The 55,353-nt window shown below is 69.2% G+C and carries 55 protein-coding genes (1 of these 55 only partly in view); 28 read left to right on the top strand and 27 right to left on the bottom strand.

Annotated features, from left to right (window positions below):
• Positions 1-458 precede the first annotated feature (458 nt).
• From ACFQ7F_RS21005 to ACFQ7F_RS21015, 3 genes are all read right to left on the bottom strand, one after another.
• A complete protein-coding gene (locus ACFQ7F_RS21005; protein WP_383272507.1) occupies positions 459-1,916 on the bottom strand; it encodes a catalase in 1,458 nt (485 codons plus the stop codon).
• 242 nt (positions 1,917-2,158) lie between these two features.
• Entirely contained in the window at positions 2,159-3,049 is an 891-nt protein-coding gene (locus tag ACFQ7F_RS21010) for a 2-hydroxy-3-oxopropionate reductase (protein ID WP_383272509.1), read from the bottom strand.
• Positions 3,050-3,157: 108 nt separating this feature from the next.
• Positions 3,158-3,985, bottom strand: a complete 828-nt coding sequence (locus ACFQ7F_RS21015) for a TIM barrel protein (RefSeq protein ID WP_383272511.1) — start codon at positions 3,983-3,985, stop codon at positions 3,158-3,160.
• 125 nt (positions 3,986-4,110) lie between these two features.
• Between ACFQ7F_RS21015 and ACFQ7F_RS21020 the strand changes: the two genes are divergently transcribed.
• The 11 genes from ACFQ7F_RS21020 (at position 4,111) to ACFQ7F_RS21070 (ending at position 15,579) form a co-directional block, all read left to right on the top strand.
• Positions 4,111-4,371: a thiamine-binding protein gene (locus ACFQ7F_RS21020; protein ID WP_383272513.1), complete on the top strand. Its 261-nt coding sequence runs from the start codon at positions 4,111-4,113 to the stop codon at positions 4,369-4,371.
• Positions 4,368-4,760 carry a helix-turn-helix domain-containing protein gene (locus ACFQ7F_RS21025; RefSeq protein WP_383272515.1) on the top strand — a complete coding sequence of 131 codons (393 nt, stop codon included), beginning with the start codon at positions 4,368-4,370 and terminating at the stop codon, positions 4,758-4,760. Before ACFQ7F_RS21020 ends, ACFQ7F_RS21025 begins: the two co-directional genes overlap by 4 nt.
• Positions 4,761-4,928: 168 nt before the next feature.
• Complete coding sequence (gene uraD, locus ACFQ7F_RS21030) at positions 4,929-5,447, top strand: 2-oxo-4-hydroxy-4-carboxy-5-ureidoimidazoline decarboxylase (RefSeq protein WP_383272517.1); 519 nt, start codon at positions 4,929-4,931, stop codon at positions 5,445-5,447.
• A complete protein-coding gene (uraH, locus tag ACFQ7F_RS21035; RefSeq protein WP_383272519.1) occupies positions 5,447-5,857 on the top strand; it encodes a hydroxyisourate hydrolase in 411 nt (136 codons plus the stop codon). The genes uraD and uraH overlap by 1 nt, the downstream gene beginning before the upstream one ends.
• Positions 5,858-5,862: 5 nt before the next feature.
• Entirely contained in the window at positions 5,863-6,786 is a 924-nt protein-coding gene (gene pucL / locus ACFQ7F_RS21040) for a factor-independent urate hydroxylase (RefSeq protein WP_383272521.1), read from the top strand.
• Positions 6,787-6,853: 67 nt separating this feature from the next.
• Positions 6,854-8,281, top strand: a complete 1,428-nt coding sequence (locus ACFQ7F_RS21045; protein ID WP_383272523.1) for a nucleobase:cation symporter-2 family protein — start codon at positions 6,854-6,856, stop codon at positions 8,279-8,281.
• Between the two features lie 48 nt (positions 8,282-8,329).
• Entirely contained in the window at positions 8,330-9,718 is a 1,389-nt protein-coding gene (locus tag ACFQ7F_RS21050) for an 8-oxoguanine deaminase (RefSeq protein ID WP_383272524.1), read from the top strand.
• Positions 9,719-10,086: 368 nt separating this feature from the next.
• A complete protein-coding gene (locus tag ACFQ7F_RS21055; protein ID WP_383272605.1) occupies positions 10,087-11,445 on the top strand; it encodes a nucleobase:cation symporter-2 family protein in 1,359 nt (452 codons plus the stop codon).
• Between the two features lie 137 nt (positions 11,446-11,582).
• Complete coding sequence (locus ACFQ7F_RS21060) at positions 11,583-12,980, top strand: nucleobase:cation symporter-2 family protein (RefSeq protein WP_383272526.1); 1,398 nt, start codon at positions 11,583-11,585, stop codon at positions 12,978-12,980.
• A gap of 113 nt (positions 12,981-13,093) precedes the next feature.
• Complete coding sequence (locus ACFQ7F_RS21065) at positions 13,094-14,299, top strand: MFS transporter (RefSeq protein ID WP_383272528.1); 1,206 nt, start codon at positions 13,094-13,096, stop codon at positions 14,297-14,299.
• Between the two features lie 38 nt (positions 14,300-14,337).
• Positions 14,338-15,579 (top strand): serine hydrolase domain-containing protein, encoded by a 1,242-nt coding sequence (locus ACFQ7F_RS21070; protein WP_383272530.1) that lies wholly within the window; start codon positions 14,338-14,340, stop codon positions 15,577-15,579.
• A 43-nt stretch (positions 15,580-15,622) separates the two neighbouring features.
• Here ACFQ7F_RS21070 and ACFQ7F_RS21075 read toward each other — a convergent pair whose 3' ends face one another.
• From ACFQ7F_RS21075 to ACFQ7F_RS21085, 3 genes are all read right to left on the bottom strand, one after another.
• On the bottom strand, positions 15,623-16,267 hold the full coding sequence (locus ACFQ7F_RS21075) for a LysE family translocator (RefSeq protein ID WP_383272532.1): 645 nt from the start codon (positions 16,265-16,267) through the stop codon (positions 15,623-15,625).
• Positions 16,268-16,387: 120 nt separating this feature from the next.
• Positions 16,388-17,233 carry a chitosanase gene (locus ACFQ7F_RS21080; RefSeq protein ID WP_383272534.1) on the bottom strand — a complete coding sequence of 282 codons (846 nt, stop codon included), beginning with the start codon at positions 17,231-17,233 and terminating at the stop codon, positions 16,388-16,390.
• Between the two features lie 149 nt (positions 17,234-17,382).
• On the bottom strand, positions 17,383-19,587 hold the full coding sequence (locus tag ACFQ7F_RS21085) for an alpha-N-acetylglucosaminidase (RefSeq protein ID WP_383272536.1): 2,205 nt from the start codon (positions 19,585-19,587) through the stop codon (positions 17,383-17,385).
• 182 nt (positions 19,588-19,769) lie between these two features.
• Here ACFQ7F_RS21085 and ACFQ7F_RS21090 point away from each other — a divergent pair, with 182 nt between their 5' ends.
• Positions 19,770-20,135, top strand: a complete 366-nt coding sequence (locus ACFQ7F_RS21090; RefSeq protein WP_383272538.1) for a winged helix-turn-helix transcriptional regulator — start codon at positions 19,770-19,772, stop codon at positions 20,133-20,135.
• Here the strand turns inward: ACFQ7F_RS21090 and ACFQ7F_RS21095 are convergent.
• Positions 20,104-20,514 carry a hypothetical protein gene (locus tag ACFQ7F_RS21095; RefSeq protein ID WP_383272540.1) on the bottom strand — a complete coding sequence of 137 codons (411 nt, stop codon included), beginning with the start codon at positions 20,512-20,514 and terminating at the stop codon, positions 20,104-20,106. The genes ACFQ7F_RS21090 and ACFQ7F_RS21095 overlap by 32 nt on opposite strands.
• A gap of 270 nt (positions 20,515-20,784) precedes the next feature.
• On the opposite strand from ACFQ7F_RS21095, the gene ACFQ7F_RS21100 reads away from it, so the two are divergent.
• The 9 genes from ACFQ7F_RS21100 (at position 20,785) to ACFQ7F_RS21140 (ending at position 27,891) form a co-directional block, all read left to right on the top strand.
• Positions 20,785-21,237, top strand: a complete 453-nt coding sequence (locus tag ACFQ7F_RS21100; RefSeq protein WP_383272542.1) for a cupin domain-containing protein — start codon at positions 20,785-20,787, stop codon at positions 21,235-21,237.
• The gene (locus ACFQ7F_RS21105; RefSeq protein WP_383272544.1) at positions 21,234-22,298 is read left to right on the top strand and encodes a methyltransferase domain-containing protein; all 1,065 of its coding nucleotides are present in this window, start codon (positions 21,234-21,236) and stop codon (positions 22,296-22,298) included. Before ACFQ7F_RS21100 ends, ACFQ7F_RS21105 begins: the two co-directional genes overlap by 4 nt.
• A gap of 29 nt (positions 22,299-22,327) precedes the next feature.
• Positions 22,328-23,602, top strand: coding sequence for a beta-ketoacyl-[acyl-carrier-protein] synthase family protein (locus ACFQ7F_RS21110; RefSeq protein WP_383272607.1), 1,275 nt, complete (start codon positions 22,328-22,330; stop codon positions 23,600-23,602).
• The gene (locus ACFQ7F_RS21115; RefSeq protein WP_383272546.1) at positions 23,599-24,840 is read left to right on the top strand and encodes a beta-ketoacyl-[acyl-carrier-protein] synthase family protein; all 1,242 of its coding nucleotides are present in this window, start codon (positions 23,599-23,601) and stop codon (positions 24,838-24,840) included. The genes ACFQ7F_RS21110 and ACFQ7F_RS21115 overlap by 4 nt, the downstream gene beginning before the upstream one ends.
• Positions 24,819-25,247, top strand: a complete 429-nt coding sequence (gene acpS, locus ACFQ7F_RS21120; RefSeq protein WP_383272548.1) for a holo-ACP synthase — start codon at positions 24,819-24,821, stop codon at positions 25,245-25,247. Before ACFQ7F_RS21115 ends, acpS begins: the two co-directional genes overlap by 22 nt.
• A 60-nt stretch (positions 25,248-25,307) precedes the next feature.
• Positions 25,308-25,562: an acyl carrier protein gene (locus ACFQ7F_RS21125; RefSeq protein WP_383272609.1), complete on the top strand. Its 255-nt coding sequence runs from the start codon at positions 25,308-25,310 to the stop codon at positions 25,560-25,562.
• Between the two features lie 4 nt (positions 25,563-25,566).
• On the top strand, positions 25,567-26,010 hold the full coding sequence (locus ACFQ7F_RS21130; RefSeq protein WP_383272550.1) for an SRPBCC family protein: 444 nt from the start codon (positions 25,567-25,569) through the stop codon (positions 26,008-26,010).
• Positions 26,011-26,017: 7 nt separating this feature from the next.
• The gene (locus tag ACFQ7F_RS21135) at positions 26,018-27,010 is read left to right on the top strand and encodes a carbohydrate kinase family protein (RefSeq protein WP_383272552.1); all 993 of its coding nucleotides are present in this window, start codon (positions 26,018-26,020) and stop codon (positions 27,008-27,010) included.
• A gap of 62 nt (positions 27,011-27,072) precedes the next feature.
• Positions 27,073-27,891 (top strand): cyclase family protein, encoded by an 819-nt coding sequence (locus ACFQ7F_RS21140; protein ID WP_383272554.1) that lies wholly within the window; start codon positions 27,073-27,075, stop codon positions 27,889-27,891.
• A 68-nt stretch (positions 27,892-27,959) separates the two neighbouring features.
• Here the strand turns inward: ACFQ7F_RS21140 and ACFQ7F_RS21145 are convergent, their stop codons facing one another.
• Positions 27,960-28,625, bottom strand: coding sequence for a response regulator (locus ACFQ7F_RS21145; protein WP_383272556.1), 666 nt, complete (start codon positions 28,623-28,625; stop codon positions 27,960-27,962).
• A 413-nt stretch (positions 28,626-29,038) separates the two neighbouring features.
• Between ACFQ7F_RS21145 and ACFQ7F_RS21150 the strand changes: the two genes are divergently transcribed.
• Entirely contained in the window at positions 29,039-30,907 is a 1,869-nt protein-coding gene (locus ACFQ7F_RS21150) for an alpha-L-fucosidase (RefSeq protein ID WP_383272558.1), read from the top strand.
• A gap of 229 nt (positions 30,908-31,136) precedes the next feature.
• Positions 31,137-32,609 (top strand): glycine betaine/L-proline transporter ProP, encoded by a 1,473-nt coding sequence (gene proP / locus ACFQ7F_RS21155; RefSeq protein ID WP_383272560.1) that lies wholly within the window; start codon positions 31,137-31,139, stop codon positions 32,607-32,609.
• Between the two features lies 1 nt (position 32,610).
• On the opposite strand, the gene ACFQ7F_RS21160 is transcribed toward proP, so the two are convergent.
• On the bottom strand, positions 32,611-33,345 hold the full coding sequence (locus ACFQ7F_RS21160; RefSeq protein ID WP_383272562.1) for a MerR family transcriptional regulator: 735 nt from the start codon (positions 33,343-33,345) through the stop codon (positions 32,611-32,613).
• Positions 33,346-33,557: 212 nt separating this feature from the next.
• Between ACFQ7F_RS21160 and ACFQ7F_RS21165 the strand changes: the two genes are divergently transcribed.
• Positions 33,558-34,208 (top strand): hypothetical protein, encoded by a 651-nt coding sequence (locus ACFQ7F_RS21165; RefSeq protein ID WP_383272564.1) that lies wholly within the window; start codon positions 33,558-33,560, stop codon positions 34,206-34,208.
• A 52-nt stretch (positions 34,209-34,260) separates the two neighbouring features.
• Here the strand turns inward: ACFQ7F_RS21165 and ACFQ7F_RS21170 are convergent, their stop codons facing one another.
• From ACFQ7F_RS21170 to ACFQ7F_RS21180, 3 genes are all read right to left on the bottom strand, one after another.
• Entirely contained in the window at positions 34,261-34,998 is a 738-nt protein-coding gene (locus ACFQ7F_RS21170) for a dienelactone hydrolase family protein (RefSeq protein ID WP_383272566.1), read from the bottom strand.
• Positions 34,999-35,186: 188 nt separating this feature from the next.
• Positions 35,187-35,444, bottom strand: coding sequence for a DUF397 domain-containing protein (locus tag ACFQ7F_RS21175; RefSeq protein WP_383272568.1), 258 nt, complete (start codon positions 35,442-35,444; stop codon positions 35,187-35,189).
• Positions 35,441-36,265 carry a helix-turn-helix domain-containing protein gene (locus ACFQ7F_RS21180; RefSeq protein ID WP_383272570.1) on the bottom strand — a complete coding sequence of 275 codons (825 nt, stop codon included), beginning with the start codon at positions 36,263-36,265 and terminating at the stop codon, positions 35,441-35,443. Before ACFQ7F_RS21180 ends, ACFQ7F_RS21175 begins: the two co-directional genes overlap by 4 nt.
• Before the next feature lie 156 nt (positions 36,266-36,421).
• On the opposite strand from ACFQ7F_RS21180, the gene ACFQ7F_RS21185 reads away from it, so the two are divergent.
• A complete protein-coding gene (locus ACFQ7F_RS21185; RefSeq protein ID WP_383272572.1) occupies positions 36,422-36,856 on the top strand; it encodes an ATP-binding protein in 435 nt (144 codons plus the stop codon).
• A gap of 12 nt (positions 36,857-36,868) precedes the next feature.
• Here the strand turns inward: ACFQ7F_RS21185 and ACFQ7F_RS21190 are convergent, their stop codons facing one another.
• The gene (locus ACFQ7F_RS21190) at positions 36,869-37,801 is read right to left on the bottom strand and encodes a hypothetical protein (protein ID WP_383272574.1); all 933 of its coding nucleotides are present in this window, start codon (positions 37,799-37,801) and stop codon (positions 36,869-36,871) included.
• Positions 37,802-37,917: 116 nt separating this feature from the next.
• The gene (locus ACFQ7F_RS21195; RefSeq protein ID WP_383272576.1) at positions 37,918-39,396 is read right to left on the bottom strand and encodes an MFS transporter; all 1,479 of its coding nucleotides are present in this window, start codon (positions 39,394-39,396) and stop codon (positions 37,918-37,920) included.
• 100 nt (positions 39,397-39,496) lie between these two features.
• Between ACFQ7F_RS21195 and ACFQ7F_RS21200 the strand changes: the two genes are divergently transcribed.
• Positions 39,497-39,886, top strand: a complete 390-nt coding sequence (locus tag ACFQ7F_RS21200) for a winged helix-turn-helix transcriptional regulator (protein ID WP_383272578.1) — start codon at positions 39,497-39,499, stop codon at positions 39,884-39,886.
• A gap of 62 nt (positions 39,887-39,948) precedes the next feature.
• Here ACFQ7F_RS21200 and ACFQ7F_RS21205 read toward each other — a convergent pair whose 3' ends face one another.
• The 11 genes from ACFQ7F_RS21205 to ACFQ7F_RS21255 form a co-directional block, all read right to left on the bottom strand.
• Positions 39,949-40,761 (bottom strand): SAM-dependent methyltransferase, encoded by an 813-nt coding sequence (locus tag ACFQ7F_RS21205; protein ID WP_383272580.1) that lies wholly within the window; start codon positions 40,759-40,761, stop codon positions 39,949-39,951.
• A gap of 123 nt (positions 40,762-40,884) precedes the next feature.
• Complete coding sequence (locus tag ACFQ7F_RS21210) at positions 40,885-41,307, bottom strand: acyl-CoA thioesterase (RefSeq protein WP_383272582.1); 423 nt, start codon at positions 41,305-41,307, stop codon at positions 40,885-40,887.
• Positions 41,308-41,360: 53 nt separating this feature from the next.
• Entirely contained in the window at positions 41,361-42,005 is a 645-nt protein-coding gene (locus tag ACFQ7F_RS21215) for a hypothetical protein (protein ID WP_383272584.1), read from the bottom strand.
• 75 nt (positions 42,006-42,080) lie between these two features.
• Positions 42,081-42,986 (bottom strand): TIGR03619 family F420-dependent LLM class oxidoreductase, encoded by a 906-nt coding sequence (locus ACFQ7F_RS21220; RefSeq protein WP_383272586.1) that lies wholly within the window; start codon positions 42,984-42,986, stop codon positions 42,081-42,083.
• 175 nt (positions 42,987-43,161) lie between these two features.
• Positions 43,162-43,746 (bottom strand): TerD family protein, encoded by a 585-nt coding sequence (locus ACFQ7F_RS21225; RefSeq protein WP_363209647.1) that lies wholly within the window; start codon positions 43,744-43,746, stop codon positions 43,162-43,164.
• A gap of 53 nt (positions 43,747-43,799) precedes the next feature.
• On the bottom strand, positions 43,800-44,393 hold the full coding sequence (locus ACFQ7F_RS21230) for a histidine phosphatase family protein (protein ID WP_383272589.1): 594 nt from the start codon (positions 44,391-44,393) through the stop codon (positions 43,800-43,802).
• Between the two features lie 65 nt (positions 44,394-44,458).
• Positions 44,459-45,244, bottom strand: coding sequence for a hypothetical protein (locus ACFQ7F_RS21235; RefSeq protein WP_383272591.1), 786 nt, complete (start codon positions 45,242-45,244; stop codon positions 44,459-44,461).
• Positions 45,244-46,542 carry a VWA domain-containing protein gene (locus ACFQ7F_RS21240; protein ID WP_383272593.1) on the bottom strand — a complete coding sequence of 433 codons (1,299 nt, stop codon included), beginning with the start codon at positions 46,540-46,542 and terminating at the stop codon, positions 45,244-45,246. The genes ACFQ7F_RS21235 and ACFQ7F_RS21240 overlap by 1 nt, the downstream gene beginning before the upstream one ends.
• 104 nt (positions 46,543-46,646) lie before the next feature.
• Positions 46,647-47,873, bottom strand: a complete 1,227-nt coding sequence (locus ACFQ7F_RS21245) for an FAD-dependent monooxygenase (RefSeq protein ID WP_383272611.1) — start codon at positions 47,871-47,873, stop codon at positions 46,647-46,649.
• Complete coding sequence (locus ACFQ7F_RS21250) at positions 47,873-48,517, bottom strand: C39 family peptidase (RefSeq protein ID WP_383272595.1); 645 nt, start codon at positions 48,515-48,517, stop codon at positions 47,873-47,875. The genes ACFQ7F_RS21245 and ACFQ7F_RS21250 overlap by 1 nt, the downstream gene beginning before the upstream one ends.
• A gap of 23 nt (positions 48,518-48,540) precedes the next feature.
• Positions 48,541-49,752: a pyridoxal phosphate-dependent aminotransferase gene (locus ACFQ7F_RS21255; RefSeq protein ID WP_383272597.1), complete on the bottom strand. Its 1,212-nt coding sequence runs from the start codon at positions 49,750-49,752 to the stop codon at positions 48,541-48,543.
• Between the two features lie 84 nt (positions 49,753-49,836).
• On the opposite strand from ACFQ7F_RS21255, the gene ACFQ7F_RS21260 reads away from it, so the two are divergent.
• On the top strand, positions 49,837-50,481 hold the full coding sequence (locus ACFQ7F_RS21260) for a winged helix-turn-helix transcriptional regulator (protein ID WP_383272599.1): 645 nt from the start codon (positions 49,837-49,839) through the stop codon (positions 50,479-50,481).
• Positions 50,482-50,653: 172 nt separating this feature from the next.
• Here ACFQ7F_RS21260 and ACFQ7F_RS21265 read toward each other — a convergent pair whose 3' ends face one another.
• Both ACFQ7F_RS21265 and ACFQ7F_RS21270 read right to left on the bottom strand, forming a co-directional pair.
• Complete coding sequence (locus ACFQ7F_RS21265; RefSeq protein WP_383272601.1) at positions 50,654-52,168, bottom strand: sensor histidine kinase; 1,515 nt, start codon at positions 52,166-52,168, stop codon at positions 50,654-50,656.
• The gene (locus ACFQ7F_RS21270) at positions 52,155-52,835 is read right to left on the bottom strand and encodes a response regulator transcription factor (RefSeq protein WP_383272603.1); all 681 of its coding nucleotides are present in this window, start codon (positions 52,833-52,835) and stop codon (positions 52,155-52,157) included. Before ACFQ7F_RS21270 ends, ACFQ7F_RS21265 begins: the two co-directional genes overlap by 14 nt.
• A 232-nt stretch (positions 52,836-53,067) precedes the next feature.
• On the opposite strand from ACFQ7F_RS21270, the gene ACFQ7F_RS21275 reads away from it, so the two are divergent.
• Positions 53,068-55,353, top strand: partial view of a S8 family serine peptidase gene (locus tag ACFQ7F_RS21275; protein WP_383272613.1) — the 5' portion only. Its footprint extends 1,044 nt past the window's final position; 2,286 of the gene's 3,330 nt are visible here — the first part of the coding sequence; the start codon lies at positions 53,068-53,070; its stop codon lies beyond the right edge, outside the window.

Genomic DNA, 55,353 nt, shown 5'->3' on the forward strand with positions numbered 1-55,353 from the left:
GGTGCCAACGGGGGCGCCGGGCTTGTTGTTGCTTTGGCCCCCGTTGGGGGGGGGGGGATTTGCGCGACCAGCCACGAGGCTGTCGCAGAAAATGAAGAGGGGCGAGTACGGGACGGTCCGTACTCGCCGCTCTGGCCGAGGAGTTGTAGCCGCCCGACCGCGCGCGACTGGCGGAACATGCATACGCGCTACCGGGCGGAGTCTGTGGGGGCCCAGGGGCCCAGGGGCCCGGATTCTCGGCTGGGACCGCGGCGGCTGCGAATGACTCCGGGGTGCCTCTTCTCTCAGGTCGAGAAGAGGGCCACAGGGCCTTAACCACCGCACTGGCTCGCAGAGCCGCCGCGGTCCTCATCCGGCCCGTACACCACGGGACCACCCCTCATCCGGGTTCCGTGATGGTGCGGGCGCAGCGCCGGAGAGCTGACCTCCCGTCAATTCTCCGGCGCAGCTGGGAAGTTCTAGTCCTCGCGCAGGGCGCGGACAGCCTCCTCCACGCGCTTGCCGTACTCGGCGTCGGCGGCGTGGAAGTGGGCCAGGTTCTTCTCGATGACGTCGTCACGGGTGACCTGCGAGAGGCCGCCCGCGATGTTCGCCACCAGACGGGCCTGCTCATCGGCCGACATCAGGCGGTAGAGCTCACCCGCCTGGAAGAAGTGGTCGTCCTTGGTGTGGAGCGGTGCCTCGTGCGTGCCCGTGTGGCCATTGACGGCCAGCGGCGCGGAGAGCGGCTGACCGGTCTCGGCCGGGCCGTCGTACGAGTTGGGCTCGTAGTTCTTGCGGTCGCGGCCGTACGCGTTGGACGCCATCAGGCCGTCACGGCCGTAGTTGTCCGCGACAGTCGCCTTCGGCGCGTTCACCGCGAGCAGGGTGTGGTTGACGCCGAGGCGGTAGCGGTGCGCGTCCGCGTAGGCGAACAGGCGGCCCTGCAGCATCTTGTCGGGCGACGGGCCGATGCCCGGAACGAAGTTGTTCGGGGAGAAGGCGGCCTGCTCGACCTCGGCGAAGACGTTGTCGGGGTTGCGGTCCAGGACCAGGCGGCCCACGCGCTGCAGCGGGTAGTCGCTGTGCGGCCACACCTTCGTCAGGTCGAAGGGGTTGAAGCGGTAGTCGGCCGCGTCCGCTGTCGGCATGATCTGCACGTGCAGCGTCCAGGACGGGTTCACGCCGCGCTCGATGGCCTGCAGAAGGTCCGTCTGGTGCGAGTTCGCGTCCTTGCCGGCCAGTTCGGCGCCCTGCTCCGCCGACAGGCTGCGTACGCCCTGGTTCGTCTTGAAGTGGTACTTCACGAAGAAGGCCTCGCCCGCCTCGTTCGTCCACTGGTAGGTGTGCGAGCCGTAGCCGTTCATGTGGCGGTACGACGCGGGGATGCCGCGGTCACCCATCAGCCACGTCACCTGGTGCGTCGCCTCGGGGGCGTGCGCCCAGAAGTCCCAGACGTTGTCCGGCTCCTGCTTGCCCGTGAAGGGGTCGCGCTTCTGGGAGTGGATGAAGTCGGGGAACTTGATCGGGTCCTTGATGAAGAAGACCGGGGTGTTGTTGCCGACGAGGTCGTAGTTCCCCTCCTCGGTGTAGAACTTCAGCGCGAAGCCGCGCGGGTCACGGACCGCGTCCGCGCCGCCGAGGCTGTCGGCCACCGTGGAGAAGCGCAGGAACGTCTCGGTGCGCTTGCCGACGGTGTTCAGGAAGTCGGCCGAGGTGTACGCGGTGACGTCGTCGGTCACCTCGAAGTAGCCGTAGGCACCGGAACCACGGGCGTGCACGACACGCTCCGGGATGCGCTCGCGGTTGAAGCGCGCGAGCTTCTCGAGGAGGTGCTGGTCCTGGAGGAGAAGCGGGCCACCGACGCCGGCGGTGGCGGAGTTCTGATTGTCGGCGACGGGGGCGCCGGACTCGGTCGTGAGCACACGCTTCGACATGGTGGCGGGGTTGACCTTCCGTACGGACTACTGAAACTGCTGAGGTGACGCGAGCGTAAGTACGCCTGAACAGCTACGTCAACAGTTTGTTGAAGTTTTGGGTGGGGCTTGTTCGGTTGTTCTTCGCTTGCTCGGGACGAGGCTTGAGTTCCGGACCGCGGCGACGCCTGGGCGCGACAGGACAGGTGTCAGCGCCGCCGCGGCCCGGAAGTTGGAGGAGCTCTTGGAGCCTGAAGGGCTTCCTAGAGCTCGGCGCCCGAGAGGCGCTCGACGCCGCGAAGGAGCGCGGAGTGGTCGAGGCCGCCGTCACCCTGCGTGCGCAGCGAGGCGACGAGCTGGGCGACCACGGCGCCGACCGGGAGCGAGGCACCGACATTGCGGGCGGCGTCGGTGACGATGCCCATGTCCTTGTGGTGCAGGTCGATCCGGAAGCCGGGCTTGAAGTCGCGCTTGAGGAAGTTGTCCTTCTTGCGGGTCAGGACGGTCGAGCCCGCAAGCCCCCCGTTCAGGACGTCCAGGGCGGCGGTCAGGTCCACCCCGGACTTCTCCAGGAAGACGACTGCCTCGGCGCACGCCTGGATGTTCACGGCGACGATGAGCTGGTTGGCGGCCTTCACGGTCTGCCCCGAGCCGTGCGGACCGCACAGCACGATGGTCTTGCCGAGGGCGTCCAGGAGCGGCTTGGCCTCGTCGAAGTCGGCCTTCTCGCCGCCGACCATGATGGAGAGGACGGCCTCGATGGCACCGGCCTCGCCACCCGAGACGGGGGCGTCGAGGACGCGGATGCCCTTGTCCTTGGCGGCCTTGGCCAGGTCGACGGAGGTCTGCGGGGTGATCGACGACATGTCGACGATCAGTGCGCCGGACCTCGCGTTCTCCAGGATGCCGTTCTCGCCGTACGCGATGGCCTCGACCTGCGGAGAGGCGGGCACCATCGTGACGATGACGTCGGCGTCCTTGACGGCCTCGGCGATCGACTTCGCGACGGAGCCGCCGGCGGCGGCGAGGCGGTCCAGCTTGTCCTGCTCAAGGGTGAAGCCGGTGACGGAGTAACCAGCCTTGATCAGGTTCTCGGACATGGGGGACCCCATGATGCCGAGTCCGATCCACGCGATCTTGGGAAGGTTGCTCATGGGGGAGCCTTTCTAGCTACGGGGTGATGCGGGGCAATCGGGAGGGGGGTCCCCCCTGCTCCTTAAGAGCTTGGGGGCGGGCGGGAAAATCCGCCGCGAAGCGGCGGCCTAGTCCGCAGCCGGCAACCAGCCGAAGGCATCGGCGCTAGGCCGGTCACCGGCCTTGTACTCCAGCCCGACGTACCCCTCGTATCCGGCCTTACGGAGCTGATCAAGCAGCTCCTCCAGCGGAAGCGACCCCGTGCCCGGGGCCCCACGGCCAGGATTGTCGGCGATCTGCACGTGCGCGGTCTGGGCCACGTACCGATCGATGACGGCCGGCAGGTCCTCACCGTTCATGGACAGGTGGTACAGGTCCATGAGGAACTTCGCGTTACCGAGCCCGGTGGCGGAGTTCACCTTGTCCACCACGGCGATCGCCGCATCCGCACTGACGATCGGGCAGCGTGGCGACTCGGGCTTGTTCAGGGCCTCGACAAGGAGCACCGCACCCACACGGTCGGCCTCGCGGGCCGCCAACACCAGGTTCTCCAGGGCGAGTTCGTCCTGGACGGCGGGGGCGACCCCCTCCACCCGGTTGCCGTACAGCGCGTTGAGCGCCTTGCAGCCGAGGGACTTCGCGAAGTCCGCCGCCACCGGGAGGTTCGCGCGGAACTTCTCGCTCTCCTCGCCCGGGATCGACAGGGCGCCGCGGTCCGGGCCCGGCAGCTGCCCGGCATAGAAGTTCAGGCCCACCAGCTCTACGCCGGCGTCCGTGATCGCGGCCCGGAGGGCATCGAGCTCGGACTGCTCGGGGGTGGGGGCGTCGACCCAGGGCCACCACAGCTCGACCGCCGTGAAGCCCGCCGCGGCGGCAGCCGCGGGGCGCTCCAGGAGCGGGAGTTCCGTGAAGAGGATCGACAGGTTCACATTGAAGCGCTGGTCGGAGTATCCCATGGGGCTTCCGCGCTCCTTCCGTATTGCGGAAGTTAATTTCTGTCTGATGGAAGATTGCCGTCGAGGATCCGTGCTTGTCAAGAGGGGGCTGCCGGAAAATCGCCGCGCGGCAGTAGGTTGTGCGCGTGCGATTGAGAGTGGAGTTCACGACCGAACCCTTCGACCTGGACGAGGCGCCCGCCCATGCGGTGGTGGCCCGCGACGTCATCCAGGGGGCCGGCCTCGACGCCGTGGACGTCGGCCCCTTCGGCAATACCGCGGAGGGCGGCGCCGACGAGGTCCTGACCGCCGTCGACGCGCTGCTGCGCCAGGCCCTGGAGGCGGGCGCGACCCGCGTCTCGCTCCAGGTGAACGTGCTCGGAGAGTCGGGGGAGGCCATCGAATGACCGGACCCGGACCCGGACCCGGACCTGGACCCGGTGACGGCCACGACCCCTTCGTGGCCGCCGTCAAGCCGCTCGTGGACGCCATGGGCGGCGAAATGGTGCCCCCCGACCAGGCGGGCACCGACGACGTCGTCCTCGCCTGGGAGGGCCAGGACGTGATCGCCGTACGCCTGCCGCAGCTCGCGGACTCCCTCGACCACATCCTGCTCGCCCTGGAGCGCAAGCGCGGGATGCCGCTGTCGGAGCTCGACCGCAAGGCCAAGCAGGAAGTCGTACGGATACTCGAGGCGCGAGGCGCCTTCGCCGTGCGGCACGGAGTGGAGACGGTCGCCGGCGCGCTCGGCGTCTCACGCTTCACTGTGTACAACTACCTCAACCGCTCCACCTGACCTGCCGGATACCTCGCAGGTCAGAGAGCTGCTGAAGGCCACCGTCCGTTAACCGGACGGTGGCCTTTGTTACTCGAAGTTTTCAACAAAGTGTTGACGTGGTGTTTCGGCTGGCGTTAGCTATCCGCAGCCCGTCCAGCACAAGGCCGTATGGCCACGGAGGCACCCGTGACTTCGAGCTCGACGCCGGGCCCAGCCCGGTTCAACGCCTTGACGGAGAGCGCGGCCACCGCCGCCCTCCACGAGGCCTGCGCCTCATCGGCCTGGGGAAGCAAACTGCTCTCCCAGCGCCCTTTCCCCACCGTCGAAGCCCTCTTCGCCGCCAGTGACGCCGCCATGGCCGAGCTGACCGCCGAGGATCTGGCCGAGGCGATGGCCGGGCACCCGCCGATCGGCCGCCCGAAGCCCGGGGACCCCACGTCGTCCCGCGAACAGCGCGGCATGGCGGGGGCCTCCGAGGAGCTCAAGGCCGAGATGCTCGAACTGAACCTGGCCTACCAGGACCGGTTCGGACATGTCTTTCTGATCTGCGCCACCGGGGCCACCGGTGAGCAGATGCGCGACGCGATGAAGGCACGGATCGGCAACACGGCCGAGGCGGAGCGCGAAATCGTGCGCACCGAACTCGGGAAGATCAACCGCATCCGGCTGACCCGTCTCGTAGAAGTAGAAGAGGACAACGACTGATGAGCACTGACACCACCGCCTCGGTGTCCACGCACATCCTGGACACCAGCGTCGGACGCCCCGCCGAGGGCGTCTCCATCTCGCTCACCGCCCGCAGCGGCCGTGACGCCGAGTGGGTGGCGCTCGGTGGCTCCGCGACCGACGCGGACGGGCGCTGCAAGGACCTCCCGGCACTGCCGGAGGGCACGACCCACGTACGACTCGACTTCGAGGTCGAGGAGTACTTCTCCACCAACCAGCGCAGTGACACGAAGAAGCAAGCCGAGGCGCAGCAGGACGCCCCCCGCGTAAGGGACAGCGGTGCGTTTTTCCCGGAGGTGGCGATCACATTCGCCGTCAACCCGGGCGAGCACTATCACGTACCGCTGCTGCTCAACCCGTTCGGCTACTCCGTTTACCGAGGGAGCTAGCAGACATGCCCACGATTCTCGGCCAGAACCAGTACGGCAAAGCAGAGAACCGCGTCGTCAAGATCACGCGGGACGGCGACACCCACCACATCAAGGACCTGAACGTCTCGGTCGCGCTCTCCGGCGACATGGAGGACGTCCACTACTCCGGCTCGAACGCCAACGTCCTGCCGACGGACACCACCAAGAACACGGTGTACGCGTTCGCCAAGGAGTACGGCATCGAGTCCGCCGAGCAGTTCGGCATCCACCTGGCCCGGCACTTCGTGACGTCCCAGGAGCCGATCAAGGTCGCGCGGATCCGCATCCAGGAGTACACCTGGGAGCGCATCGCGACCTCGGACAACAACTCCAGGTTCATCGGCTCGGACGAGGTCAACCACTCCTTCGCCCGCAAGGGCCAGGAGCTGCGCACCACGCAGATCACCTTCGACGGTGAGAACTGGGAGATCATCTCCGGGCTCAAGGACCTCACGGTCATGAACTCCACCAACTCGGAGTTCTGGGGCTACGTCAAGGACAAGTACACGACGCTGAAGGAGGCGTACGACCGCATCCTGTGCACCGACGTCTCCGCCGCCTGGCGTTACAACTGGACCAGCGACGCGGACCGGATGCCCAACTGGGAGAAGTCGTACGACCAGGCCAAGAAGCACATCCTGCAGGCCTTCGCCGAGACGTACTCCCTCTCGCTGCAGCAGACCCTCTACCAAATGGGTTCGCGCGTCATCAACAGCCGGAGCGAGATCGACGAGATCCGCTTCTCGCTGCCGAACAACCACCACTTCCTGGTGGACCTCGAGCCCTTCGGGCTGAAGAACGACAACGAGGTCTACTTCGCGGCGGACCGCCCCTACGGCCTCATCGAGGCCACGGTTCTCAGGGACGGGGTCCAGCCGAAGATCCCGGTCGACATGACCAACCTCTGATACGGGACGCGCGCCCCCGCCCGTCCGCAGCGGACGGGGGCGCGCCACACCGGAGGGAACAGCAGCAATGGCACAGCCTGCAAAAGGGTCGGAGAAAGGCCCGTGTTCCACCCCATCGGACATGGCCGACGGCGACTCAACCACCGGTGAGTCAACTCCCGCCTGTCACCCGGTGGACGAGAAGCTCCACCCCTCGCGGCTCGTCCCTGCCGCACTCCAGCACATCGCCGCCATGTACGCGGGCGTCGTCACTCCGCCGCTGATCATCGGCCAGGCCTGTGGTCTGGACACGGTCGCGCAGACGCGCCTCATCGCCGCGAGCCTGCTGATCGCCGGACTCGCCACGATCCTGCAGACGCTCGGCGTCAAGGGCTTCGTCGGCAACCGGCTCCCCTTCGTGAACGCCGCGTCGTCCGCGGGCATCGCACCCATCCTCGCCATCGCCGAGAACAGCGCCAAAGGCCATCAACTCCCGGCCATCTACGGCGCGGTGATGGTCGCGGGCATCTTCTGCCTCGCGGTCGGCCCGTTCTTCGGGCGCCTCCTGCGCTTCTTCCCGCCGCTCGTCACCGGCGTCGTCATCACCCTCATCGGCGTGACGCTGATGCCCGTGCCCGTCACCTGGGCACAGGGCGGCGACAAGACCGCCGCCGACTTCGGCGCCATGAAGTACCTCGCGCTCGCCGCCTTCACGCTCGCCGTGATCCTTGTCTTCCAGCGGTTCGGACGCGGCTTCCTCAAGCAAGTCGCCCTGCTTCTGGGCCTGTTCATCGGAACGCTCGCCGCGATCCCGTTCGGGATGGCCGACTTCAGTGCCATCAAGTCCGCTCCGGTGGCGGCGCTCCCGACGCCCTTCGCCTTCGGGGCCCCGGAGTTCCAGCCCGCCGCGATCCTCTCGCTCTGCATCGTGATGCTGGTCCTGATGACCGAGTCGTCGGCCGGCATGCTGGCCCTCGGCGAGATCTGCGACCGCAAGAGCGACGGCAGGACCATCACCCGCGGCCTGCGCACGGACGGCATCGCGACGCTCATCGGACCCGTCTTCGGTGGCTTCCCCACTTCCGCCTTCGCGCAGAACGTCGGCGTAGTCTCCCTGACACGTGTGCGCAGCCGCTATGTCGTGGCCGTCGCGGGCGGCGCCCTCATCGTGCTCGGCGCCTTCCCGATGCTCGGCGCGGTCGTCAGCCTCGTACCGATGCCGGTTCTCGGCGGCGCGGGCATCGTCCTCTTCGGCTCCATCGCGGTCAGCGGCATCCGTACGCTCTCCGAGGCGGGCCTCGACGACAGCTCCAACATCATCCTGGTGGCCGTCGCGCTCGGAGCGGGCATCATCCCGCTCGCCGCGCCCACCTTCTACGCACAATTCCCGGCCTGGGCACAGACCGTCCTCGGCTCCGGAATCAGTGCGGGAGCGCTGACCGCGGTCCTGCTCAACCTGTTCTTCAACCATCTCGGCACCCGCAGCCCCGCGGCCGCGGCACTCAAATCTTCCTAGGGTCATGCCGTGCCCACATCGCCACAATCAAGAGAAGGAAGAAGCACCATGGCAGCACCGGCAGACCTGCAGCGCATCGTCATCGAGAACTGTGCCATCGCGACCGTCGACGCCGACGACACCGAGTACGCATCGGGACACGTCGTCGTCGCGGGCAACAAGATCGAGTCCATCGGCGCGGGAAAGGCCCCCGAAGGCCTTCAGAACGTCGTACGCCGCGTGGACGGGACCGGTCACCTCGTGACCCCCGGCCTGGTCAACACGCACCACCACTTCTACCAGTGGATCACCCGTGGTCTTGCCACCGACCACAACCTCTTCAACTGGCTCGTCGCGCTGTACCCGACGTGGGCGCGCATCGACGAGCAGATGGTGACGGCGGCGGCCCAGGGTTCGCTCGGCATGATGGCCCGCGGCGGCGTCACCACCGCGATGGACCACCACTACGTCTTCCCGAAGAACTCGGGTGACCTCTCCGGCGCCATCATCGGCGCCGCGAGCGACATGGGTGTCCGCTTCACCCTCGCCCGCGGCTCCATGGACCGCAGCGTCAAGGACGGCGGCCTGCCGCCGGACTTCGCCGTCGAGACCCTGGAGGGCGCGCTCGCCGCGACCGCCGCCACGGTCGACAAGCACCACGACGCCTCCTTCGACGCGATGACCCAGATCGCCGTCGCCCCCTGCTCGCCGTTCTCGGTCTCGACCGAACTCATGAAGCAGGGCGCCGAGTTGGCGCGCGCCAAGGGTGTACGTCTGCACACCCACGGCAGCGAGACCGTAGAGGAGGAGCAGTTCTGCAAGGAACTGTTCGGCATGGGCCCCACCGACTACTTCGAGTCGACGGGCTGGCTCGGTGACGACGTGTGGATGGCGCACTGCGTCCACATGAACGACTCCGACATCGCCGCATTCGCCCGTACCGGCACGGGAGTCGCGCACTGCCCGTCCTCCAACGCACGTCTGGCCGCAGGCATCGCCCGCGTCCCCGACATGCTCAAGGCGGGCGTCCCCGTCGGCCTCGGTGTCGACGGCACCGCGTCCAACGAGTCCGGCGAACTGCACACCGAGCTGCGCAACGCACTCCTCATCAACCGCCTCGGCGCACACCGCGAGGCCGCCCTGAACGCCCGTCAGGCCCTGCGCCTCGGAACGTTCGGCGGCGCCCAAGTCCTGGGCCGCTCCACGCAGATCGGGTCGCTCGAGCCGGGCAAGCTCGCCGACCTGGTCCTCTGGAAGATCGACGGCATCGGACACTCCTCGATCGCCGACCCGGTGACCGCCATCATCTTCGGCGCGGCGGCCCCGGTCACGCTCTCCCTCGTCAACGGCCGCCCGATCGTCGAGGACGGCCGCCTGCTGCACGTCGACGAGGACGCCATCGCCCGCTCCGCGCGGGACGAGGCGCAGCGCCTCGCGCGGATCTCCGCCGAGGCCTGACCCCAAGAACTCCGGTCAGGGGGGACGGCCCTTGACCGGACTTGAGCAGCCGAGCGGGTTGCTCAAGTGCCGCCCCGGAACGTGGCCCAAAGCTTCACGTTCCCGGGGCGGTCAGCACTACCTGGGCGCACACCCACAACTTCATACCGAGCAAGTCCTTGCACCACGCACCACCTCCCAGAAGCGAAAAGTGCCGGCAATGCGGCCCGTACTGGAAAACAACCGGAGGAGCCACAGTGGCCACTCAGCCCAGGTTCACCAAGCAAGGCACCACCCCAGGAACCACCTCAGGAACCACCCCAGACCCATCCGAAGTCGACGGCGAGAGCGCCATACATCCCGTCGACCAGAAACTCCCGCCCCTCAAGATGGCGACGACAGGCCTCCAGCACGTGGCGGCCATGTACGCGGGCGTCGTCGCCCCTCCGCTCATCGTGGGCGCGGCGATCGGCCTCTCGCCGAAGGAACTCACCTTCCTGACCGGCGCCTGTCTGTTCACCGCGGGCCTGGCCACCTTCCTCCAGACGCTCGGCATCTGGAAGATCGGCGCCCGGCTGCCCTTCGTCAACGGCGTCACCTTCGCGGGCGTCGCCCCGATGCTCGCGGTCGTCGATTCGACCGACAACAAGGACGACGCGCTACCGATCATCTTCGGCGCGGTCATCGTCGCGGGAGTCCTCGGCTTCATCGCGGCGCCGTTCTTCTCGAAGCTGGTCCGCTTCTTCCCGCCGGTGGTGACCGGCACGGTCATCACACTCATCGGCATCTCGCTCATGCCGGTGGCCTTCGGCTGGGCACAGGGGCCGGTACCGGGCGCCGACGACTACGGCTCGATGAAGAACCTGGGCCTCGCGGGCCTCACGCTCGTGATCGTTCTGCTCCTTCGCCGCTTCACCACCGGCTTCGTCAAGCAGATCGCCGTACTCCTGGGCCTGGTCGTCGGCACGCTCATCGCGATCCCGTTCGGCGTGACGGACTTCAGCCCGGTCGGCGACGCGGACGTCATCGGCTTCCCGACGCCGTTCCACTTCGGCGCCCCGCAGTTCGCGGCGGCGGCGATCGTCTCCCTCTGTGTCGTCATGGTGGTCTCGATGACCGAGTCCACCGCCGACATGCTGGCGCTCGGCGAGATCGTGGACCGTCCCGCCGACGAGAAGACCATCGCGGCCGGTCTGCGCGCCGACACTCTCGGCTCGGCGCTCAGCCCGCTCTTCAACGGCTTCATGTGCAGCGCGTTCGCGCAGAACATCGGCCTGGTCGCGATGACGAAGATCCGCAGCCGGTACGTCGTCGCCGTGGGCGGCGGTTTCCTGGTCCTGATGGGCCTGTGCCCGATGGCCGCCTCGCTCATCGCCGTCGTACCGCGTCCGGTGCTCGGCGGCGCGGGTGTCGTCCTCTTCGGCTCGGTCGCGGCGAGCGGTATCCAGACGCTGGTCAAGGCGAACCTGGAGCGCGACAACAACGTCCTGATCGTGGCCGTCTCCCTGGCCGTGGGCCTCATCCCGATCGCGGCGCCGGAGTTCTACCACGCGTTCCCGGAGACCGCGAAGATCATCCTCGACTCGGGCATCTCCACGGGCTGTGTCGCGGCCGTGCTTCTCAACCTCGTCTTCAACCACATCGGCAAACGAGGTGAGGACGACGACGTGACCAACCCGATGGAGCCCGGGGGAGAAATCGCTGAACAGAGGGTGCACGAAGGGTCTTCCCCGGCGGGGGCCCATTGACGTAACGTGCGTGACGCCGCCCGCATCGCGGAAGTTACTTTCCAGTCGGATTGATGGTCGGTCCCGCCGAACGCCTCGTGAACTCCCGCGCGGCGGGCCCGACTTCCGGCGTCACGCACACGGAAGAAGCGCCACCCATGAGTTCTCAGCACCGCCCCGCCGAGAAGACCGCACCGGCTTCTGAGGTTTCCCCGGAAGTCCATCCGGTCGACGAGATCCTGCCGCCGGGCCGGATGCTCGTCGCAAGCCTCCAGCACGTCGCCTCCATGTACGCGGGCGCCGTCTCGGTCCCCCTGGTCGTGGCCGTCGCCGCCAAGATGTCGCCGGGGGACACGGCCGTACTCATGGGCGGCAGCCTCCTGATGGCAGGCATCGCGACCCTGCTCCAGACGCTCGGCATCGGCAACTTCATCGGCTCCCGACTGCCGTTCGTCAACGGCGTCTCGTTCGCGGGCGTCGGCGTGATGCTGACGATCATCACGACACAGGGTGGCGTCGAGGCGGGGATGCCCGTCGTCTTCGGGGCGATCATCGTCTCAAGCGTCTTCGGCTTCCTGGTCAGTTCATACTTTTCACGCCTGGTCCGCTTCTTCCCGCCGGTGGTGACGGGCTCGGTCATCACCCTGATCGGCGTCTCGCTCATCCCGGTCGCGTACGACTGGATAGTGGACGACTCGTCGACGGGCACCCCGCAACCGGCCAGCATCGGCCTGGCAGGCGCGACCGTCCTGGTCATGCTCCTGCTCCAGCGCTTCACGCGCGGCTTCCTCAAGCAGATCAGCATGCTCTTCGCCATGATCTTCGGAACGCTGCTCGCGATCCCGATGGGCCTCGCCGACTTCTCCAAACTGGACGACGCCGCCCTGGTGGGCATCCCCTCGCCCCTCCACTTCGGCGCACCGGAGTTCAACATCCCGGCCATCATCTCGATGTGCGTCGTGATGCTGGTGATCCTCACCGAGTCCACCGCCGACATGATCGCCCTGGGCAAGATCGTCGACAAGGAGGTCGACGAGAAGACCATCGCCCGAGGCCTGCGCGCCGACGCGCTCGGATCCGCCCTGAGCCCCCTGTTCAATGCCTTCCACGCCAGCGCGTTCGCGCAGAACATCGGCCTGGTCGTCATCTCCAAGGTGCGCAGCCGCTTCGTGGTGGCGCTCAGCGGCGCCATCCTCGTCCTGATCGGCCTCAGCCCCGCAGCGGCGGCACTGATCTCGGTCGTCCCCATGCCGGTCCTGGCCGCCGTCAGCCTCTTCCTCTTCGGCTCCATCGCGGTCAGCGGCATCCAGACGCTGCTCCAGGCGGACCTGCACAGGGGCGACAACGCCCTGATCGTCGTGGTCACCCTCGGCGCAGGCCTGGCCCCCGCGCTCTCGGACGGCTTCTACGACGCGTTCCCGGCGTGGGCGCAGATCGTCCTCGGCTCCGGCATCTCGACGGGCTGTCTGCTCGCAGTCGCCCTGAACCTGGTCTTCAACCACCTTGGTAACAAGGAGAGTTCGGCGGCCGACCCGGAGCCCGCAATCACGCACTGATCAGAGTGGTAAGTATGGGCGCCACGCGGGAATCCGACATCACCCTCACCCCAGCACATTGATGTCGCAGACGTGCCAGACCGGTGCCGGGTGGCGCTGCTGGACTCGGGGGCATGCCCGCACCCACCAAGCCACCCCCACCCACCGGCGCCACCTCTCTTTCCACCCGCTCACCGCTGGGCGGCTGGTCCGCCGTCATCGCCGTGACGATGGGGATCTTCTCCATCGTCACCACCGAGATCCTGCCGATCGGCCTGCTGACCCCCATCGGCAACAGCTTCGGCATCTCGGACGGCACGGCAGGGCTGATGATGACCCTGCCCGGCATCCTCGCCGCCGTCGCCGCCCCCACCGTGACGGTCACGACCGCCCGCGCGGACCGACGCCACATGCTCTGCGCCCTGATCCTGCTGCTCGCCGTCGCGAACTTCCTCGCCGCGCTCGCGCCCGGCTACTGGCTGATGATGCTCTCCCGGGTCCTGGTGGGACTCGTCATCGGCGCCTTCTGGTCCATCGGCGCGGGCCTCGCCTCCCGGCTCGTCCCCGCGGAACAGGCCGGGCGGGCGACCGCCGTCATCTTCTCCGCCGTCCCGCTCGGCTCCGTCCTCGGCGTGCCCGCGGGCACCCTGCTCGGTGAACTCGCGGGCTGGCGCACGGTGTTCGTGGTGATGGGCGTCCTGACCCTCGCCGTTCTCGCCGCACTCGCGCTGTCGCTGTCGTCCCTGCCGCCGGAGCACGTCACCCGGCTCACCGTGCTGCGTGACCTGCTCGGGACCCCCGGCATCCGGGTCAGCGTCGCCGTGACCTTCCTCGTGGTGGCGGCCCACTTCGGCACCTACACCTACGTCACCCCGTTCCTGGCCGACGTGACCCACGCGGGCCCGCGCTCGATCACCCTGTTCCTGCTGGCGTACGGAGTCGCGGGCATCCTCGGCAACTTCCTCGCGGGCGCGTGGGCGAGGCGAGCGCCGCGCGGCACGTTCGCCACGGCGGCCGGGTCGCTCGCCACCGCGACACTGCTGCTGCCCGTCCTCGGCACGGGAAAGGCGGGCGCGCTCGCGCTGCTCCTGGTCTGGGGCGTCGCCTACGGCGCGGTGCCGGTCTGCTCGCAGACCTGGTTCGTGACGGCGGCACCGCAAGCCCCCGAGGCGGCGTCCGTGCTGTTCACGTCATCGTTCCAGGCGACGTTCTCGCTGGGCGCGCTGGCGGGCGGCGCGGTGGTGGACGCGGCGTCCACCACCACGGTCATGACGGTCGGCGGGATTGTTGCCTCGCTCGCCGTACTCGGGGTCATGGCTGGGTACCGTCGGGCGCAGTGATCGCGCGCATTGTCATGCGCCACACCAGGGGAGGAAACATGTCGAAGACCGCGAGCCAGGAACGCAGGGGTGCCCAGAGCGGGGGGTTCTCCGAGGGGCGGCTGCGCAGGATGCGGGATGTGCTGGCCGGGCACGTCGAGTCCGGGGCGATCCCCGGACTCGTCGCGCTGGCCGGCCGGCGGGGTGAGACACATGTAGAGGCGCTTGGGACACATGAGGCCGGCGGCGCGGGCTCGCCGATGCGCCGCGACACCATATTCCGCATGGCGTCGACAACGAAGCCGGTCACGACGACCGCCGTGATGATCCTCGTCGAGGAATGCAGGCTGCGGCTCGACGATCCGGTCGACCAGTGGCTGCCCGAGCTCGCCGACCGGCAGGTACTCAAGAGCATCGGAAGCCCGGTCGACGACACCGTGCCCGCCGAACGACCCATCACCGCGCGGGACTTGCTCACTTTCACGAACGGCTTCGGGATGGTGGTCGCCCCGCCGGGGACGTACCCGATCCAGGACCTGATCGCCGAGTCGGGAATCGGCGCCTTCGGCCAGGTGCCGACCGTCGGGCCGGACGAGTGGATGCGTCGTCTCGGCGGACTCCCGCTGATCTGTCAGCCGGGGGAGCGGTGGCTCTACAACACCGGATCCGATGTGCTCGGCGTGCTCGTCTCCAGGATCGCGGGCCAGTCGTTCGAGGCGTTCCTGCGGGAGCGCGTCTTCGGCCCGCTGGGGATGTGCGACACCGGATTTCACGTACCCGCCGACAAGATCCACCGTCTGCCGACGAGTTACGCCCACGACCCGGAGACGGGTGAGCTCGTGGTGTGGGACGAGGCGGCAGGCGGTATCTACAGCAGGCCCCCCGCGTTCGAGTCGGGCGGCACCGGCCTCGTCTCGACCGTCGACGACTTCAGCACCTTTTACCGCATGCTCCTGAACAAGGGAACGTACGGCGGCGAGCGCGTCCTCTCCCGCTCCTCGGTCGAACTGATGACGATGGATCACCTCACACCGGAGCAGAAGACGGAGAAGGACGCCCTCCCCGAATACTTCGGTGCGCACGGCGGCTTCGGCTTCGGCATGGCGGTCCGTACCCACCGCCGCGATCACGCCTCAGTGGGGCAGTTCGGCTGGGACGGTGGCCTGGGTACGACGGTGTACGGCGACCCGGCCGAGGAGCTGACCGGCATCCTGCTGTCCCAGACGGCGATCGACACCCAGGACACGCCTCGCCTCCACCGGGACTTCTGGACCACGGTCTATCAGGCGATCGACGACTGAGGGAGCAGGCGGCGGCAGGGGGCGCCTCCCGTGTGGGCGCGGCTCACGCCGCCGCGGCCGGTGCCCGGTCCGTCGCGAGCTTGACCGCGAGGGCGCCGAGCACCGTCCCCATGACGTACCGCTGGACCCGCAGCCAGCTCGGGCGGCGGGCCAGAAACACCGCGATGGTGCCCGCCGCCATGACGATGGCGAGGTTCACGCCCAGGCTGATGGAGATCTGGACGCCGCCGAGCACGAAGCCCTGCGCCAGAGCGTGACCGGCCGTCGGGTCGATGAACTGCGGTATGAGCGAGATGTACATGATGGCGACCTTCGGGTTCAGGAGGTTCGTGAGAGCCCCCATGGAGAAGAGCCGCCAGGGTGAGTCGGGCGCCAGCTCCTGGTGGGTGAAGGCGGAGGTGCCGCCCGGCTTCAGGGCCTTCCAGGCCAGCCACGCCAGGTACCCGGCGCCCGCCAGCTTCACGGCCAGGTACAGCTGGGGCACCGCCAGGAACACCATCGAAAGCCCGAGGTTGGCGGCGGTCAGATAGACGACGAATCCGACGGCGACCCCGGCCAGGGAGATCGCTCCGGCCCGCCTGCCCTGGGTGATGCTCCGTGAGACGAGGTACATCATGTTGGGTCCGGGCGTGAGCACCATGCCGAGAGAGACCACTGCGACGCCGAGGACCGCGTTCATTCCGATCATTCAGCAAGGATCGGACGGTGGTGCCGTCAAGCACCAGCGAAGAATTCTTCACGCAACACGTAAGCGCTGCTACATCGGTACCGATACCCGCACCGATGGAGCAGCGCTTACGCGGACGGCTCAGCCGATGCGGTACGGGTCCCCGTACACCTTCCACTCCAGCGGCGTGTTCAGGTTCAGGTTGCCCTTCTTCAGGAATACCCGCTGTGCCGTGTCGACGCGGCTGGTGTCCTCGTGCGCCTCCTCCTGCTTCATCGCCCAGACGCGCGCGTCCAGGAAGGCGTTGAGGTAGGCCGTCTCGTCGCCGCCCTGAGCCGGCGGCTTGGCCGAATTGAGGGCGCGCTTGCGGATGTTGCGGAAGCTGGTGCTGTCGCCGCCGTCGCCGTGCATGACGATCGCGTCGTAGTACGCGAACTGCCCGAGGACGCCGATGCCGTCCGCCTTGCCCTGCTTGACGGCCGGGTTGAAGTAGACGCGGTCACGCTCGTCGTTCTGCGCCTTCTGGAACTCGGGGTCCTCGGCGGCCTTCTCCCAGTCGCGCTTGTAGTTGGGGTCGAGACCCTCGTGGGAGTCGGTGCCGTCCACTTCGCGCAGTGCGGGGAGGTACTTGGCGAGGACGTTGTCCGGCTTGCGCTGGGTGTAGAGCTCGACGAGGTCGAGCATGTCGCCGGTGCCTGAACAGAAGCCGATGATCCCGGCCGTGTAGCCGCGGCCGTCGCCTATGTCCTCGCAGTAGCGGTAGTAGTCCTTCCAGTTGAGGTCGGAGTTCTCGGCGCTGCAGACGATCTTCATGGCGATCTCCTTCTTCGCCGGATCGTCGAGTCCGCCCGCCCTGGGGGTGGGGGCGGCGCCTGCCGTCTGGGACGCGATGACCGGGCCCGCGACGAGCGAGGCGCCGATGAAGGCGAGCAGGGTGCGGCGTGAGGTGTGGATGCGGGGCGCGGGGGCGCGATGGGGGGTGGGCACGGGGCCTCCAAGGTGGGGGAGTTCGTCGTTCCGATGACGCTTGGGCTCTTCCGCGTACTGTTAGGAAGGTTTCCTACCAGAGTTTGCGGATGACGTATACCCGTCAAGGAAGGGCGAGTTGGTGATCTTGGAGGTCCCGTGCCGACCGGCTACGGCGTCCCGGTCAGCCGTTCGCGCACCTGAACAGCGATTTTGTACGTGTCTCCGGTCGGCCGGGTGGCCAGGTTCCCCGGGTCACGAATCCATCCGTCTTCGAGGGCGAACCAGTCGATGGCCTTCGGGGCGCGCCCTTCACCGAGTGCCGCCCGCAGCTCCTTGAAGTACGTTTCCCAGCGCAGCCGGTAGAGCCCGCCGACGAGTCCGGCCCACTCTCGGTTGGCGTAGTCGCGCAGCCCCGCGTCCGCTCCGGACCGCGTGCCCCACACGGTGAGCAGCGAAAGCTGGTCGTACGCGAGCCGGTCCCGCTCCGTCGCGTCGGCGCCCCACGAGCGGGCGTCGGCGACCCAACGGCCCAGCAGGTGGCGGGAGTCGGTGGCCACCAGCTCGTCGAGCAGATCCATGAGGCCGAGCCAGACCCGGGTCAGCCGGTCGAAGCGGGCGGTGTCCCCGTCGTCGTACGCCTGCTTGATCCGGGGGAGGAGCACCCGGCTGCGGTTGGAGAGTGCCTGCCGCGCGACGTCCAGTACGTCACGTCGGTAGGCGGAGGAACCGCGCAACCCGGCCCGCACAGCCAGGAGTTCAGTCAGCACGGGCTCGAAGTCCGACGGCTCGTACCGCATCGACTTCGGCGACCAGGCCGCCGCCGACTTCGCCGACAGGTCGGGCCGTGCGCCGAAGAGGCCGTCCGCGCCCTCCGCCCACTCGTCGGCGCGGGTCGTGCCGTACGCGGTGCGGCGCAGGATGTCCCAGGCGGCGGCCGCGTGCGGATCGGCCGCTCCGTAGCGCGACACGGACCAGTTGGCGAACCAGGCGTCCAGGTCCAACTCACTAGTGCGCCATGCCAGTTCGGAGAAGAGCTCGAAGGCGGCCGGGTTGTTGTCGGCCGCCTCCGGCATCAGGGAGATGCCGCGCTGCGTGCTGCCTTCCTTGGTGCGCCACTTCTCGTAGAGCGCCGCCCAGTCGGGGGTGTTGGCGCCGAGCGTCGTGTGCCCGCCGAAGTTCCAGATCGAGCCGAAGGTGTACGGGGTCCGGTTCCAGTCGGACTCGCGGTCGGTGACCTTCGGGAAGCGGTCGGAGAGGCCGTCGACCACCAGCATCCTGGACTTGTCGACGGCGTCGACGATGGCCTTGGGCGGATTGCTCTGCCAGCCGAGGATCACCCAGGTGGCGCCGGGGTGCGCGGCCTGGAGAGCCTTCTCGACGGCCTTGGCCGCGTCCGGGACCGGTACGTCACCCGGCTTCCCGCCCTCGTGGAGGAGGTCCATCTTGTACATCGTCGAGGTGCCGAAGAGCTCGTCCTGGGCGCGGTAGAAGGCGGCGGCCACCCGGGCGAAGTGCTCGGTCCGCGGATCCAGCCAGTCGGGCCGCGTGAAGCCGACCCAGTCGCCCTGCGGCACGGTCCTCGCGCCGGGGTTCTTCGCCGCGAAGCCGGGCGGGACCGTGCCGAAGTAGCCGGGTAGGACCGGCGTCATGCCGAGGTCGCGCAGCCGGTCCGCGATGCGACGGCCCAACGCGGCTCGCTGGTGGAGAAGTTGGCGCGATACGGGGTACGGGAAGGCGGACATGTTCTGGAGCAGCCACCACGGCTGGTGCGCCGGGGCCGGGATCCACTCGCGCAACTCGCGATCGGAGTAGCCGAACTCCTGGAACACGCGGTGGTAGAGGGCGTCCGCGCCGACGTACACGAGCACTTCGTTGTAGCCGTGCAGCGTGAGCACGTCGATCTCGCGCTCCCAGTACGACCAGTCGTGGTACGCCCCTGTGTAGCCGTCGTTCGTGTCGTTGAGGACGAAGCGGTGCGGGGCGTTGGCGCGTCCGGTCACCGGCTCGGCGAGGCCGGGGAGCCGGTCGGGCAGGTCAAGCTGGTCGCCCGCCCAGGTGATGTTCGCGTGTGCGGTGTGCTTCAAGTAGTGCCGCAGACCCGTCAGTTGCGCGGCGGGAGTCGGTCCGGTGACGGTGATGTGCCCGCGCCGCCCGGATACCCGGAAGGTGTCGGCGGGACCCGCGGTTCTGAACGTCAGCTGCTTGAAGTGCCGGGGCAGCAGGCGTCGGGCGGCCTTGGCCGCCGCGGACGGATCGGAGGGCGCGGGCGTACCGGATGCCGGTACGCCGTCGGCGGTGGAGCCGGAACAGGCGACAGCGGCGCCGGTCGTTCCGGCGATGGCGGTGAGGAAAGTGCGGCGGGCCAGGGGCATGACGTGGGGATACCCTCCCGGTTCGGCGATGCACGGGCGGGCGCCCGGGCAGTGCTGGACGGCGCACCACGATGAACCGCCCACGAACCATGGTCAAGATGCCGTGGCCGGGTCGTGGCCAGGTGAACCATGGCCGTCGTGCACCGCTCGGACGTCCGAAGTCCCGGTGTTAGCGTCAGCGGATGACCGCACCCCTGCCCGGCAAGCCGACCCGTGCCTCCACCACGGGACGCCCTCTGATGGCCGCCCTCGACCTCTTCGGGCGGCGCTGGAGCCTGCGGATCGTCTGGGAGCTGCGGGCCGAGCCGCTGGGGTTCCGCGCACTGCAGGAGCGGTGCGACGCGATGTCGTCCAGTGTGCTGCGCCAGCGTCTGACCGAGCTGCTCGAAGCCCGCCTGGTGCGGCAGCTGCCCGACAGCTCCTACGCCCTGACCGCGCTCGGCAGCGAGGCCCACGAGGCCCTGCGCCCCCTGGACGCCTGGGCCGGACGCTGGGCGACGGAGGTCAGCAAGGACGTCAACGCCGACTCGGCAGAGGATCGGCGATGAGCGCGTCGCGCATCTGATTGATGGCGGCCGTCAACGTACTGAGCGGCCGCAGCAGCAGAGTCGCCTCCGCCAACCGGCCCTCGGCGTCGACCTGTTGCACGAAGGCCCCGTACACGGAATCCGCACCCACGTTGCCCGTGAAGGTCGTCACGCTCTGCTGTCCCTGTCCCTGCCCCTGCCCGGCCTTCCCCGGGTCGTCGAACTCCCGCAGCGGTTCGATCCCCGTCAAGCACTGCCCGATCTTCGGGAGCAGGTGCGCCACGTCGTCCCGCCCGCTGTAGTCGGCGACAGGGCTGTGGAAGACGACGTCCCGCGCGAGCAGGAGCCGGGTCCGGTCGGGCGCGCCGGGTGCCAGTAAGTCACGTACGTCGAGGCTCATCGGTGTCACTCCTCCTGACTGCTTCGCCACTGCTTCGATTTCCGAAGCGGCGTCCCTCGGAGCGTAGCCCAGGCACCGGGACTTTGTCCCACGCCCGTGGGCCCCCATCCCAGGCAAGTCCGGCTCCATGTCCCGACGTCAGCGGCGGTCTATGCCCATAGATGAGCCCACCGTCACTGACCTACTTTCGATTTTGGCGCCGCTGGAATCACGGCGAGAGCGCCCACCTCATTCCGAGGCATCCGGAGAACATCCCGAGAAAGGCCGTACATGAAGCGCGTACACAGGACCGCGGTCAAGGCCGAAATAGTCCGCGAGCCGGGAGCGAAAGAGACCACCCACCGGAAGCTCATCGACACACCGGACGGCGCCGACCGCTTCGTCCTCACCGAATTCGAGGTCTTGCCGAACGGTTCCACGCCGCCGCATTTCCACGAGTGGGAGCACGAGATCTATGTGCTCGAAGGCTCGATGGGGCTCGTCATGCCCGAGCTGGGCAAGACCGAGCAAGTCGGCCCCGGCGACGCCATCTTCATTCCCCGGGGCGAGCCCCACGGCTTCGTCACGGGAGCGGACCAGACCTGCCGGTTCCTGGTCGTCGCGCCCTGCGAGCGGCCCCCGGTACGGAACGTGTTCCTCTCCGACGACCCGTACGAGTACACGCAGAACCCCGAGTACGTGAGCCTCGTGGAGGGCGGCAAGCTCGTGGAGGGAAGCAAGTGAGTGCCCCGACGGCCGTGGCTCCCAGCCGCGCCCTCGCTCCGTACGAGGACGCACCGGACCCCGGTCCGCTCCTCGCCCTGAACTTCGGCTTCGCCCGCGCCAGGGTGCTCGGCACGGCCCTGGAGCTGGGTGTGTTCACCGGCCTCGTCCGGGGTCCGCGCGGCACGAGCGGCCTAGCCGTCGAGCTGGACTGCGACACCGGGGCGCTGCGCGCACTGCTCGCGGCCCTGGAGCAGTTGGGCCTGGTCGCGGGCGGCGCCGATGAGAGCTGGACGCTCACCAACGTGTCCCGCGCCTACCTGGTCGAGGGCGGCCGGGGCTACCTCGGCGAGCACTTCGCCGACGTACTCGCGGAGTGGGACCAGTGGAGCGGCCTCACCGAACTGATGCGGTCCGGCGGGCACGGCGGCGGTGAGCTGGGCGCGCCCGAGAACCGGGACCTGTACCCGGGAATGTTCGCCGGAATCTTCCCGGTGGGGGTGCGTGCCGCCTTCCGTGCGGTGCGCGAGCTCGCCCTGCCGGACGCGGGCCACGTCCTGGACTTCGCGTCGGGCGCAGGCGAGTGGGGCATCGCCCTGGCCGCCGCCGACCCCCGGGCACGGGTGGTGGCGCACGACTCCCGGGAACTGCTCGACACCGCGCGCGAGCGGGCGGTGGAGTTCGGCGTGGCGGAACGGTTCCGCTTCGTCCCCGCCGACTTCACCAGGGACTACGCGGGCGACTTTCCCAAGGCGCCCTTCCCCGACGGCTGTTTCGACACCGTCGTCCTGTCGCACCTGAGCCGCTTCGCGGGACCTGACGCCACGGAGCGCCTCGTTCACGAGTGCGCACGGCTGCTGCGTCCCGGCGGCACCCTGCTGGTCGTCGACGTCATGCGCCAGGGGCCGGGGCAGCCCGCCCTGCACCGCCCGATGATCGCGCTCAGCCTCCTGGTGAACACCGAGGCGGGCGGGATCCAGGAGGAATCCGCGTACCGCGCGGTCATGCAGAAATACGGGGTGACGGCAAAGGAGTCCGTCACACCCGGCCTCATCACCGTCCTCACAGGAGAAAGGCGTTAGTGGTTCACGTGGTTCACGTGCAAGAAGTGGTGGTCACCGGATTGGGTGTAGTAAGCCCGGCCGGAATAGGAACAGAAGCGTTATGGGAAACGATCTCCGCGGGAAAGAGCGTGACGAAACCTCTTTCCGACATCACGAGTTCGGCTCTCTTCAAAGACTTCGACTTCGTGTCGGACTCGATCGCTGAGGTCTCCGGATTCGAGGAGCAGATACCGGGCCTTCCGCCCGAGGTGCAACGGCTCGACCGGTACACACAGTTCGCCGTCGCGGCTGCCTACCAGGCCGTACGGGACGCAGGGCTCGACCAGGGCACCTACGACCCCGAGCGCGCCGGACTCTCGTTGTCCACGGCGGTCTGCGGCACCCCGAAGATGGAGGAGGAGTTCCTGCGGGTCACCGACGAGGGCCGCAAGCCGATCGACCCCGCCAAGGCGGGCCGCGACCTGTACCTCGCGTCCATGTCGAACACCCCGGGCACGATCCTCTCGGCGCTGCTCGGCATGCAGGGCCCGTGCGTCACCCTGTCGACCGGCTGCATCGGCGGCGTCGACGCGATCGGCCATGCTTACGAGGCCATCCGCCACGGGGAAGCGGACGTGATGATCGCGGGGGCCACGGAGGCGCCCATCACCCCGGTGACGGTGGCGTCCTTCGAGATCATCAACTGCCTGTCGCGCTCCCACGCCGACCGGCCCGAAGCCGCATCGCGTCCGTACGACGCGGGCCGCGACGGCTTCGTGCTCGGCGAGGGCTGCGGAGTCGTCGTACTGGAGTCGCGTGAGCACGCGGAGCGCAGGGGGGCCGCGCCCTACCTGACGGTCGACGGGTTCTCGCACACCTCCAACGCGGCGCACATGACCGACCTGCTCTCCGACGGCGAGGACCTGACCCGCGCCATGACACAGGCCGTCGCGGAGGCCGGCCTGCGTCCGCGGGACATCGACCACGTCAGCTCGCACGGCAGCTCGACCCCGCAGAACGACACCTGCGAGACCAGCGCCCTCAAGCTCGCCCTCGGTGAGCGCGCCCACGAGATCCCGGTGAACTCGGCGAAGTCGATGGTCGGCCACGCCCTGTCCGCCGCGAGCGCCATGGAGATCGTGCTCTGCGCCCTCGCGGGCAAGCACTCTTTCGTCCACCCGACCGCCAACTACGAGAACCCCGACCCGACATGTGACCTCGACTACGTCCCGGGCGAAGGCCGCCCGTGGCACGGCGAGGCGATCCTCAAGGGGGCCAGCGGATTCGCGGGTCTGCACGCCGCGCTCGTCACGCGGGCCGTGCGGGAAGGGGCGCACCGATGAGTATCGTCATCACCGGCATCGGCGCGGTCACGCCCGCGGGCATCGGCATCGACCCCTTGTGGGACAGTGCGCGCGCAGGCGTCCCGCAGGTCGCCGCCATCGACCGCTTCGACGCCTCGGAGTACGCCACTTCGGCGGCGGGACAGTCGGACTTCGACGCCGACGCCGAACTGCCGTCCCGCTTCGTCAAGCGCACCGACCGCTTCACGCACCTGTCCGTGCACGCCGTGCGCCAGGCCCTCACGGACGCCCGCGTCACCGTGGGCGAAGAGGCATCGGCCGAGCGCACCGGTGTCATGGTCGGAAACATCCTGGGCGGCTGGGAGTTCGCCGAGCGCGAGCTGCGCCACCTGTGGACCGACGGGCCGCGCGCGGTCAGCCCCTACCAGGCGACCGCCTGGTTCCCCGCGGCGCCGCAGGGCAACATCTGCATCGACCAGGGGATCAAGGGCCCGGCGCGCACGTTCGTCGCCGACCGGGCCAGCGGTGCGTACGCGCTGATCGGCGGGGCCGAGGCGCTCCTGCGCGACCGCGCGGACGTCGTGATCGCGGGCGGCGTGGAGGCGCCTCTGTCGCCGTACGGCTGGCTCTGCATGGAGACCAGCGGGCTCGGCGCCAAGTCCCGCGGTTCGCTCGCCCCGCACGAGCTGTACCGGCCGTTCGACTCGGGCCACGGCGGCAGCGTCTTCGGTGAGGGAGCGGTGTTCCTTGTCATGGAGCGGCGCGAGCACGCCGAGCGGCGCGGGGCGCGGATCCTGGGCGAGCTCGCCGGCTGGGGCGTGAGCACCGACGGCTACATGCCGTACTACACCGTCGAGCCGACCGGGCAGATCCTCGGCCGTGCCATGCGGACCGCCACGGAACGCGCCGGGATCTCCGGCGGCGACATCGGAGCGGTCTTCGCACACGGCTCGGGCGTCCCGTTCGAGGACGTGACGGAGGGATACGCGCTGCACGAGGCGTTCGGCCCCTCCATCGCACGCCAACTCCCGGTCACGGCACCCAAGTCGGGCTTCGGCCACCTCTTGGGGGCGGCTGCTCCCGCCGACGCGGCGCTCGCTCTGCGGGCGATGCGCGACGGGGTCGTGCCGCCGACCGTGAACCTGGACCGCCGGGCTCCCGGCATCGACCTCGACCTGGTCGCGGGGCAAGCGCGCCCCGTGGCCGACTGCGAGCACACGCTGGTGGTCTCGCGCGGCCTGGGAGGTGTCAACGCATGTCTGTTGCTGAAGCGCTGACGGAGCGTGGGGTCCTGCCCCGGTCGGCCGGCATCCGCGCGGTGGGCATCGACATCGTCGACGTGGAACGCCTGCGCGGCATGGCCGAGCGGCGTGGACAGCGGCTCCTGGAGCGGCTCTTCACGGTCAATGAACAGGCCCTGTGCGAGGACGCGTCACCCCGCCACCGGGCGTACCGCATGGCGGGCCGCCTGGCCGCCAAGGAGGCCGTGCGCAAGGCGCTCGGCGGCTACGGCGAAGGCCTGGCCTGGCGCGACGTCGAGATCGGCCGCGACGCGTCGGGCGCACCGGTGCCCCGTCTTGTCGGCCGGGCCGACGAGGCGTTCCGGCGCGCGGGCTACAGCGGGCTGCACGTGAGCATCTCGCACGAGGCGGGCGTGGCCGTGGCGATCGCGGTCGCCGACTGACCATCGCCACCGCCATCGCACCTGCTCAACACCAAATACCTGAAGGAGTACGTGAGTTCCATGGACATCCGCGAGAACGTGGTCACCGTCATGCGCGGTGCCGGCTTCAAGAACGAGGAGCTGACCGACGACCAGCGCCTGGCCGAGGACCTCGACATCGACTCGACCGAGCTGGTCGAGGTCGTCGTCGCCCTCGAACAGCACTTCGGCGTCAGCATCGACGCCGACGCCGAGGGCGGCTTCCGCACCTTCGGTGACCTCGTCGGCTGTGTGGAGCGCCTGCTTCTCGCAGGCGTCGCCGCGGTGGGGAGCTGATTCGATGCCCAGGATCGAGAACAGCGTCGTCATCGAGGCCGACACCCAGCACGTCTTCGAAATCACCAACGACATCGGCCGCTGGCCCGACCTCTTCGACGAGTACAACCACGCCAAGGTGGTCTCCGAGGAGCGGGAAGGACGTTGGACCGAGATCCTCTTCGAGCTGACCAACCCCGAGGGCGCGACCTGGAGTTCCTGGCGGCTCCTGGACCACCGCGAGCTCACGGCGGTCGCCGAGCGGCGCGATCCGCTCTTCCCGTTCCGCTACATGCACCTCAAGTGGAGCTATCAGGAGGTGCCCGAGGGGACCTTGATGACCTGGGTCCAGGACTTCGAGGTCGACGACGCCTTTGATGTCCCGCTGCCGACCGTCGTGGAGCGCATGCAGCTGCACACCCGGCAGAACCAGGCGGGCATCAAGCGGAAGATCGAGTCCGGGGTCTGAGTTCTCCGTGCCCATCGCCGTCACGGGGGTCATCGCGATGGACCACCTCATGACCTTTCCGGGCCGCTTCCCGGAGCGGTCGGCCGGGGACCGGCTGCACGTCGCGTCCCTGGCCTTCCTCGCCGAGGGGCTCGAAATACGCCGGGGCGGAGGCGGTGCCAACATCGCCTTCGGCCTCGGCAGGCTCGGTCTCGATCCGGTCCTGATCGGCGCGGTCGGCTCCGACTTCGCCGACTACCAGGTGTGGCTCAAGCAGCACGGGGTCGACACCGAATCCGTCCTCGTCGTGCCGGGCGAGCACACCGCGCGTCACGTGTGCACGACCGACGTGGAGGGGGAGCGGGTCAGCACCTTCCGGCCGGGCGCCATGGGGGCCGCCGCCACTCCCTCTCTTCCCTCGCTGCGTTCCGTCGCGGAGCGCACGGGCGGTCTGGGCCTGGTGGTGGTCGCGCCGGGCGACCCGGCCGCGATGCTCCGGCACACCGAGGAGTGCCGTGCGCTGGGGCTGCCGTTCGTGGCCCACCCTTCGTGGCAGATCGGGGGGATGGACCGCGCGGACCTCAAGTACCTCGTCTCCGGTACGAGTTGCCTCTTAACCAATGAGGACGAGTCGGCGCGGCTGATGGAGTCCACCGGCTTGAGCCGTCCGCAGATCCTCGACCGGGTCGGGGCGTGGGTGACCACGCTCGGCGCCGCCGGGGTGCGGATCGAACGCGGCGGCCATGAGCCGTCCCTCGTCCCCGCCATCGGCTCGGTCACCGTGGCCGAGCCGAGCGGGGCGGGGGACGCGTTCCGGGCGGGCTTCCTGGCGGGTGCCGCCCAGGGGGCGCCGCCCGAGCGGGCCGCCCAACTAGGGTGCGTGCTCGCTTCGTTCGCTCTGGAGACGACCGGCACACAGGAGTACGCGCTGGACGTACGGCGCCTCCTCAACCGGGTCCGTGAGGCGTACGGCCATACGGCGGCGGCCGCTGTCCGCCGTCTGGTCACCTATGCCGCGTAAGGCCGCACCGGGGCTCACCGAGACGCCACCGAAGCGTCACCGACACAGAAGGAAAGACCGAGATGCATCCGAGCACGTACGTAGACCTGAGCATCCCCATCAGCCGCCGGGCGCCCGGCGTGGAGTTCGAGCAGTGGCTCCACCGGGACGGCATCCGCCACCTCTCGCGCAGGATCAGGGCGTTACCGGGGGACAGCCGCAAGGACCGGCGGCGCAACTACTGGCGCTGGCTGACCGGGGCCCGCCGCCTGCGCACAGGCGATCTGCCCGACGGCTGCTTCCTCTCCAACGAGTTCTACCGGATGTCCGTGCACCAGGGCACCCACGTGGACGCGCCCTTCCACTACGGCCCCGAGTGCGCGGGCAGGCCCGCGAAGAAGGTCCTCGACCTGCCGCTCGACTGGTTCCGCGGGCCCGGCGTCGTCCTCGACGTACGGGAGTGCGGGGGGCGCGTCACGGCAGCGGACGTGAAGGAGGCGCTGCACGCGGCCGGTGCGGAGGCCGGGCCGGGGACCGTGGTGCTCTTCCGCACCGACTCGGATCTGCGCCTTGGCACTCCCGCGTACTACACGGAGTCCACCGCCATCACCCCCGAGGCCGTCGACCATCTGCTGGATCTCGGCGTGAAGGTGCTCGGCACGGACTGCTGGAGTTTCGACGGCCCCGCACGCGCGATGGTGGAGTCCTTCTACGGGACGCGCGATCCCGCGGCTCTCTGGCCCACGCATCTCCACGGCAGGAAACGGGAGTTCATCCAGATTGAGGGCCTGGCCCGATTGCGGGACCTCCCGCAAGCCGGTGCGTTCACCTTCATGGCCTTCCCCGTTGCCCTTGCCGACGCGGGTGCCGCATGGTGCAGGGCAGTGGCCGAAGTGCATTAGGCGGGCCAATTGCACGGGCAATTAAAACTTGTCCCGGTGCGGTGTCAGGGAGCTGACCGCCCGCTGCGTCACGGGTCCGTCACGAGCCCTCCTTGGCGGCCCAGAGAGCGTTTCGCGTACAGGACGGTCTGTACACGGTTGGGCGTGCCCAATTTGGCGTAGATGCGGCTCAGATAGTTGCGCACGGTCTTCGGGCGAATGCCCAGAGCAGTGGCGATGCACTCGGTCTCGTAGTCGTCGGCGACCAGGGACAGGATCTGTCGCTCGCGCTCGGTCAGCGTCGAGAGCGCCGCGTCGTCGCCGCGGTGGCGGCCCGCCATGAGCTGCAGGATCGGCCCCGCGGTGGCCGCGGTGAACGCGGCGCCGTCGCGGTGCACGGCGAGGAGCGTCCCGTGCAGTTCGTCCGCGTCGATGCGGCGGGAGAGATAGGCGTTGGCGCCGGCCACGAAGGCCTCGCGCATATAGACCGGCTGCTGGTTGGAGGAGAGGATGACGATGCGCACGTGGCCGGACTCCCGGCGAATGGCCCGGATCGCGTCCACGCCGCCCGTTCCGGGCACGCCGAGCCCCATCACGACGATCTGCGGGCGGCGCCCGCGTAAGTGCTCCACCGCCGCGGCGGCGTCATGGGCTATGGACACCACGGAGAATTCCGTAAAGCCGTCGAGAAGCTTTCGGAAACCTTCGAGCACGAGTTGTTCGCTGTCGACGAGCAGGACTTTTATCGATGACATTGATATCCCCCAGGGTTCCGCATTCACGACTGTGAAAGATCAGAACAGAGGGACATCAAGTGTTGTGCTCCGCGCCCCCGTTGGCTGATTTTCATCGTCGACGAATTATCTGCCTGAGGCGATGCTACACCCCTCTCGCAAAGACTCATTCGATGAATAGTAAATAATCGGCCCGACGCTCCACGGTGGTTTGTTGGAGTCGCAGATTCCTTTCGCGCGCTGATCGGAATTCGGTTGAAATCAGTAGGGAGGCGCGGTGCGGGGCCTCCGAAGCGCCGCGCTCCCCAGTCATCGGAGCGATGTGGTGCGATCGAGCCAACATCAGCCCCATCGGGCTCAGTTGGGCGCATTGACATCCGATGTATTCGACCCTACGTTCCCGAGCGACCCGTCAACCTCAGGGAGCCGCCCCCATGCGCACACAGCTCAGCCGCACCCGGCGAAGAGTCGCCGGGATCGCCCTGCTCCTCGCCTCGGCCCTCGCCGCCACCGCCGTCCCCGCAGCGGTCGCGGCCCCGACGGAACCCCCCGCAGCCACTGCCCCGGCACCCGGGCGCGCCGCGCCCACCGGCCCGGGAACCGACCACGCCGCCGACGACCCCTTCACCGCCGACCGCACCAACTGGTTCCGGCAGGACCGCTTCGGCATGTTCATCCACTTCGGCACATACTCCAACCTGGAGGGCGAGTACAAGAAGGCCGACGGCTCGCTCTGCCGTGACGCCGAGTGGATCCAGCGCCAGTGCGACATCCCGAAGGCCGAGTACGAGAAGCAGGCCGCGACGTTCAACCCGGCCGACTTCGACGCGAAGGCCGTGGTCAAGGCGGCCAAGGACGCCGGAATGCGCTACATCGTCATCACCTCGAAGCACCACGAGGGATACGCGATGTGGCCCACGAAGGTCAACGACTGGAACCTGCGCGACCACTCATCCTTCGACAAGAAGCGCGACATCCTCGCGGAGCTGAAGAAGGCCTCCGACGACGCGGGCATCAAGCTCGGCTTCTACTACTCGATCTGGGACTGGCACGACCCGGACTTCCCGGACCCGGCCACCTTCCCCAAGTACGAGAAGCGGATGCGCGCCCAGCTCAAGGAGCTGGTCGACAACTACGACCCGGCGCTCCTGTGGTTCGACGGCGAGTGGGAGACGGACAAGCCCAACAACCCCTGGACGGCGAAGGACGGCGAGAACCTCGAGGCCTACCTCCGCGGCCTCGACCCGGACCTGATCATCAACAACCGCGTCGGCAAGCGCCGCGTGGTCGACGGCGACTACGGCACCCCCGAGCAGGAGATCCCCGGCGCCCCGGTCGACGGCCAGCTCTGGGAGTCCTGCATGACCCTCAACGGTCACTGGGGCTTCGCCCGTTACGACACGGACTGGAAGTCGTCGGCCACCCTGGTCAAGAACCTCCTCTCCACGACGTCCCGCAGCGGCAACTACCTCCTGAACGTCGGCCCCGACGCCCGTGGCCGCATCCCGCAGCCCTCCGTCGACCGCCTGAAGCAGATGGGCGACTGGCTGCGTACGTCGGGCCAGGGCAACGCGGTGTTCGGCGCCCGCTACGGCGGACTCGTCGAGGAGCCGTCCTGGGGCTCGGTCAGCCGCAAGGGCGACAAGCTGTACGCGGCGGTCACCCAGTGGCCCGCGTCCGGCGCCGCCCTGCACCTGAAGGCGCGTACGGACTTCGATGTCACGGCGGCGCGCGTGCTCGGCAGCGATCAGAAGGTGACGGTCACCAAGTCCGGCGACGGCATCGACGTGAAGCCGTCCGGCGGGGCGACCAATGACACCGCCACGGTCATCGAGCTGAAGGTGGACCCGGGCCCGACGGCCCGCCCCGGCAAGGGCAAAGGCCTGAAGCAGGAGATCTTCGACAACGCCGACCTGAGCGGCACCCCGAAGATCACCCGCACCGACCGCACCCTCAACCACGCCTGGAAGTACGAGGGCTCACCGGCGGCGAGCATCCCCTCCGACAAGTTCAGCATCCGCTGGAGCGGCGGACTGGAGCCGCGCCGCTCGGAGACGTACACCCTGACGACCGTCTCGGACGACATGGCTCGGGTGTGGATCGACGGCAAGCTGGTCATCGACTCCTGGACGCCGCACGAGCCGAAGATCGACAAGGCCCAGGTCGCCCTCACCGCCGGGAAGCGGCACTCGATCAAGGTCGAGTACGCGGAACAGACCGGCGAGGCCCACCTGAAACTGCTCTGGTCCAGCCCCGGACAGGAGCAGCAGATCGTGCCGGCGGCGCAGCTGTACGCGCGCTGACCCCAAGCTGTCAGGCCCAAGTGGTCGGGCCCAAGTGGTCGGGCCCCAAGTCCTGCGGAGTCAGGACTTGGGGCCCTGCTGGTGAGGACCAATGGCGGGCGCTTTCCGCTCTCCGGAATTGGGAGTGTTGATCGTCGCCCAGCTGGGCAGGCGACGGATTGTCGTTGTCCGGCCACCCAGGTCAGGGCATCGGTGAACGCCTATTACCGACCGAGAGAGTGACTGCACCGTGAGCGCGCCTGAAGCCCCCGAAATACCGGCACCGCCCGCTCCGGAGGCCATAGCCCGGCACCGCACGCTCTTCCGCGCGATCCACCGCCGCAAGAACCCGCGCCTGCGCCAGTCGGACATCACCGTCACCGAAGAAGTGCAGGTCAGGCGGGCAGTCAAGGCGACCGCGCTCGGCAACGCCATGGAGTGGTACGACTTCGGCGTCTACGCCTACCTCGCGGTGATCATCGGCAAGGAGTTCTTCCCCTCCGGCAACGACACCGCGCAGACCCTCTCCTCCCTCGCCACCTTCGCGGCGGCCTTCCTGGTGCGCCCCATCGGCGGCATGGTCTTCGGGCCGCTCGGCGACCGCGTCGGCCGCAAGAAGATCCTCGCGCTGACCATGATCATGATGGCGTCGGCGACCCTGGCGATCGGCCTGATCCCCAGCTACACCACCATCGGCGTCTGGGCCCCGGTCCTCCTCGTCCTCTGCCGCATGGTGCAGGGCTTTTCCACGGGCGGTGAGTACGGCGGCGCCGCGACGTTCATCGCCGAGTACGCGCCCGACAAGCGCCGCGGATTCTGGGGATCCTTCCTGGAGTTCGGCACTCTCATCGGCTACACGGTCGCCGCGGTCCTCGTCACCGCCCTGACCATGGGGCTCAGCGACGACGCCATGCAGTCCTGGGGCTGGCGCATCCCGTTCCTGGTCGCGGCACCGCTCGGCCTCATCGGCCTCTACCTGCGGCTGAAGCTCGACGAGTCGCCCGCCTTCCAGAAGATGGCGGAAGCGGAGAGCGGCCCGGCCGCCGACCGCCAGAAGAAGTCCCTCAAGGAGTCCTTCTTCGGCCAGTGGCGGGCGATGCTGCTCTGCATCGCCCTGGTCGCGGCGTTCAACATCACCGACTACATGCTGCTGTCCTACATGCCGACGTATCTGACGCAGCTCGGCTTCGGCGAGACCGGCGGCCTGATGTCCATCGTGCTCGTCATGCTGATCCTGATGGCGCTCATCAACTCGGTCGGCCGCCTCTCCGACCGCGTCGGCCGCAAGCCGGTCCTGATGGCGGGCTCGGTGGGCTTCTTCGTCCTGGCCATCCCTGCCTTCCTCCTCATCAAGCAGGGCGGCACGGTGGCGGTCTTCACCGGCCTGCTCATCCTCGGCCTGTCCCTGGTCTGCTACCTGGGCGTGATGTCCTCCTCGCTCCCCGCCCTCTTCCCCACGGACGTCCGCTACGGCTCGCTCTCCATCGGCTTCAACATCTCGGTCTCGCTCTTCGGCGGTACGACCCCGCTGGTGGTGGCGGCTCTGATCGGCGCGACCGGCAACGACTTGATGCCCGCGTTCTACACGATGCTTGCGGGCCTGGTCGGCATCATCGCGGTGGCCGCGATGAAGGAGACGGCCCGCAAGCCCCTGGAAGGCTCCCCGCCGTCGGTCGCGACGGACGAGGAGGCGCGGGAGCTGGTGGCGGCGCAGCGCCCTTGAGTCACGTTTCGTCAGCGGCGTCGTCCTGCGAGAGCAACGCGTTGACGCGTCGCAGGACGTCGAGCTGGGCCTCGTTGTAGAACTCGGCCACCGCCTGCACGACCACCGACTGGGTGATCGCCTCCTCCCGCCGGGAGGAGGCTTTCAGGTCGCGCAGGAACGGGTGGTCCTCCTGCTGTTTGCGGGTTTCGGGCGCGAGGTGTTCCGCGATCCACTGCCGCACGTCATCGGGCGCGTCCGCGGGGAGGGTCTCGAACCGCGCGGCGACGTCGCTGCGCGGCGCTGAGAGCTGCTCCTTGAGCGCGGACATCGCCGCGGGGGTGAGAATGCTGGAGTACACGAGCAGGAAAGAACGCTGCGCCTCCGGCAGGTCCTTGGCGAGTGCCCTGAAGTCCGCGGGCAGGTCGATAGAGGCCCGGTCGTCCAGGATCGCCGCCAGTTCCCGTCGCATCCGCTGCTGGCGTTCGATGTTCGCCGCGAGCTCTTCGTCCAGGGCACGCAGGATCTGCTCCACCCCTTCGTCGGCGGCCTCGACCGAGGGAATGTCGCAGAGCGGCACGCCGAGGTCGACCAGCCTGCGGATACGCAGCAGGCGGACCAGGTGCTTGACGCCGTACCGCTTGTAGCCGTTGGCCGCTCGTTCCGGCTCGTCCAGCAAGCCGACCTCGTGATAGTGCCGGACGGTTTTCAGCGTCGTTCCGGCGAGTTCGGCCAGCTGTCTCGTGCTCCACGCCACCGACAGACCCTTTCCTGGGGTGCTCCGCCCCCATTCAAAACTGTGCCCCTGGGGCATGGTCAACCCTCGACCGACGGTGTTGACCATGCCCCAGGGGCACAGAGTGCGATGGGGGGCGACCACAGCCGACGGTCCTCGGCGACAACCCCTGCGCGTTGACGCTCTGCCACGCAGGTGATCCCCCGGGTCGAGCGAGCAACGGGAGCGAAAGCATGATCAAAGAGTGGCGGCGGCATCGGGCCGCGCAGCGGGTCAAGCCGGGAGACGGGCGAGCGCTCAAGCGTTTCCGCTGGTGGCAGCTGCCCTTCCGCGCGCTTTTCCATCTTCGGCTGACGAGCGACGACGGCAGGCACACGGTCTACGCCGTCGACATCAGGCACTGGCAGAACCACTCGTCCGACAACCTCAAGGTCCACCTGTACCGCGACGGCAGGCAGCACGCCGTGTCGAAGCTCCCCGCCGCCTTTCCCGTCCCGGGCGGGACCGTCGAGGTGCGGATGAGCACCTTCGGGATCAAGCGCTGCCACTACGTCACCGACAGAGGTCCCGAACACCAACTCGCCCCGGACCCGCACTCCGCCGAGGGGCGCCGCGCGCGCCTCGAACGCGAGCGTCCCGCGCTGAGCCACGCGATCGGCCTCCTCTCCCTGTGCGTGCTCGTCGCCGCCCTGGCCATCCTCATCCCGCAGATCGCCGAACAGCTCACCAAGTCCGAGGGCATCGCCCGGCACACCGGGACCTTCACCTCACCCATCGGTCTGTCGACAGGGGGCAACATCGCGCTCGGCTTGGCCACGGCGGCGGCCAGCACCGAGCGGGCGTGGCGGCTGCGCTACAGCTGGCTCCTTGACGGCGGAGCATGACGGCATCCTGGCCGATGCCGCCTACCTCAGCTGCCGGCCCGGCGGCCCGGACTCACCTCAGGTGCCGGTTGAAGAACCGGCCTCCGTCCTCCACCTCGAACCACGGGGTACCGGTGTGCCCGCCCAGATTGGCGTGCAGCGTCTTCTCCTTGGAGCCGAAGGCGTCGAACAGGTCCAGGGCCCGCTGGCGGGGGTTGCCTTCGTCGTCCCACTGCAGCAGGAACAGCAGCGGAACGGTGACCTGCCGGGCCTCATCGCGCTGGGCGCGGGGCACGTAACCCCCGGCGAAGAAACCGGCGGCCGCGATGCGCGGGTCGACCGCCGCGAGGTGAATGCCGACAGCCGTCCACCCCGAGTAGCCGACCGGGCCGCCGATCTCGGGCAGCGCGAGCAGGGCGTCCAGGGTGGTCCGCCATTCCGGGACCGCGTTTTCGACCAGCGGGCCGACGAGGGCCTCGAAGATCTCGTCGACCGGCTCTCCGGCCTGCATCGCCCGGCGGAGGTCGGCGCGGGTCTGCTCGGCGGCAGCGGAACGGGGCCGGTCACCGCACCCGGGGGCGTCGATGGAGGCCACCGCGTAGCCGTGCGCTGCGGAGTGCCGGGCCCGGGCCACAAGGCGGGGTTCGCCCTTGGGCAGGCCGTTGTTGTGGGCCATCAGGATCAGCGGGGCCGGAGCGGCCCCGGAAGATCCAGCAGAGCCAGGCGTCCACAGGGTGCCGGGGATCTCGCCGAGGGTGAATTCGCGTTCGAGGACGCCGTCGTCGAGGCGTCGTTCGGAAGTGAAGTGCATGGTCGTGCCTTTCGGGAGAGCTGCTTTACGGCGCTCCCGGACGACCTATCGCCCGACCGTGACCCCGGAGGGGAGCACCCATGTCGATACTGCGTTCACGGGTACCACCTCCTCGTTGTTCTCTCGCACGGCCACCGGAAAAGTAGCAGCGGTCGCCGTGCCTCGCCAACGGGTTTATGCGGGAACCCTCACCGAGCGAGCCGACCAGCCCCGAGGCCGGTCACGAACTCCGTCCAGGTACGGGGTTCCAGGGCGAGTCGGGGGCCCTGGGGGTTCTTGGAGTCGCGGACGTGGATGGTGGTGGGGCAGGGGGCGATTTCTACGCAGTCGCCGTCGCCGCCACTGCTGTAGCTCGATTTGCGCCAGGCGAGAGCGACTTCCACGCAGTCACCGGAGCCGCCGCTGCTGTAACTGCTCTTGAACCAGGCCAGTTCGGGGGTGCTCATGCTGCTCCTCGCATCCGCTCCAGCAGGCTCACCGAGTCCTCGAAGGAGAGAGCCTGTGGGCGCATCCTGGCATACCGCATCTGGAGCATGCTGACCACTTTCGGGTCGGAGATGAACTGGCCGCTCTCCTGCCCCTCGGCATAGGCGAACCACTTGTTCTCCGGGGTCTCCAGCAACTGCATGGGACCATCCAACCCCGCATGACTTTCCCTCACCACCGGCATGATCTGCAGCTCGATGTTCCGCCGCTCGGCGAGGCCGAGGACATGGTCGATGAGTTCCATGGTGACGTCATGCCCACCCACGCGCCGCAGGAACAGGTGTTCCTCCAGGATGAAGCTGTACGCCGTGTTCGGCCGCTCGGTGAGCAGTCGTTGGCGCTCCGTCCGGGCCGCCAGCTGCGCCTCGATCTGTTCGTCACCCAGTGGCGGAAGCTGATTGATGAACAAGGTCTGCGCGTACGCGGTCGTCTGCAACAGACCTGGAATCAAGCGGCATTCGTACGTGGAGAGAGCCACCGCCTCCTGCTCCAGGAGAGCCCACTGACGGAACCAGGTGGCGAGGCCGGGCTTGCGCGACAGCTGGTTCGCCGCGAGCCGCAGCGTGCCGAAGGCGTCGAGCGCGGCCTCGCAGCGGTCGATGAATCCCGGCGGAGGGAATCGTCTGCCCTGCTCGATCGAGGCCAGGAAGTGCGAGGAGCAGCCCACCTCATCGGCCAGTCCCTCCTGGGTGACCTGGGCACGCTTGCGGAAACTCTTGAGGACCGCACCGAAGGTCTTCAGACCGTCCGACGGCTCGGGCTCTTTACGGCTTGACGACATCACGGGTAACCCCAGACGCTCGTGTACTGATCCCCACCAACGCGCCCATGGTCACGGTCCGTCACCCCGCCTGTCTACCCTTCGTACTCGTACGCTGACGGAGCGTACGGGTTTGGTTGCTGGCGTACGACTTCAGGTACGGCCACCTTTGGCACCATGCCGACCCAAGTCCAACCCGCCACCCCCCTGCGGGAATTCACCCAACGCCTCAGCGCCACCCCCCGAGGCGCCCGCCTCGCCCGCAGGCTGGCCAGGTATCACCTGGACGGCTGGGGCATCCCGTACGACAGTGAACTGTCCGACACCGCGGAGGCGATCATCGCTGAGCTCGCCGCGAATGCCGTGACCCACGGCCGCGTGCCCGGCCGCGATTTCGAGCTCTGCCTGACGCTCGTCGCGGGCACGCTCCGTATCGAGGTCACTGACACGCTCACTGAACACAGACCGCCGGAGAAGGTCGAACCCCCGGCACCCGACGGGGAGTCGGGCCGGGGGCTCGTGATCGTCGCGGCGCTGGCCACCGGATGGGGCGTGGTCGGGCGGGACGTCGGCAAAACGGTGTGGGCCGAGGTCAGCCGCGGCGGGCAGTGAACGGCGCCGGGGTCAGTCGCAGAGGCGGCGCGTGGTGAGAGCGCCGCCCGTGTTCTCGTTGTCCGTACCCAGGGCCGCGAGGTGGGAGCCGGGTGCGCAGCGCAGTGCCTCGATCTTGTGGCCGTCGAACTTCTCCAGGACCTCGGGCGACTCGGCGACGGACAGCCGCACCTCCCCTTCGGAGGAGATGGACAGCTTGCCCGCGTCGCTCACGGCGGAGTCGAAAGGACCGTCGTCCCCGGCATCGGACGCCGAACTGACCAGCAGGCGACCCGACTTGGTCACTTCGATGTCCGAGGCGTGACGCACGTCCCCCTCCGGATACGGCGCACGGAACGTCGCCTTGTCCACCGGCCCGAACTGCGCCTCACCGTAGGAACTGATCGAGAACGGCGCCGCGTACAGCGTCGCCGGGCGGTCCTCGCCCTCGCCCCGGTCTGCCCAGACAGCCGCCGTCTCCCCGTGCCGCGAGGTGAGCGAGAAGCTCTCGAAGTTGTCGTCCGTGCCGATCGCGGGCAGCGGGGCGATGTCCAGGACCTGCACGGCCTCCCCGGCGTCAGTCAGCTTGAGGTGATAGGCGAGCCCGCGGCTGGCCAGGGCCACAAATTCGTCCGACGTACCCGGCACCGCGTCGAGCGCCTCCAGGTCCTTGGGCTCGGCGCTGCCGTGCCAGGAGATCGGCGAGACCTCGGCTGCCTGGCCGGGGCGGTAGGTGGCTTCGGCGATGCGGTTCTCGCCGGGCTTCTTGTTGTCGCGTACGACGAGGGTGCGCAGGTTGTCACCCGAACGTGAGGTGACGGTGAGGCCGCTGATGCCGGACTTGATGTCGTCCCCGACCTGCTGCCACGAGGCGGCCTTCGGCTGAGCCGTGGACAGGCCGGTGCTGAGCGCCACGGCAACTCCCGTGCCGAGAACAGCAAATGCGGTCAGAACGGTCTTACGCATGGTCAGGGACCTCTCGCTCGATGTGCGACGCGCGTAGATTCACGGCTGGCCGGACCGTAGTGGTCCGGCTGTCGTGAGGGCAAGGGGGGTTACCTGAACTGGTCTAACGGGCAGGTTCACGTGGACGTGGGCTCGCGGTGCTGCGGTTCGGTCTGCTCCTGCCCGGCGGTGGCCGTCTCGGCGGCGGTCGTCCCGCGCTCCGGCCGCAGCAGCGTCGCCGCCAGGGCGAGGCCCGCCGCCGCGATGCCCGTGGCCACCCAGAAGGCGAGGCGGTAGCCGTCGGCCGTGGCCGCCACGACCTGGTCGCCGTCCGCGAGCAGGCTCTCGGTGCGGCTCGCCGCCAGCGTGGTCAGGACGGCGAGGCCCAGCGAACCGCCCACCACCTGCGTGGTGTTGAAGAGCCCGGAGGCGAGACCCGCGTCCTCCTCGCGCGCCCCGGACATCGCGAGCCCCGTCACCGCGGGCATCGCCGCGGCGAACCCGGCGCCGAGCAGCATCATGGAGGGGAGTACGTCGACGACGTACGAACCGTCGGCGGGCAGACGGCCGAGGAGGGCGAGGCCGCCCGTGATGAGGACGAGGCCCGCGAGCAACGAGCGGTAGGGGCCGAAGCGGCCGATCAACCTGGCGGACAGGCCCAGCATCAGGACGCCGATGGAGATGGGGGCGGGCAGGAACGCGAAGCCGGTCTTCAACTCCCCGTATCCGAGCACGCGTTGGAAGTAGAGCGCGCCGATGTACTGGAAGCCGAACATGCCCGCGATCATCAGGATCTGCACGGCGTTGGCGCCGGTCAGTGTGCGGGAGCGGAAGACGCGCAGGCGCAGCAGGGGGCGGGCCGTGCGGGCCTGGCGTACGGCGAAGGCGGTGTACAGGGCGAGGGAGAGTGCGGCGAGCGCGAGAGTGGTCGGTGTCCCGTGCCCGGCGGAGCTGACGATCGTGTAGACGGTGAGCATCAGCGCACCGGTGATGAGCGCGGCGCCCGGGTAGTCCGCGCCCCCGGAGAGGCCCGTGCCGCGGTCGTCTCCCAGGACGCGTACCGCCGCCACGAGCGCGACGGCCCCGATCGGCAGGTTGATCAGGAAGATCCAGTGCCAGCTGAGGGTCTCGGTGAGCGCGCCGCCCAGGAACGTACCGAGCGCGCCGCCCGCCGCGCCGACCGCGCTGAACACCGCGATGGCCTTGGCCTGTTCGCGCGGCTCGGGGAAGAGCGCGACCAGCATGCCGAGCACGACCGCCGATGTCATCGCCCCGCCGACACCCTGCACGGCGCGTGCCGCGATCAACAGGCCCTGGTCGGTGGCGACTCCGCACAGCGCGGACGCCGCGGTGAACACGGCGAGGCCCGAGACGAACATCCGCTTGCGGCCGACGAGATCGCCGAGCCGTCCCACCAGGAGGAGCAGGCCGCCGTAGGCGATGAGGTAGGCGTTCACGACCCAGGCGAGGCCCGGCGCCGAGAAGCCGAGGTCGCTCTGGATGGCAGGCATCGCGACGGTCACGATGTTGCCGTCGATGATCGTCATCAGGAGGCCCGAGGACAGAACGGCGAGCGACGCCCTGCGGGAGCGTGGGGACTTGATGGCATCGGACACGGTGGACACGGTGAAGAACCTCCATGAACTGCATAGGTGCACGACTTGTAACGGGGTTCATCGTGCGTGACCATGGAGGTCGGGAGAAGGAGGAACTTCAATGTCCCAAGGGAACACCGGTGTTACGGCGCAGGTGGTGAACGCGCAGGCGTGCCCGCTGCGGGAAGTTCTTGACAGGGTGGTGGGGAAATGGAGCATCTCGATCCTGGTCGCGGCGGCCCACGGCCCCATCCGCTTCACCGAATTGGAGCGCAGCATCGAGGGCATCAGCCGCCGCATGCTGACCCTGACCCTGCGCAACCTCGAGCGCGACGGCCTGCTCACGCGCACGGTGTATCCGACGGTTCCGCCGAAGGTCGAGTACGAACTGACGCTGGTGGCCCAGGAGTTGCACGGCACGCTCCTGACCCTGACGGGGTGGGCCGAGCGGCACCGGGTGACGATCGCGCAGTCGCGTGCGGACTATGACGAGAAGCGGGGGCTGGTGTAGGCGAGGGGTCTGGCCCCTCGCCTACACCAACCCCCGTCGCTCCCGCATGATGGCGCGGGTGGTTACGCCTTGCGGGCCACCGCGCCGTACGCGTCGACCGGCGTCGCGTCCTCGGTGTCCGGGCGCCACCGGGTGACCTGGGAGACACCGGGCTCCACAAGATCCAGGCCGTCGAAGAAGCCGCCGATCTCCTCGACGCTGCGGACGTGGTAGGGGATCGCACCGCTCTTGTTGTACGCGTTCGACGCCGCGATCATGCCGTCGCTGGTGGCGGTGCTGTCGCTGATCACCAGGTAACTGCCGGAGGGCAGGCCCGCCATGAGCTGCGACACCAGGTCACGCGCCTGCTCGTAATCGGCAACGTGGCCAAGGGTGTTGAGGATCATCAGGGCGACGGGCTTTGAAAGATCCAGGGTCGCGCTCGCGGACTTCAGGATCGCCTTGGGGTCGTAGAGGTCGGCGTCGATGTACGCGGTGACGCCCTCGGGCGTACTGGTGAGCAGCGCGCGTGCGTGGGCCAGGACGAGCGGGTCGTTGTCCACGTAGACGATCCGGGAGTCCGGGGCCACGCGCTGGGCGACCTCGTGCGTGTTGTCGGCGGTCGGCAGGCCCGTGCCGATGTCCAGAAACTGGCGGACGCCCTGCTCCGTCGCCAGATGGCGGACCGCGCGGCCGAGGAACTGCCGGCTCAGCCGCGCCACGTCGACGAGGCCGGGGTGGATCCCCTTGATGTGGTCGCCGAGCTCGCGGTCCTTCTCGTAGTTGTCCTTGCCGCCCACGAAGTAGTTCCAGAAGCGCGCGGAGTGCGGCGTGCTGGTGTCGATGCGCGCGCGAATGTCCGCTGCGGCGTCGGCTTGGGGGTCGCGATCCGACACGAGGGGCCTCCTGTGGGTGAACTGGGTGAACGGTCCTGCTTGTTAATTGAAAGAACGATCACCTGCCAATCTAGTTCCCGCGCCCGGGCCAGTACCCCCAACTCGCCTTTCGCCGAAGGCTGCTCAGAGGCCGATCACCGTCGGGTCGTCGGCCAGCGCCCTGAAGTACTCGCGCGGGTCCCGCACCATCTGCCGTTCAGTGAGGTCCAGGAGGCCGCCGACGGAGCGCAACTCGGCTGCCTCCGTGCCGTCCGCCTTGCGGATCGACTGCTCGATGCGGAACGTCTTGCGCTCGCCCCACACGAACACACAGGTCACCTCCACCTCGTCGCCCGCGCGCAGCTCGCTGAAGTAGCGGATGGTGTTCTCCAGGGCGACCGGACCCACCCCCTTGGCCAGCAGATCGGCCTGCTCGATGCCTGCCGCGCGCAGCACCGACCAGCGGGCGTGCTCGGCGTACTGGAGGTAGACGGCCTGGTTGACGTGGCCCTGTGCGTCCGTCTCGTACCCACGGACACTGATGCTCACGGAAAACGGCTCCGCCACGACATTCCTTTCGACGGTTCCACACGGATACCTGCTCTTCACTGCCCTGCCCGCTATCCCCTCCGAGGCGACGCCAGGAGATAGCGCACGCCGCCCGGCCGCTCGGCGTGTTCGCTGACCTGCCATCCCGCGGCCTCCAGCGCGCTCGCGCACGCCCGCAGCCCGTCGGACGTCACATCGCGCACGGCGACGGCCTCGGGCTGCGGGGTCTCGCCCACCCGATAGCCCTCGTCAGGCCCCGGCGAACAGCCCGCCGCCTCCAGGGCCAGTGCCGCCGCCCGCACCAGATGCGTCCGTTCCCAGGCGCAGGGGCGGTCCCGCGCGCCGTCCGGATTGGTCATGCGGCGCATCTCGAGGAGGCCCTCCCAGGCGCTGCGTACGTCGCGGGCGCGGGCCGGGGTCCCGGCGTCCTGCGGGGGTATGGGCTCGGCGCCCGTGCGGGCGGCGAAGAGGCCGGAGGCGGCGGGGGCGGCCGGGGGAGGGGCGGGGATCTCTGCGGCGGGACCGGTCCCGGCGTCCTCCCGGACGCGGTGGCCCGTGGGCGTCAGGAAATAGGCGTGCGGCGGCCGGGGGTGCCGGAAGGCGAGGCGGTGGCGCACGAGTCCCACCAGCTGTGCCTCGCTCCCGGCAAGACGGCCCGTCGCCGGGTCGGCGGCCTCGATGATGCGCCGCTGAGCCGCCGTCGGAGGCTTCGTCATGAGCCCACCTCTTCCCCAGATCCTCTTCGCCTGGTTCCGATAGTGCCTCGTGCCACTGACAACGGCCGCGGGACCTCAGCGAACTGTTCCCGCGGTGAGGTCGACCACCCTCTCGGCGACGAGGTCGAGCGTGCGCCGGTCGTCGTCGGCGGTGCCGCGCTCGCCGGGCGTGCCGGGGTAGGTGTCGAGCAGGACGTCCGTGGCGCCGAGCTCGGCCAGTGTCTCCAGGTCGGCGCGGAGCTGGTCGACGCTGCCGTGCCCGAGGGGACGCTCTGCCGTGTCCGGCTGCGGGGCGAGCCGGAGCTGGAGGCGGGGCACGAGGTCGGGTGCGGGGCGCCCGGCGGCCTCGGCCTCCGCCGCGATCCGGGGCAGCGCCGTCCGCAGCACGTCGAGCGTCGGCATGAACGGGTGCCAGCCCTCGCCGAGGCGGGCGGCGCGGCGCTGGGCGGCGGGGGAGTTGCCGCCGACCCAGACCGGCAGCTGCGCCGCGGGGAGAGGAGCGTTGTGGATGCCTTCGTAGGCGACGTAACGGCCCTGGAACGAGGTCGTCTCCTCGGTCCATGACGCGCGGATCGCGGCGAGGTACTCGTCCGTGATGGCGCCGCGCTCGTCGAAGGGGACGCCAAGGGCCTCGTACTCGGCGCGGGACCAGCCGACACCGGCGCCGAGGATGAACCCGGCGTCGTTCAGCTGGTCGATGTTGGCGGCGAGGCGGGCGGTCTGGAGCGGGTGACGGTAGGGGATGACCGTGATCGTCGTGCCGAGCCGCAGCCCCGGTACGCGGCCCGCGAGGTGCGCGGCGAGTACGAACTGGTCGTAGAACGGCGCCGGATAGACCGAGTGCACGTCGGGGGTGACCGTGATGTGGTCGGAGATCATCGCAAAGCCGAACCCGATGTCGCGGGCATCGGTGGCCTGCCGGACGAGGGAGTCGGGAGTGGTGCCGGAGCCGAAATTGAGGAGGTTAACGCCGTATCGCATGACGGCAAGTCTTGATGATCTTCGGGGTGCGTGTCGAACCGGGGCACGGCCTCGACCGGGCAGGCCGGTTTTCCCCGACGGGTCAGCCGGTTCGCCGACGGGTCAGCCGGTTCGCCGACGGGCCGGCCGGGGAAATCGGCCGGCCCGGACTTCCGCCGCTTGTGCTGCTTGTCCGCTACTTGCTCATGGCGAAGCGCATCAGGGCCTGCTCGTCGCCCTGCTTGATCTTCCCGGTCTCGTTGATGACCTGGAGCTTCCAGGCCCCACCCTCCCGGACCGCCTTGGCCACGGCGCAGCCGTTGTCATTGGTGAGCAGGCTCGGCCAGATGTCGGCGACCTGCTGGGTGCTGCCACCCGTGGCGTCGTACACCTTGAAGCTGATGTTGCGCGCGTTCTGGAAGGCGCTGCGCTTCTTGTACGCGGCGGCGACGAACACGATGGACGTGATGTTGTCCGGCACACGCTCGAACTCGACGGTCACCGTCTCGTCGTCACCGTCGCCCTTGCCGGTCTGGTTGTCCCCGCTGTGCACAAGGGAGCCGTTGCCCAGCGGGTCGAGCGAGTCGAGACCGGCGAGGCGCACCGGGTCCGCACCCGCCATCGCGATGGCGATCAGGTCGAGGTCGGTGCCGGCCTTCTGGCGGAGCTTCCCCAACACCCCACCGCTGCTGCCGACAGTCGGGTCCCAGGACACCCCTATGGACAGACGGGTCACTCCGCCGAGATCCGCCGGTCCGTCTTCCTTCTTGAGCGTGATCATTCGCGATCCTTCTTGGTGGTGAGAGTGCTATTTGAGACAGAGTCTGCCTGGTTTCACGGGCGGATGTTCCAGCTCGCGACCACCGGGCGGCCGTGCTCCGTGCTGAGGCGGCAGACCGTCCCCGTCGCCAACTGGAACAACGCCCCGCCGGAAGCCGGGAGTCCGAGGCGCCGAGCCGTCAGGACCCGCAGGAAGTGGGAGTGGGCGAAGAGGACCACACTGCCCTCGTTGTTGGCGAGAGCCGCGTCGACCTTGGCCAGCATCCGGTCGGCCCGCTCGCCGACCTGCTCCGGAGTCTCACCGGGGTGCTCGGCGGGGCCCGCGGCCACTCCGTCCGTGAACAGGTACCAGTCGGGGCGTGTGCGGTGGATCTCCACCGTCGTGACCCCCTCGTACGCCCCGTAGTCCCACTCGCTCAGATCGGCGTCGACGAAGGCATCCGGGAACCCGGCAAGACCCGCCGTGTCCCGGGCCCGCTCCCGGGGACTCACGAACGCCGCCCCGATCCGGAACCTCCCGATGAGGGGTGCGATGCCGCGCGCCTGCTCCCTGCCGTTCTCGGTGAGCGGGATGTCCGTCCAGCTGGTGTGCTGCCCGGACAGCGACCACTGGGTCTCGCCGTGCCGGGCGAGGAGCAGGTCACCCATGGTGGGGAACTTCCTGTCTGTCGGTGGTGGCCGGTCCGGAAGGCCCGGTCCGGCCACCATCGAGGTTAGATCCCCGCAGGTACGCGCGCCGGGCGGCCCGAGCCGCGCGTCAGGCAGTACCCCCCGATGCCCGCGAGGGCACCGAGCACGCCACCGGCCGCCGTCCACAGCCAGCGGGACGACCACAAGCCCGACGCCCAGCCGTCCTCCGGCTCACTGGAGGCCGCCTCCATCTTCGTGCCGATCCCCGGCACCAACGGCTTCGCCAGCGCGCCGTCCACCGCCGTCGCACCGCCCGCGTCGCTCGACGTGACCTCCGTCGCGGCCTGCATCGGCAGCCCCAGGTCGTCCGCCTTGAGGCCGGTGACCGTCAGGCGCGCGTAGTACGTGCCCGGCAGCGGGTCGTTGGCCCACGGCTCGGCCCATCCCCGCACCGTGCGCAGGGTGCAGGACAGCTCGACCGTGGCGGCGTCCTGCGCGGCCGTCCTGGTCTGCGCGCCGAACCGGCACGCCTGATGGCGCCGCAGCCCGTCGTACACGTCGACCTGCCAGGTGGAGTCGCCGTGCCGGGTGGAGCCCTCGGGCAGCTTCACCGTGGCGTGCACGGTGGGGCTCTGCCCGACGTCCGCCGGGAACGACCAGTACAGGTAGTCGCCGGTGGACGCCTCCGCGGTGGCCTCCTGGTCCAGCTGGATCGCGGTCGCCGTACGGAAGGACGTACCGGCCTCGGTCGGCGCGGCGGCCTCGTCGTCATCGGAGTCCGCCACGGCGGCGCCCGCCGCCCCGCACAGGGCGAGCAGCGCGGCCCCCGCCAGCACACCGGCTCTGCTCAACACACGTGTCGTACGCATCAGTTGGTCCTCCAGACCGCGAAGCGCCAGCGCGAGACCCAGCCCCAGACCAGACCGGCGATGAAGCCGGTGAGGATCAGTGCGCCGAGCAGCCACCAGCCGTTGCCCAGACCGAAGGACGCCACGTCCGACGCCTCGTCGGGCGCGTCCACCAGGTCGACGGCCAGCTCGACGGGCAGACCCGGAGTCGTCTTGACGGAGGAAGGAGCGGAGAAGGAGTTGCTGACCTGGAGACACACGGTCTCGGGGGCGGGTCCGCCCTCGTCGGTCTCCTCGTCGTCCTCCTCCGGCTTCGGATAACGCAGGCCGGTCGAGATCACGTCCGTACGTCCGTCACCCGCCTCGGAGCCCCGCACGATCTCGCGCCCGTGCACGGTCGATGCCCGCAGCAGCACGCCGTAGTCCTGGTTGACCGCACGGTCGGCGCCGACGCTGACGGAAGCGCGCAGCTCCTGGCCGGGCTTGACGTCGACGCGGTACCAGCGGTGCTCGCCGAACTTCTCACGGTCGGTGTAGACGCCCGCCTTGAGCTGTGGGGCATCGGTGCACTGGGCGGCGCCCTTCGCCGCCACCGGGGTGGCGACGGGGTCCGCCGCGCGGTCCACCAGCTGCTTGACGCGGCCGGAGAGTTCATCGGTGTGCCGCACCGACGTGTACGTACCGCCGGTGGCCTCCGCGATGCAGCTCAGCTGGTCGCGGGTCTTGGCGTCCGGCACGAGGCCGAGCGTGTCGACCGTGAGGTGGATGCCCTCGGCGGCGATCTTGCGCGCCACCTCGCAGGGGTCGAGCGGCTGGCAGGTGTCCTCGCCGTCGGAGATGAGGACGATACGGCGGCTGCGCTCGGTGTCGTCGTCCTTGAGGTCGTCGGCGGCCTTCAGGAGCGTCGGGCCGATCGGCGTCCACCCGGTGGGCGCGAGCGTGGCCACCGCGGTCTTCGCCTCGGTGCGCTTGTCGCGGTCGAGCTCCGCGACCGGGTAGAGGAGCTCGGTGTCCTTGCAGCCCGTCTTGCGGTCGTCGCCGTGGTAGTTGGCACCCAACGTCCGTATGCCGAGCTGGACTTCGTCCGGCGTGGCGTCGAGTACCTCGTTGAACGCCTGCTTCGCCGCCGCCATCCGGGACTTGCCGTCGATGTCGCGGGCCCGCATCGAACCGCTGACATCGAGCACCAGCTCGACCTTGGGTGAGGGCTGTGCCGGTTCGTCGTCGTCGGCGGAGGCGGGACCCGCCGTGCCGAGACCGGCGGTCAAGGCGGCGAGCAGGGCGAAGGCCCCGGCCGCCAGCCGTTGTCTTGTGATCATCGCGGAATCTTATTGATCTTGGCGTGCATACCCAAACCCGCAGGTGGGTATCAGCCGACACCCCGTCACGACGTCAGCTCACCGCCGCACTTCACCGCCGCACTTCACCGCTTCAGCTCACGGCCCCCGAACGTCCCGCCCGCTTCGGCCTGTTTCCACCATGTCTCGAGCGCCGTCTGGTCCATGGACCGCCAGTGCGGTGTCTCCTGGACGAATGCGCGGCCGAGGCGGCGTCCCAGATCGACCATCGCACCGCCGACCGCGGTGCGGTTGGTGTCGTACGTGTCGAGTGCGTCCTGCCAGGTCGTGGCCGTGGCGAAGGCGGACTCCAGGGCCGTCGCGTCCTGCAGCGCCTTGACCGCGCCCGCCCCGGTGTGCGGTCGGGCGACCGTGGCGGCGTCACCCATCAGGAGCATGCGGTCCGTGGTGTAGCGGGGCGCCGTGAAGTCGTACATGGGCTGGAGGAAAAGCTCGTCGGGAAGAGTCGTGCGGACGAGTTCGCCCCAGTAAGGCGGCAGCAACTCGTCGCACACGTAGGTGAGATGGGAGGAGAGAGCCTCTGTCAGCTTGCCCGGCGGCAGGCCGGCGGGGCCGGTGAGCCGCAGGTCGTGGCCGAGTCCCAGGTCCAGGTCCGGCGGTGGCGTCGTGTACAGAAGCCAGTTGACGCGGTGACCGCCCGCCCCGTCGGGGATGCGGTAGACGACGGAATGACCGCCGGGGAAGACGACGTACGCGCCGTCCTCCCGCGCCCACAGCTCCGGGTCGGGCAGCCGGTCGGCGGGGAAGGCGCCCCGCCAGGCGAGGTATCCGGCGTACGCGGGACGCACGGTGGGGAACGCCGCCTCACGGACCACGGAGCGGTAGCCGTCGGCACCGATCACAAGGTCGACGCGTTCGGTGCCGTCGGCGGTGACCACCTCGGCGCCCTCGATGCCAGGACGCACCTCCTCGACCACCACGCCCGACCGGAAGACCACGGAATCGGGCACTCGGCCGCGCAACTCACGCCACAAATGACCCCAGTTGTACGTACGGAAAGAGAACGGCATCGCCCCGATCTCGCGCCCGAGGGGCCCCGTCGCCGAACCGTCCCGCACATACCAGCGGCGCCGCTCCAGCTGCACCCACGGCATGTCCGCGTCCAGATACCCGGCGGATTCCAACTCCCTGTAACGAGAGGTGTGCACCGCGACACCGACACCGCGGTCCGCGAGGTGACCCGTGGTCCGCTCGTACACGGTGATCTCGTCGGCGCCCCCGCGGTGCGCGGCGAGTGCGGCGGCGCATCCGGCGATGCTCCCGCCCACGACGGCGACCTTGCCTCCACGCATCATCGCGACATCCTGACAGGAGCAGTGACCTGCTGTCCGGGCAAGGACACCCCGCGTCCGGCGAAGAACGGTTCGAAGTCCGAAAGTGTCATGTCCGCCATCCGTGTTCCGGCGTCGATCCCCGAAGGGTTGTGCAGGTGCAGGCCTCCGTCAGCGGTACGCCCGGTGACAAGCACCAGGTGGCCGCCCCGGCCGGGCGAAGGGCGGTGCGGGCGGCGGATCTCGAAGTGCACCGAGACCATGACCGAACGGCCCTCGTCGAGCAGTCCGACGATCTCCTCCACCGTGAGGTGCCGGTGCACCGTGGCGTCGACGCCGTGCACGTCGCGCACGTACTCCGCGAACGGGGCGTAGATGAGTCCGCGGATCGTGCCGTCGGCATCCTCCGTGTACGCGCCGTACTTCAGCGCGCCGTCCCGCAGCTCGAAGAGCGAGGGCGAGGACGGGCCGAGCGCCATCCGCAGGCACGCCAGACCGCACAGGTGGGCGCACCAGCGCGCGTAGTCGTCGAGGGTGGCGGCGCCCGATTCGGCCCAGGCAGGATCGGCCGCGCGGTCGAGTCCGCCGTACACGATGCTCTCGACCAGGTCGGGCGAGGCGAACTGGGTGAGGGAAGGGGTCTGGCAGGTGGAGCAGAGAGACACACGAGCCCCGTCGTCCGATGACATCACTGGCGGTATCCGCTGAGGAAGCGGCCGATGCGGCTGATCGCCGCGTCGAGATCATCAGCGTAAGGGAGGGTCAGAATGCGGAAGTGGTCGGGGCGCGGCCAGTTGAAGCCGGTGCCCTGGACGACCTGGATCTTCTCCTGGAGGAGCAGGTCGAGGACGAACTTCTCGTCGTCGTGGATGGGGTGGACCTTGGGGTCGAGGCGCGCGAAGGCGTAGAGGGCGCCCTTCGGCTTCACGCAGGAGACGCCGGGGATCTCGTTCAGCTTCCGCCACGCCATGTCGCGCTGCTCGTACAGCCTGCCGCCCGGAGCGGTGAGCTCATGGATGGACTGCCTGCCGCCGAGCGCGGCCTGGATGGCGTACTGCGCGGGAGCGTTCGGGCACAGGCGCATGGAGGCGAGCATGGTCAGCCCCTCCAGGTAGCTCTTCGCGTGCTGCCGCGGGCCCGTGACGACCAGCCAGCCCGAGCGGAAGCCCGCCACGCGGTAGGTCTTCGAGAGCCCGCAGAAGGTCAGGACGACGAGGTCGGGGGCGAGGGCCGCGACGCTGTGGTGCACGGCGTCGTCGTACAGGATCTGGTCGTAGATCTCGTCGGCGAACACCATCAGGCCGTGGCGGCGCGCGAGGTCGAGGATGCCTTCCAGGATCTCCTTCGGATACACGGCGCCCGTGGGGTTGTTCGGGTTGATGATCACGACGGCCTTCGTCCGGTCGGTGATCTTCGACGCCATGTCGTCCAGGTCCGGGTACCAGTCGGCGGACTCGTCGCACACGTAGTGGACGGCCTTGCCTCCGGAGAGGGTCGTCACGGCGGTCCACAGGGGGAAGTCCGGTGCGGGGATGAGGACTTCGTCGCCGTCTTCGAGGAGCGCCTGGACGGCCATGGTGACCAGCTCGGAGACGCCGTTGCCGAGGAAGACGTCGTCCACGGAGACCCCGTTCAGACCGAGGGCCTGGTAGCGCTGGGCGACGGCGCGGCGGGCCGAGAGGATGCCGCGCGAGTCCGTGTAGCCGTGCGCCTGGGGGAGCATCCGGATCATGTCCTGGACGATCTCCTCGGGCGCCTCGAAGCCGAAGAGCGCCGGGTTGCCGGTGTTCAGGCGCAGGACGCTGTGGCCCGCCTCCTCCAGGGCGTTGGCGTGCTCGATGACAGGACCCCGGATCTCGTAACAGACCTCGCTGAGCTTGCTGGACTGCCGGAACTCCATGCGCTGTGCCTCCCGTGACGTGAGTTACTTGGTTTTACCAAGCTGGGGCTTGGAAAGTCCAACAACTTGCATAGACTGCGTCGCATGCCACCTGCACCCAGGCCTCGCCGAAGCTACGACCAGTACTGCGCTGCCGCCCGTGCCCTCGACACCGTGGGTGACCGCTGGACCCTCCTGATCGTCCGTGAACTCCTGGTCGGCCCCCGCCGCTACACCGACCTGCACGCCGATCTGCCGGGCGTGAGCACGGACGTCCTGGCGTCCAGGCTCAAGGACATGGAGCGCGAGGCCCTGGCCACCCGCCGCCGCCTCCCCCCGCCGTCGGCGGCGTACGTCTACGAACTGACCGAGCGGGGCCGTGAGTTGCTGCCGGTCCTGCAGGCACTCGCCACCTGGGGTGCGCCCGCCCTCGGGGAACGCGCACCGACGGACGCGGTCCGCGCGCACTGGTTCGCGCTGCCGCTGCTGCGGGCCCTGGCGGGGCTCGGGGTGGAGGGCGTGGTGGAAGTGCGCCTGGATGAGGGGGAGTTCCACGTACGACTCGGGGGCGCGGGGGAGTCCTACGGCGACGGCCCGGCGCCCGCGGACCCCGACGCCCGCCTCGCCATGGACGCCGAGACGTGCGTGGCGGTGAGCGGGGGTGTGCTGACGGTGGGGGACGGCGTGCGGGCGGGCCGCATCGAGCTGTCGGGCGAGAGCGTGCTGGCGAAGGCGCTGCGGGCGTCCTGACCGGCGCCCTCGGCATACAGTTGCCGGTGTGCTGCGTGAAGTGACTGCTGTCCGGTCAGGTCTCGCCAGCCGCTACCGTCGCGCGACGCGACGTTCCGGGCATCCCTGTTCAGTGAGGTGTTGTCCGCCCTCGCCGGTACCGACACAGCAACTGTCGCCAGTTCGCATCCGGCTATTCCTCGGCTGGGTTTGGGGCTTGGGGGAGACGTAGTTGGAAGCATGCTCCGAGGGCCTGGGGGGTGAGGGTGAGGGTGCCTTGGTGGCGGTGGGCCAGGTCGCGGGCGATGGCGAGGCCCAGGCCGGTGCCGCCCTGGTCGCGGGAGCGGGCGTCGTCGAGCCGGACGAAGCGTTCGAAGATGCGCTCGGCGTCCTCGGCGGGCACGCCCGGTCCGTCGTCGTGCACCGTGAGGACGACCCAGCCGTCCTGGCTCCGGACGGTGATCTGGATGCGGTGTGCGGCGTGGCGGGCGGCGTTGTCGATGAGGTTGCGCAGCAGCCGTTCGTATTCGTCGGGGTTTCCGGGTGCGTGTGCGGGGGCGGTGCTGTCGCAGGTGAGGTTCAACGGCCGTTCGGTGAGGGGGTATTGCTCGGCCAGCCGGGAGGCGAGGGCTGTCAGGTCGACGGCGTCGGGACCGGCTGTGGGGGTGCGGGTGTCGAGGCGGGCGAGGAGCAGCAGGTCTTCGGTGAGTGCCTGGAGGCGGCGGGTCTGTCGTGCGGCGGTGGTGGCCGCGGCGGGCCAGTCGGTGCGTTCCGGGTAGGCGAGCGCGACTTCCAGGCTGGCCAGCAGCGTGGTGAGGGGGCTTCGCAGTTCGTGGGCGGCGTCCGCGACGAAGCGGCGCTGCTGGGTGGCGGCGTCGTCGAGGCGTTGGAGGGTGGTGTTGATGGTGGTGGCCAGGGCGGCGATCTCGTGTCCCGCGGCGGGCACGGTGACGCGTTCGCGGGGGTCGCTCGCGGTGACTGAGGCGGTGAGGACGCGAATGGCTTCGACCGGCCGCAGCGCGATGCGGACGGCGAAGTAGGCGACGGCGGCGATCAGTACGAGGCCGACGAGCCCGGCCCGCAGCAGCCGGCGGTCGGTGGCCTCGGTGATTTCCTCCGCGATGTCCTCGCCTGCGTGCGGAAGCACCACCACATAGACCCGCAGCTGGGCGTCGGCGGTGACACCCAGAGCGGCGACTCTGTCGTTGCTCAGTTCATCGGCCCTGACATCGTCGTACATGACCGGGTAGGTCCCACCGTCCTTGCCGAACCGGTCCATGGGCTCGGAGTCGTGGCGCCTTGGTATACGCATGGGTTCGGTCGTATAGCTCCAGCCTCCCGAATCGTCATCCGGTGGGGCGGGCAACTCGGCCTTCGGTGGGGCGGGCAGCACATGGCGGGTGCCGGGATCGAACTCCTCCATGCCTCCGCCGTAGGCGACAGCGGCACGGCGGCCGGTCGCGACGACCTCGTACGGCACAGTGCTTCGGCGAACGGGAACCACACCCTCCTCCACCTGATCGACGAGTGCCGAGAGCTGTTCCCGCGCCTGCACATCGGCGATCTGTGTGCTCTCGCGGTAGACGTCGCGGTGTACCCACCAGCCGATGCCGACCAGGATGACGGCGGCCGCCGAGGCGGCGGCCAGAGCCGTGCGGGCCCGTACCGAACGCGGCCACCAGCGGCGTCGCGGCTCAGTCGCGTTCACGGTCGTCCACCAGCCGGTAACCGGTACCCCGTACGGTCTGCAGGGACCGTCGGCCGAACGCGGTGTCCATCTTCTTGCGCAGTGCGCTGACGCGCGCCTCCACCAGGTTGGGATCGAGGGCTTCGTCGGGCCACGCGTGATAGAGCAGATCCGTTTTGGAGACCGCCTGGCCCGCCCGGCGGGCCAGCAGCTCCAGCACGGCGAACTCCCGGGGTGTGAGTTCCACCCGGGCCCCGGCCCGGCGGCAGACCCGGCCGGCGACATCCAACGAGAGGTCGCCCACGGCGAGGACGGGCGGTGCGACCGTGGCGGCTCGTCTGACCAGCGCCCGCAGCCGTGCGACGAGCACCATGTAGGAGAAGGGTTTGGCCAGGTAGTCATCGGCCCCCGTGTCCAGGGCCTCTGCCTGATCCCAGTCCCCGTCCTTGGCGGTGAGTACCAGGATGGGGGTCGCGTTGCCCTCCCGGCGCAGCTGGGCGCAGACCTTGTAGCCGTTGAGTCCGGGCAGCATCAAGTCCAGTACGACCAGGGCGTATTCGCCGGTCCGGGCCATCCACAGTCCCTGCCGGCCGTCATGGGCGAGGTCGACGCTGTAGCCCTCGGCGGTCAGACCGGTGCGCAGGGTGTGGGCAAGGTCCACCTCGTCTTCGACCACCAGGATGCGCATGCGGTGCAGCCTCGCACAGCGCCGGCCCGCCTTCCTGATCGGCCGGTCAGGTTGGATCAGCATCCGGTCAACGAGGTTCGGGCACGCTGGCGGTCCTCGGCCTCGGGTGCGTCTGCGGTGACGCGGGGGTGCTGAGCCGAGTTGGTCAAGCTCAACCAGCAGAAACCCAGTGATTACACCCGGAAGACAACGAGTTCTCACATAGCCTCCAGGGGGAGACTTGCGCAGACAAGTGAAAAGCGCGTGCACGGCCACGATCGCCACGGCGGCAGCCGTGGCTCTGGCGGCGGGCATGACCGGCCCGGCGTCGGCAGAGGCCGAGCGCACGACCAGTGACTCGGCCGCCGACCAGGCCGTACAGATCACGCCCAAGCACCGCATCACCCTGATCACCGGCGACCGCGTCGTCGTCGACGCCAAGGGCCGTGTCACCGGCCTGGAGCGGGCCAAGGGCCGTGAGGGGATACCCGTCCAGATCCGCAAGGCCGACGGACACACCCTCGTCGTACCGGCCGACGCCGCGCGGCTGATAGCCGACGGCAAGCTCGACCAGCGGCTCTTCGACGTCACCGAGCTCAACAAGTCGGCCGGCCGCAAGGCCCAGAAGCAGGGCCTCAAGCTGATCGTCGGCTACCGCGGCGCGGCCGCGGCGGCGAAGGCGGACGTCCGCGACGCCGGCGACACCAAGGTCCGCAGGACCCTCACGTCGCTGAACGCGGACGCGGTGCTGACGCCCAAGAGCGACGCGTCCGACCTGTGGGCCGCGGTCACCGACACGCGGTCCGGCGGCGCGAAAACCGCCTCCGGCATCGCTCATGTGTGGCTCGACGGGGTCCGTAAGGCCAGCCTCGACAAGTCCGTTCCGCAGATCGGTGCCGACAAGGCGTGGGCCGCCGGGTACGAGGGCAAGGGCGTCAAGATCGCCGTCCTCGACACCGGTGTCGACGGGACCCACCCGGACCTCAAGGAGCAGGTCGTCGGGGAGAAGAACTTCTCCACGTCCCCCGACGCGACCGACAAGTACGGCCACGGCACGCACGTCGCGTCCATCGCGGCCGGTACGGGCGCCAAGTCGGCGGGCAAGTACAAGGGTGTCGCACCGGGCGCCAAGCTGCTCAACGGCAAGGTGCTCGGCGACGACGGCTCCGGCGACGACTCCGGCATCCTCGCCGGTATGGAGTGGGCGGTCGAGCAGGGCGCCGACGTCGTGAACCTCAGCCTCGGCGGCGGGGACACCCCCGACATCGATCCGCTTGAGGCCCAGGTCAACAAGTTGTCCAAGGAGAAGGGCGTCCTCTTCGCGATCGCCGCGGGCAACGACGGCGGCGAGCAGACGATCGGCTCCCCGGGCAGCGCGGAGGCCGCGCTCACCGTGGGCGCCGTCGACGGCTTGGACAAGCTGGCCGATTTCTCCAGCACGGGCCCCGGCCTCGACGGGCAGATCAAGCCCGACGTGACCGCACCCGGCGTGGACACCACGGCCGCCTCGGCCCCGGGCAGCGTCATAGCCAAGGAGGTCGGCGAGAAGCCGCCCGGCTACGTGAGCATCTCGGGTACGTCGATGGCCACCCCGCACGTCGCGGGCGCCGCGGCGATCCTGAAGCAGCAGCACCCCGACTGGACGTACACCCAGCTCAAGGGCGCGCTGACCAGCTCCACCAAGGGCGGCAAGTACACGCCGTTCCAGCAGGGTTCGGGCCGGATCCAGGTCGACAAGGCCATCAAACAGACCGTGGTCGCCGACCCGACGTCGGTGAGCTTCGGCCTCCAGCAGTGGCCGCACACCGACGACAAGCCGGTCACCGACAAGGTCACGTACAAGAACCTCGGGAAGACCGACGTCACGCTGACCCTCGCGGTGGCGGGCACCGACCCGAAGGGGCAGGCCGCACCGGCCGGCTTCTTCACGCTCGGCGCCAAGACGCTGACCGTCCCGGCGGGCGGCACGGCCTCCGCCGACCTCAAGGTCAACACCAAGCTGGGCGGCACGGTCGACGGCGCCTACTCGGCGTACGTGACCGCGACCGGCGGCGGCCAGAGGGTACGCACGGCGGCGACGGTGCAGCGCGAGGCGGAGTCGTACGACGTCACGCTCAAGTTCCTCGGCCGTGACGGCAACCCGGCGAAGTACTACGGCGCCGACCTGGAGGGTGTCACCGGGCTCGCCCAGGACAAGTGGTACTCGCCCTACGACGAGTCCGGCACCGTCAAGGTCCGTGTTCCCAAGGGCGGTTACATCTTCGACTCGGCTATCTACGTCGACCCGGACGACCCCGCCAAGGGCTTCGACTGGGTGGCGCAGCCGAAGCTGAGCATCACCAAGAAGGCCACGATCACGGTGGACGCGCGGACCGCGAAGCCGGTGGACATCACCGTGCCCGACGCGGCGGCGAAGTCGGAGGTCGCTCAACCGCTCTACACCGTCGGCACGCCGACCGGCAGCAGCTCGTACGGCTGGTGGCTGGACTCGTACGCCAACTTCCGTACCGCGCACGCCGGCCCGCAGATCACCGACGGC

The organism is Streptomyces sp. NPDC056486 (assembly GCF_042795295.1).
In the GTDB taxonomy this organism is placed as follows: Bacteria; Actinomycetota; Actinomycetes; order Streptomycetales; family Streptomycetaceae; genus Streptomyces.

What these genes read in the sequence shown, in the direction of transcription:
- ACFQ7F_RS21005 (WP_383272507.1), bottom strand. Translation starts at nt 1,916, where the DNA reads ATGTCGAAGCGTGTGCTCACGACCGAGTCCGGCGCCCCCGTCGCCGAC.
- ACFQ7F_RS21010 (WP_383272509.1), bottom strand. Translation starts at nt 3,049, where the DNA reads ATGAGCAACCTTCCCAAGATCGCGTGGATCGGACTCGGCATCATGGGG.
- ACFQ7F_RS21015 (WP_383272511.1), bottom strand. Translation starts at nt 3,985, where the DNA reads ATGGGATACTCCGACCAGCGCTTCAATGTGAACCTGTCGATCCTCTTC.
- ACFQ7F_RS21025 (WP_383272515.1), top strand. Translation starts at nt 4,368, where the DNA reads ATGACCGGACCCGGACCCGGACCCGGACCTGGACCCGGTGACGGCCAC.
- uraH (WP_383272519.1), top strand. Translation starts at nt 5,447, where the DNA reads ATGAGCACTGACACCACCGCCTCGGTGTCCACGCACATCCTGGACACC.
- pucL (WP_383272521.1), top strand. Translation starts at nt 5,863, where the DNA reads ATGCCCACGATTCTCGGCCAGAACCAGTACGGCAAAGCAGAGAACCGC.
- ACFQ7F_RS21045 (WP_383272523.1), top strand. Translation starts at nt 6,854, where the DNA reads ATGGCACAGCCTGCAAAAGGGTCGGAGAAAGGCCCGTGTTCCACCCCA.
- ACFQ7F_RS21050 (WP_383272524.1), top strand. Translation starts at nt 8,330, where the DNA reads ATGGCAGCACCGGCAGACCTGCAGCGCATCGTCATCGAGAACTGTGCC.
- ACFQ7F_RS21055 (WP_383272605.1), top strand. Translation starts at nt 10,087, where the DNA reads ATGGCGACGACAGGCCTCCAGCACGTGGCGGCCATGTACGCGGGCGTC.
- ACFQ7F_RS21060 (WP_383272526.1), top strand. Translation starts at nt 11,583, where the DNA reads ATGAGTTCTCAGCACCGCCCCGCCGAGAAGACCGCACCGGCTTCTGAG.
- ACFQ7F_RS21065 (WP_383272528.1), top strand. Translation starts at nt 13,094, where the DNA reads ATGCCCGCACCCACCAAGCCACCCCCACCCACCGGCGCCACCTCTCTT.
- ACFQ7F_RS21070 (WP_383272530.1), top strand. Translation starts at nt 14,338, where the DNA reads ATGTCGAAGACCGCGAGCCAGGAACGCAGGGGTGCCCAGAGCGGGGGG.
- ACFQ7F_RS21075 (WP_383272532.1), bottom strand. Translation starts at nt 16,267, where the DNA reads ATGATCGGAATGAACGCGGTCCTCGGCGTCGCAGTGGTCTCTCTCGGC.
- ACFQ7F_RS21085 (WP_383272536.1), bottom strand. Translation starts at nt 19,587, where the DNA reads ATGCCCCTGGCCCGCCGCACTTTCCTCACCGCCATCGCCGGAACGACC.
- ACFQ7F_RS21090 (WP_383272538.1), top strand. Translation starts at nt 19,770, where the DNA reads ATGACCGCACCCCTGCCCGGCAAGCCGACCCGTGCCTCCACCACGGGA.
- ACFQ7F_RS21095 (WP_383272540.1), bottom strand. Translation starts at nt 20,514, where the DNA reads ATGAGCCTCGACGTACGTGACTTACTGGCACCCGGCGCGCCCGACCGG.
- ACFQ7F_RS21100 (WP_383272542.1), top strand. Translation starts at nt 20,785, where the DNA reads ATGAAGCGCGTACACAGGACCGCGGTCAAGGCCGAAATAGTCCGCGAG.
- ACFQ7F_RS21115 (WP_383272546.1), top strand. Translation starts at nt 23,599, where the DNA reads ATGAGTATCGTCATCACCGGCATCGGCGCGGTCACGCCCGCGGGCATC.
- acpS (WP_383272548.1), top strand. Translation starts at nt 24,819, where the DNA reads ATGTCTGTTGCTGAAGCGCTGACGGAGCGTGGGGTCCTGCCCCGGTCG.
- ACFQ7F_RS21125 (WP_383272609.1), top strand. Translation starts at nt 25,308, where the DNA reads ATGGACATCCGCGAGAACGTGGTCACCGTCATGCGCGGTGCCGGCTTC.
- ACFQ7F_RS21130 (WP_383272550.1), top strand. Translation starts at nt 25,567, where the DNA reads ATGCCCAGGATCGAGAACAGCGTCGTCATCGAGGCCGACACCCAGCAC.
- ACFQ7F_RS21140 (WP_383272554.1), top strand. Translation starts at nt 27,073, where the DNA reads ATGCATCCGAGCACGTACGTAGACCTGAGCATCCCCATCAGCCGCCGG.
- ACFQ7F_RS21145 (WP_383272556.1), bottom strand. Translation starts at nt 28,625, where the DNA reads ATGTCATCGATAAAAGTCCTGCTCGTCGACAGCGAACAACTCGTGCTC.
- ACFQ7F_RS21150 (WP_383272558.1), top strand. Translation starts at nt 29,039, where the DNA reads ATGCGCACACAGCTCAGCCGCACCCGGCGAAGAGTCGCCGGGATCGCC.
- ACFQ7F_RS21165 (WP_383272564.1), top strand. Translation starts at nt 33,558, where the DNA reads ATGATCAAAGAGTGGCGGCGGCATCGGGCCGCGCAGCGGGTCAAGCCG.
- ACFQ7F_RS21170 (WP_383272566.1), bottom strand. Translation starts at nt 34,998, where the DNA reads ATGCACTTCACTTCCGAACGACGCCTCGACGACGGCGTCCTCGAACGC.
- ACFQ7F_RS21175 (WP_383272568.1), bottom strand. Translation starts at nt 35,444, where the DNA reads ATGAGCACCCCCGAACTGGCCTGGTTCAAGAGCAGTTACAGCAGCGGC.
- ACFQ7F_RS21180 (WP_383272570.1), bottom strand. Translation starts at nt 36,265, where the DNA reads ATGTCGTCAAGCCGTAAAGAGCCCGAGCCGTCGGACGGTCTGAAGACC.
- ACFQ7F_RS21185 (WP_383272572.1), top strand. Translation starts at nt 36,422, where the DNA reads ATGCCGACCCAAGTCCAACCCGCCACCCCCCTGCGGGAATTCACCCAA.
- ACFQ7F_RS21190 (WP_383272574.1), bottom strand. Translation starts at nt 37,801, where the DNA reads ATGCGTAAGACCGTTCTGACCGCATTTGCTGTTCTCGGCACGGGAGTT.
- ACFQ7F_RS21200 (WP_383272578.1), top strand. Translation starts at nt 39,497, where the DNA reads ATGTCCCAAGGGAACACCGGTGTTACGGCGCAGGTGGTGAACGCGCAG.
- ACFQ7F_RS21215 (WP_383272584.1), bottom strand. Translation starts at nt 42,005, where the DNA reads ATGACGAAGCCTCCGACGGCGGCTCAGCGGCGCATCATCGAGGCCGCC.
- ACFQ7F_RS21220 (WP_383272586.1), bottom strand. Translation starts at nt 42,986, where the DNA reads ATGCGATACGGCGTTAACCTCCTCAATTTCGGCTCCGGCACCACTCCC.
- ACFQ7F_RS21225 (WP_363209647.1), bottom strand. Translation starts at nt 43,746, where the DNA reads ATGATCACGCTCAAGAAGGAAGACGGACCGGCGGATCTCGGCGGAGTG.
- ACFQ7F_RS21230 (WP_383272589.1), bottom strand. Translation starts at nt 44,393, where the DNA reads ATGGGTGACCTGCTCCTCGCCCGGCACGGCGAGACCCAGTGGTCGCTG.
- ACFQ7F_RS21235 (WP_383272591.1), bottom strand. Translation starts at nt 45,244, where the DNA reads ATGCGTACGACACGTGTGTTGAGCAGAGCCGGTGTGCTGGCGGGGGCC.
- ACFQ7F_RS21240 (WP_383272593.1), bottom strand. Translation starts at nt 46,542, where the DNA reads ATGATCACAAGACAACGGCTGGCGGCCGGGGCCTTCGCCCTGCTCGCC.
- ACFQ7F_RS21245 (WP_383272611.1), bottom strand. Translation starts at nt 47,873, where the DNA reads ATGCGTGGAGGCAAGGTCGCCGTCGTGGGCGGGAGCATCGCCGGATGC.
- ACFQ7F_RS21255 (WP_383272597.1), bottom strand. Translation starts at nt 49,752, where the DNA reads ATGGAGTTCCGGCAGTCCAGCAAGCTCAGCGAGGTCTGTTACGAGATC.
- ACFQ7F_RS21260 (WP_383272599.1), top strand. Translation starts at nt 49,837, where the DNA reads ATGCCACCTGCACCCAGGCCTCGCCGAAGCTACGACCAGTACTGCGCT.
- ACFQ7F_RS21270 (WP_383272603.1), bottom strand. Translation starts at nt 52,835, where the DNA reads ATGCGCATCCTGGTGGTCGAAGACGAGGTGGACCTTGCCCACACCCTG.